The sequence below is a fragment of the Xenorhabdus thuongxuanensis genome, from assembly GCF_001908095.1.
Classification (GTDB): Bacteria; Pseudomonadota; Gammaproteobacteria; order Enterobacterales; family Enterobacteriaceae; genus Xenorhabdus; species Xenorhabdus thuongxuanensis.
Map to the genome: position 1 here is coordinate 57672 of NZ_MKGR01000009.1, position 57671 is coordinate 115342.

The following is a 57671-nucleotide window of genomic DNA, read 5'->3' on the forward strand; positions in this document are numbered from 1 at the left end:
ATATTGCTGCTCACGCCACAATTGGAGTAATGGCCGCAAAGCGACAGGAAATTGTGCACTATACCGATTAAAGTTTTCCACCGTTTTTCTGCGTTCAGCTAATACAGAAGTCGCCCTGCCAATTAAAATACTTTGCTTAAGTACTTGATGCCAATCAGTCGGAGTATCAGGGATAAACTGTTTCGCCGTCTCACGAGCTTCTGTCGAAGACAATCGATCCGTGCAATCGATAAACCTTAACCAATAAAGCCCATTTTCCATCGCGGCTGGTTTCGTGATATCCCAGATTGAATCACAATCCTTAAGACGATAATCCGTAACATTCTGTTCTGGCAAGATAGACTGCGCCAGGGTCGTCAAATTATCTGATCCATTCATTTTAACGCATCCTGCCAGCAAATAGGGAGCAAACAATAGCAAGATAGCCCGAAAGCGCAGAGTCGAAGCACGTGCCAAAACAGATGGCCTAACAGCCGTTTTTTTCATTGGCTCAGTCACAATATTTTGCTGTCCCGTCTCCGTCATAAAGCGGTAGATAAACCTGTTATACATATTATTTAGTCATTCTCTGCGGTTAATGGCAGTTCGATTCGAAAACATACATCAGCAAAGTCAGATTCTACCAGGCCAAGCTCTCCCTGCATCTGTTTAATGCAATCTTGCGCGATACTCAAGCCAAGACCACTTCCTTTAACTGCCCCTTTTCGTTGTAGTTTTCCTTGGTAAAATGGCTCGAAGATCATACTTTTCTCTAACTCTGGGATAGGTGTTCCTGTATTGGCAATGTCAATTTGAAGGCTTTTCCCTGCTTGCCGACTAGAAATCCAAATGTTACCGGATTCAGCGCCATAGTGCACTGCATTGGAATAGAGATTATCAATTACCCGTGTCAATAAGCCAGGTTCCGCCCAACAATAATCCATATCCAGTTGAATTTCTGTATGAATGTTTTTTGTCCGTGCCGGCAATTGATGTGATAACACGACACTATCCACAATTTCTTTTAAAGAAACAATCTGCTGTTCAGCAGCACCATCCGCTAATTTGCGGTTATATTCAAGTAATTGCTCAATGAGCTGCTGTAAATGCTTACTACTACTGTCCAAAATACTGACCACTTCTTTTTGGTCTGCCGTCAAAGGCCCTGCAATTTCGTCAGCCAATAGCTCCGTTCCTTCACGCATACTTGCCAGAGGGGTTTTCAGTTCATGGGAAATATGGCGTAAAAACTCATGGCGCTGAGACTCCAGCCAAGATAAACGTTCACTCAGCCAAATAATGCGTTGGGCCAATGAGCGCAATTCCCGCGGTCCTTTAAAGGAGTCAATCTGATTTTCCAATGATTGCCCTTCTCCTAGCTGGTTGATCATCCGTTCAATACCTTTTACTGGCCCAATGATCATACGTGTAAACAAGGTTATCAAGAAGGCACTTAATAAGAATAAAATGAGGCTTTGCCAACCGAAAAATTGTCCTTTATCAGCGATATCTTTTTGCAGTTGTTCACCACGGCTGAAAATAATATTACGGGTTTCCTGCACCAAAAGATTATTAGCCCTGGAGAATTCTTCAAGTAGTTTAGACGAAGTTGCTTCTGGCGCCCCATTACTACAAGAAATTTTGCTCAAACCTGACAGTAATTCATTGAATTTCTTCGTATATTCCGCATTAGCCAACATCGCCATCTGATTACCGAGCATATTCATATATTGCCGATATTGACGTTGATAAAGCTTTTCTAGCCGACTATCGCCCAATACGCAGTATTGGCGGTAACTACGTTCCATCTCAAGGGCGACTCCAACCATCGCCTCGCTACGGCGGGCATCCACCAGCGTTGAACGATTAATCTCAGCCGCTTGAGTACTAAGCTGATCAAGGCTTTGATAAGCCTGATAAGCCAAAACTAATAGTGGCAATAACACCAGCCAGAAAGCCATGACAACCAATTGGCGCAATGAACGTGGAAATAAACGCCATTTTTTCAAAAAAATCATCTCATAACCTGTAATTACATTGATGCTACAGTTACTTTTATCTTCTTATTGAAAATGGTCAGAATAATAGTTGAAAACAGCGGATAATTGAAATAATAGGTAATTGGAATATGCGGATGCATACATAAATACGGCGGACAGGAATAACCTACAATAATGATGGCGGGACAGTAACTTTTTTACCATCCCGCCAGTGAAGAGCCTTCATGCTATTCAATGAACATGTAGGTGGTGCCTCACTCCACGTGTCGCCCTGTGTTTGATAAAGCCCGAAGGCGAATATCATTAAGTTGGACGGTAGGCACCTTACTTTGGCGTCATTCTGAGCTTTATGTGGATGTTCCCACCTCATTGCGGGCCGACATAAAAAGATGAATGAGCAACTGCTCCATATTATGCATATTACATGCCAATTTGCAAAATTATTTCTAACTAATTGATATAATGGTAAATAAATAAAAATGTATATTTACTGCATTTTCTTATCGGTATTTCTTCATATTTGATACGTATTAGTGTCGCTTATTTATGACATATTACTCTCAAAAAATATTTTTCAATTTATATCAAATAATTAAGCGTCTCTTTTTTGAGACATTATAAAACGCCACTGTCGCAATATGGAGACACTGCCAGAAAAAATGATGAATAACACCAAAGCGTCAGATAAAAAATAAAGACCCTGATGCATTTTCAGGGCCTTTTCTATTAACCTAACTGTTTACGTGCATTACGGAAAATACGCATCCACGGGCTATCCTCTCCCCATTCTTTAGGATGCCAAGAGTTGCTAACAGTGCGGAATACCCTTTCAGGATGAGGCATCATTACCGTGACTCTTCCGTCAAGGCTGGTCACAGAAGTAATACCGTTCACAGAACCATTTGGGTTCGCTGGATAGTTTTCTGTCACTGAACCGTAGTTATCCACAAAACGCAATGCAACCTGCTGATGTTTTTCAAGCTCCATCAAACTCAGGTTGTTTCTAAACTCCACCTGTCCTTCACCATGAGCTACTGCGATCGGTAAGCGAGAACCTGCCATATCTTTCAGGAACAGTGAAGGGCTGTTTGTCACTTCCACTAAGCTAAAACGGGCTTCATAGCGTTCTGAACGGTTACGGACAAAACGTGGCCAGTGTTCTGTGCCAGGGATCAATTCATGCAGATTAGATATCATCTGACAACCATTACACACACCAAGTGTTAAGGTATCTGGTCTTGCGAAGAAACTCGCAAAATCATCACGTACCCGTGAATTAAACAGAATGGATTTCGCCCAACCTTCACCCGCGCCAAGCACATCCCCATAGGAGAAGCCGCCACAAGCAACTAATGTTTGGAATTGATCTAATGTGATCCGACCCTCCAATAAGTCACTCATATGAACATCTACCGCCTCAAAGCCTGCTCGGTGAAATGCTGCCGCCATCTCAACATGAGAGTTAACTCCCTGTTCACGCAATACAGCAACGCGCGGACGCACTTGTTTTGCAATATAGCAGGCTGCAATATCTTCCGCGGGGTCGAAAGTTAATTTCACATTCAAGCCAGGATCATTCACATCCTGTTTTGCCTGATGTTCTTGATCTGCGCACTCAGGGTTATCACGCAGACGCTGCATTTGCCACGTTGTTTTTGCCCACCATAAGCGCAATGTGCTGCGCTTCTGACGATAAACTTCCATATTGCCACTGGAAATCACAAAATCATCGCCCGCCTGGGCCTTACCCAGATAGTGCACACATTCATTTAATCCATAATCTGCCAACAGGTTTTCAATTTGCTCTCTGTCAGTTTCACGAATTTGAATTACCGCACCTAGTTCTTCATTAAATAATGCGGCCAAGATATCTTCATCAAATGCACTGATATCGGCATACAAGCCGCAATGGCCTGCAAAAGCCATTTCAGCTAATGTTACCAATAGCCCACCATCTGAACGGTCATGGTAAGCCAGCAATTTTTGTTCTGAAATCAAATGTTGGATCGCATTAAAGAAACCCGCTAATTGCTCAACGCTGCGAACATCTGCGGTTTTATCCCCAAGTTGGCGATAAACTTGAGCTAATGCCGTTCCACCCAGCGCATTTTGCCCTTTACCCAGATCGATCAGCAACAACGCATTATCATCTTCAGTAGATAATTCTGGTGTCACAGTACAGCGCACATCTTCTACCCGAGCAAACGCACTGATAGCCAATGAAAGTGGTGAAGTCATTTCACGCACTTCCCCATTTTGACTCCAGCGGGTTTTCATCGACATCGAATCCTTACCAACTGGAATGGTCAATCCCAATGCCGGGCACAACTCCTCACCCACAGCCTTAACCGCGGCATACAAACCTGCATCTTCACCAGCATGGCCTGATGCCGACATCCAGTTAGCTGATAGCTTCACTCGTTTCAGATCCTGTACATAGGCAGAAGCGATATTGGTCAGTGCTTCACCCACAGCCATACGCGCCGATGCCGCAAAATCCAATAATGCAATCGGCGCTCGCTCACCCATTGACATGGCTTCACCATAATAGCTGTCCAAACTGGCAGTGGTAACAGCACAATCTGCAACTGGAATTTGCCAAGGGCCAACCATTTGGTCACGGGCAACCATACCGGTTATGGAGCGATCTCCAATCGTAATCAGGAATGTTTTTTCCGCCACGGCAGGCAAATGCAAGACACGTTTTACCGCTTCTGCCAGCTCAATGCCCTTGCGATCCAAACTTTGCCCTTGAGCTTGCAAAACCTGCACATTTTTTAGCATCTTTGGCGTCTTACCGAGCAAGACATCCAGCGGCATATCGATTGGCTGATTATCAAAATGGTTGTCATTCATCAGCAAATGTCGCTCTTCCGTTGCTTCCCCAACCACAGCATAAGGAGCACGTTCACGACGGCATATGTCTTCAAACAGGGCTAACTGCTCTGGTGCTACCGCCAAAACATAACGTTCCTGGGATTCATTGCACCATAACTGCAATGGACTCATGCCAGGTTCATCATTAAGAATATTGCGTAATTCAAAACGCCCGCCTCGACCGCCATCACTGACCAATTCAGGCATGGCATTTGACAAACCACCAGCTCCGACATCATGGATAAATACAATCGGATTTTTATCCCCCAATTGCCAACAACTGTCGATAACTTCCTGACAACGGCGCTCCATCTCCGCATTGTCACGCTGCACAGAGGCAAAATCCAAGTCAGCATCAGACTGACCAGATGTCATTGAAGATGCCGCACCGCCCCCTAAACCAATATTCATGCTTGGTCCGCCCAACACAATCAATTTTGCGCCGACCGGAATATCCCCTTTCTGAATATGTTCTTCACGGATATTCCCGATCCCGCCAGCCAACATGATGGGTTTGTGATAACCACGCAATTCTGTACCGTTATGAGAACAGATTTTTTCTTCATAGGTTCTGAAATACCCTAGCAATGCCGGACGCCCAAATTCATTATTAAACGCTGCGCCTCCTAATGGGCCTTCCAGCATGATGTCCAACGCACTGACAATGCGATCAGGTTTACCAAAATCCTCTTCCCACGGCTGTTCAAACCCGGGAATTCTCAAGTTTGAAACCGAAAAACCGACCAGCCCAGCTTTCGGTTTGGCTCCCCGTCCGGTTGCACCTTCATCACGAATTTCGCCACCTGACCCCGTTGCTGCACCAGGCCAAGGTGAAATTGCGGTTGGATGGTTATGAGTTTCCACTTTCATTAAAATATGAGCAGGCTCTTGATGGTAGTCATAAACACCAGTTATAGAGTCAGGGAAAAAGCGGCCAACATGAGAACCCTCCATAACCGCCGCGTTATCTTTATAAGCAGAAAGCACGTAATCCGGCGTTTGTTCAAACGTGTTTTTGATCATTTTGAACAAAGACTTGGGTTGGGTCTGACCATCAATAACCCAATCTGCATTGAATATTTTGTGGCGACAATGCTCAGAATTTGCCTGTGCAAACATATACAGCTCAACATCCGTTGGATTGCGTCCCAACGCCTTAAAAGCTCTCATCAAATAATCAATTTCATCTGTAGCCAGAGCCAGCCCTAGTTCAATATTTGCCGATTCCAGTGCTGCCCGTCCCGATTGCAAGATATCAATCTGTTTTAACGGCGCAGGTTGCTGATGAGAAAACAGGGCTTCGGCTTGTTCAAACTGAGTGAACACACTTTCCATCATGCGATCATGCAGTAATGCTGACAACGTTTGCCAGTGCCCATCATCCATACCAATACTCTGAATATAATAGGCAATCCCCCTTTCTAAACGGACAATCTGGTTCAGTCCACAATTGTGGACAATGTCTGTCGCTTTCGATGACCAAGGGGATATCGTGCCTGGACGAGGTGTGACTAATATTAGTTGTCCTTTAGGCTCAAGTTCGGCCAAAGAGGGGCCATATTTTAATAGCTTATTTAATTTTTCTCGCTCATCTTTCGTGATTGGGGCACTGACTTCTGCAAAATGTACATATTCTGCATAAATGTCGGTAACAGGGAGATGTTGATCTTGACACTGGGAAAGGAGCTTAGTGATACGAAATGCCGATAAAGCAGGTGAGCCACGCAGAATTTCCATAATAATAGGTTCTCTCATCTTAGAAGCAAAGCCTGACTGATGCCTCAGGGGAAACTGCAAGCATTATAGAGGAATGTTTCCTTTGACGAAACCGTTTGCGTGGTTATTTATCCACCCTGCAATACATTCAATAAAGTGCCAAAATGGGTTTAATAGGGTTGCACATCCCCCTTTTGTTACGCAAAATTCTCGATTACTGGAAATTTAACCATGCTATTATCTTGCACTTCGCACGGTTCCCAATCGTTCTGTAAAGAGATAACTATTTGAATAACATAAAGATAAATTATTTTGTTATCGTAATTATCGCGCTCCTCTCTGCTGCCATAATCGGCCTTAATATCAACTGGCCGAATAAACAGCAGGAGCAGATAAACAAAATTCTGGCACGAGGAGAGCTACGGGTTAGTACCATCAGCTCTCCTCTGATCTCTCTTAACAGCAAAAATGAACCAACAGGATTCGACTATGAGTTAATCAAGAGGTTTGCCAATTACCTAGGGGTTAAACTTGTCATTAAGTTTCGTCCCAACATTAAGCAACTTTTTGACGACTTGGAAAACGATAAAGCCGATTTCCTGGCGGCCGGGCTTATCTACAATAAAGACAGGCTGAATCAAACACGCACTGGCCCTGCCTACGCTTCAGTTATACAACAACTGGTTTATCGCAAGGGAGCGACACGCCCACATTCGTTTGGTGATCTCAAAGGCAAACTCATCGTCACGGCAGGTTCAGCCCATGTAAGCGAATTGAAAAAGTGGCAAGAGAAGTCTTATCCTGAGTTAACTTGGGAAGAAACACCACACAAAAATACACAGCAATTGCTCGAACAACTCTCTGAGGGAAAAATCGACTATACAATCAGTGATTCCCTCAGTTTAGCTTTACAACAGCGTATTCATCCCAATTTAGCAGTTGCGTTTGATGTCAGTGAAGAGAATCCCCTGACTTGGTATTTAAAGCGCAATAGTGACTATAGTCTCTACTCCGCTATGCTCGATTTTTTCAGTATGTTGACTGAAAACGGTATCATGTCACGGTTACAAGAAAAATATTTCAGCCATATCGGTTCATTCGATTATTTTGATACGATTTCCTTTATTCGCGCCATTAATAATCTCTTACCAACCTATCAGCCAATTTTTCAACAATACGCGGGATCGCTTGATTGGCAATTAGTGGCAGCTATTGCATGGCAAGAGTCACATTGGGATCCACAAGCCACTTCATCCACTGGCGTTCGAGGTTTGATGATGCTCACTCGCCCGACAGCAGAATGGGCTGGAATTCACGATCGGCTGGATCCAGAAGAGAGTGTCAAAGGAGGAATGGCTTATCTGAATTATCTGATGGAACGTTTGCCAAAAACCATTCCTGAAGATGAGCGCATTTGGTTTGCCCTTGCAGCTTACAACATGGGATATGGGCACCTTCTTGATGCCCGTAAATTAACCGCTGCGCAAAAAGGTAATCCAGACAGTTGGCTGGATGTTAAAGCGCGTCTTCCCCTACTCAGCAAGAAAAAGTACTATGCCAATACAACATATGGTTATGCCCGTGGCTATGAAGCTTATCGCTATGTTGAAAATATTCGACGTTACTATTTGAGCCTGGAGGGATACCTTAGGGCAAAAGCTAATCGCGAGAAAGCAGAGGAAAGTGAAGCGCCAACGGATACCACCATAATTAGCGCTCCTCAAGTGGAAAAGGCTAAAACCGACACGGCTAATACTGAAAACAATAACAAATTTAACAATCAAATTGGCGAATGAGAGGCGTTTTACAACTATCACAGACCACACCGATGGCTTGAAAGGTAAAACGCCTTATGAGATACAACACTTAGTGATTAACGCTGCTATCAGCGTCACTTCCCATGCTAGTATCAGCAAGAATTTCCGTAATGTACCAATGATCTTTACTCTGCCGTAGCGTTGAGATGGTAGGGTTGTACACCAATCTGCCTACCATTCTCTTGAAGAGAGACAGTTAGCTGACCATCACCCCCTATTTCTGAGCCTACGATCAAAACAGAGATTGCGCCCATACCATCTGTAGGACAAGAAAATTTTTTCTGGCCTGTATCCTGACCATTAACGACAAAGCTACCTAATGAGCATTCAAGAACTAGGTCTAATCCAGCAATCTCAATGAATCCTTCATGGACTAAAAGCTGAATATCAATAGCAGATCTTCCTTGATAGAGTTGATAAGATCGAAAAAATTTTACTGAAATACTTGGATTCGCCTAATAAGTGCAATTTCTGAAAAAGGCGGTCAGTTGCTATAGTAGGCATCTTTCTCGCCAAAGGAAAATGCACTATGGCCTATACACAACTGACCGAAATAGAAAGATATCAGATTTTCAGCTTAAAAGAAGCCGGTTTTACACAACGTTTTATTGCAACGTCTCTCAGTCGAAATCCATCAACAATTAGTCGGGAAGTGAGACGAAATTGGGCGGCACCGAAATATTGCCCTAAACAGGCTCAGCTTAAGGCATTAGAGCGCCGTCATTCTTCGGAAAAAGCAGTCAAAGTCACGCCAGAAATAACACGGTGGATTAAGCAGTTAATTTGGCAAGATTTAAGTCCTGAACAAGCCGTCGGTTATCTCAAAAGGGAAAAGAAAATATCTTTACATCATGAAACGGTTTATAGGTTAATTTATACAGATAAAATTAATGGTGGTAATTTATGGCAGCATCTCAGAATTGCTAGAAAATCGTATCGAAAACGCTATGGAAGTCATGAACGCCGAGGAAAAATAAAAAATAGAATCAGTATTGACAATCGTCCTCAAATTGTTGATAAAAAACAGCGTATTGGTGATTGGGAAGGTGATACTATCGTTGGCAAAGATCATAAAAGTGCTTTATTAACATTAGTTGAGCGAAAATCGCTATTTACGATCATCATTAAACTGGAAGATAAAACCGTGGCGGGGGTTGCAAAAGCGGCGACAAGGAATTTATCGCATATAAAACAAAAGATTAAAACCATCACGGTGGATAACGGATTGGAATTTGCCGAACACGAACTTATCAGTAAGAATTTAGAGGCAAAGATTTATTTTGCCCACCCTTATTCCCCTTGGGAAAGAGGAATAAATGAGAACACCAATGGATTAATCAGAGATGACTTCCCAAAAGGAACCGATTTTAATCAGGTATCAGAGCGGGAGATAAATCTTGTCGCCAATAGATTAAATAAACGCCCTCGAAAGACACGAGATTACAAAACACCGAATGAGTTATTTAAAGGAATACCCACTCGTTTACTTCGTTCATAACGGTGTTGCACTTGTTATGTGAATGCAAGGTATTTAAATATTTTGATAATGCAGGTGGAAAGGATCATCCACACACTATTTTTTCTTCGCTGCGAGGGGAATTAAGAGAGACAGAAAATTCTGGTTCTTTTTATGATGATAAGAAAATTACCGATATTGTTTATAGCTTGCCGGCAGATAAAAACCAATCACCATATGGAAAAGAAATGTTAACCTTTGGTGATAAAAAAAGCGGAGCAATACAATTTAATGCCTATGGAACTGCTGAAATAAATACAAAAGTAACAATGAAAAGCGGAGAGATTAAATTATACAAGTATGAAAGTACTATTAATAATGTGTCAGACATTAACCCACAATATAAACGTTACTTAAGTCCCAGCCCCAATATTACTTGCATTGATAATTCCTCAAACTCAACAAAGCGAGATTTCTATTCAGATAAAGAAGTATATGATCCTGACAACCCCATAGATTTTTATTCTCTATATAATGAATGGGGTGGGAAGTTTGATTTATACGATTGGGGAATATTTGATAAAATCGATAACAAGGACCCCAATAAAGCCACAATTATAGTAAGAAATACCGGTTCTGATAGTCAGAGTAAACCGTTTAGGGTTTATGACTCTAAAAATAATACCTTCGATAAACAGACAGAGGGTATTATTTTTTGTTACCAGATACTCTAAAATCAAAAAAATAAAAGCACAAGTTCAAAAAAGGATTGTGCAAATACAATCAACTGTCGTGATGAAAAAAAGTTATCAATTGATAACTTTTTTTCATTGGTTTTTTATTTTTTATACGGCTATGTTGAGCATCAAAATTGAAATGGTTACATAACAGGTAATATTAAATTTTTTTAAAAATATTAATTTTATTTTTAATAACCATTTCCATAGTAAATTTTTTAAACGGAATGAAATTAATATAATCTATTAATCGTAATAATAATACGAGGTGATAAAATGAAGGCTAATACTCATATGGACATTTCGCTTAAACCGGCTGATGATTTATTTATAGGTCAGCAAAGGGAATTTACAGTAACATTAATATCAGATACAGGTATTGATACTGATAAGTCTATAACAGTAAAAAAAGTCAGTAAAAATATAAAATTTGATCAAGATATTAGTAATCCTATTAAACTTATTTATGGGGATAAAAGTCTCACTGCAACTGCCGATTTGAGTTTTACGGTACTTAAGACGGTAGGAAGCAATCCAGTACATGATGGTGATGAGATTAGATTTGAAATAGATACAGATGCAAAATCGAGTGGAGCTATATTTAATAGCGTGAATTTCAAAAGCAAAGCTAAGGCAGTAAATAATAATAAAATGGAGATTTCAATTAACCAGAAAGCAGATTTAGTGATAGGCCAGAGTGTGAGTTTTACAGTAACATTAAGTTCAGATCAACTTATTTTACCAGACAAACATGTTACTATAAAAAATATCAGTAAAAATATAAAATTTGATCAGGATATTAATAATCCTATTTCACTTATTTACACAGACGGTTATAAAAAAGCATCAGCCCAATTAAATTTTACTGTGGAAGATCCAAGTGGCGGAACAGTACAAGATGGTTCTGAGATTAAGTTTGAAGTTCATACTGACGCAGCGACTATTGAAGGTGATTTCAACTTTATAGGATTTATAGGCAAGGCGAATGAAATTGATTTAAATTCATTAGCACTTTTTGTTGAAAACCCTATCCTACAGATGCAATTAGATGGAAGTCAAAAAAAATACACACCAGTACATGCAACGTTAAAAAATAAAAACACACAAAAATCATTAAAATATACTCCTGTATTTATCACGTCACAACAGCATAATAAAATGGAAGAATTTACCTTTAAGGATGCTGAAAATAATAATATTATTGTCATTGAAAAAGCAGGGCCAAATAAAGGAATTATTATCACTTCAAATGAAAATGGAGTAATAAAATTTAATCTCCATCTTAAAACTTCACTCGTAAGTGTACTTAATTTATCTACTGTTATTTTAAGTAATATAATTAATATTTCGGTCGCAGCTAAGAAAGCAATTTATGCTATTAATTATAAAGCACCGGGTTATCTTAATTCTATAGGTATGCCAAGTATTGAGGGTAATACCCCAGAAGGATTAACAGCACATACTACAGACCCTAATTTCCTAACATCAATAAGTAGCTATGATGGAGTAGAAAATGGTGATGTCGTTTTATTTTTTGTTAACGGAAATTATAGTGGGCAGTTTATAACTATCATAGATCAAAAGAAACAGTTAGATAATTATAGTATAGCACTTCCTTATGCCATTTTTAAACAAGGTGAAACATCTGAATTTTCTTATACCGCAGTCAAATTGAATGGCGATGCATTTTATTCTGAACCAATACCAGTAACTTATTTAGGTGGTATTCCTTACGAAGCTAACCAGAATGTTAGTAGAAATTATGAACATTGTTTAGTTCATACCAGTATTGGTGTTGGCCCTGATAATATTATCCCAACTCATAATGGTGTTGCTTATGCCAGCATTATGCAATATCCCGGCCATAAACATAATGGATTATTTATTGAAATTGTTCGTTCTAATACTCAGAATCCTGCCTTAACAGTAAATCCAGTTCCATTAAGTGTAACGGATTTTACTTTAAATATGTATATAGATTCACCGAATAGAAATGTAATGTTAACTTACTACACACCAATTACATTGGATAATATTGGTAGTGATGGTAACAAAGATTCTATTTTCTTCCAGATTCCTTATAAGGATTTGGCTGGTGTAGAATATGGGGGGCTTAGTTTTGATTATCAATTTTACCTAGATGAAAAATTACAGTATGGTGTAGTTTGGAATGGATCTATTGATACCTATGCTGCTCCAGAAGGCGTAAAAAATCACTGATAGTTCAAACTATATAATAATATACTTATTTTAATTCTTATACTTTATAAATTATATATTCCGCATCTGCATGTAAATTTTAATTTATTTTAAATGTAAAGAAAAATTATAAATAAGGTGCGGAATGCTAGATTAATATTTACTGTATTAATAACTCTAGAAAAAATGAAATAACACGTTTATTTGCATTACTAATGTTTGTCTGTATTTAATATAAATTAAAACATGAGGTGGTAGAATGATAAATAACAGAATGGAAATTTCAATTAATACCAAAGCTGATTTAGTGATATACCAAAGCGTGAGCTTTACAGTAACATTAAGTTCAGATCAACCTATTTTAATGGAAAAAACGGTTACCATAAAAAATACAAGTAAAAATATAAGATTAGATCAAAAAAATCCTATCCCCCTTATTTATACAGACGGTAATAAAAAAGCATCTGCCCAATTAAGTTTTACTGTAGAAGATCCAAGTGGTGCGTCTATACAAGATGGTTCTAATATTATATTTGAGATTCATACTGATGCAACGACTAGTGAAGGTGATTTCAATATTGTAAAATTTGCGGGTAAGGCGAATGAAATTGATTTAAATTCATTGGCACTTTTTGTTGAACAACCTTTCTTACAAATGCCGCTAGATGGCGAAAAACCGAAATATACGTCAATATATACGATTTTGAAAAATAAAAACACCCAAAAAGTATTGGTAGGAACACCAATATTTATTACATCACAACAGCATAATAAAATGGACGAGTTTAGTTTTAAAGATGAAACTAACACAGTTCCTCTCTTTCTTGAAAAAGTAGGCCATACTGAAGGATTAACTATCACATCGAATAAGAACGGGTTAGTGAAATTTTATCTGTACCCTAAAACAACACTAGTAAGTGTAGTTAGTTTATGGAGTTATATTTTAAGTGATGTAGTTAATATTAGAAGTGAAGCTAATAAATTGATTTATATAATTAACTATAGTGAACCAACTTTTTTAAACTCTATAGGTACACCCGATATTTTGGGTTATAGCCCTAGCGGTATATATGCAAATTCAGGACTATCATATTTCATGATATCTATAAGTAGTTATGATCAAGCCTCACCAGGTGACATGATTTTATTTTTCGTTAAAGATTTGGATACTAAAACTACTAATTTTACTGGTTACTCTGCGGTTATTGAAGATCCAAAGAGTCAATTAGATAAATATAGTATAACATTGCCATATTCAATTTTTAAACAACAAGCTAAACCATATGAATTCTCTTATATTGTAGTTAAAAAAGGAGGTGATGCTTTATACTCTGAAACACTACCAGTCACTTATTTAGGTGGTGTTCCTTATGAGCCTGAGGCGAGCGTTAATAGAAACTATAAACCCTGTATTGTCCATACCAGCCTTGGTGTTGGTCCTGATAATATTATACCATCGGGTTATGGTAACTATGTTAACATCGACGCGATAATAAAATATCCTGGATATACACATAATGGATTATTTGTTGAGATTGTACGTTCTAATACTCATGATCCTAATGAAGAAATAATACCTGTTCCATCAAATATAACAGATATTACCTTGAATATGTATATAAACTCACAAAATAAAAATTTTATAAAATCTTACACTCAGCAAGTAACCTTACATGAAATAGGTAGTAATGGTAATGCAAATTCTATTTTCTTCCATATTCCTTATACGCAAATAGTTAACATAAGAGGGGTGGGTGATATCACTTTTGACTATCAATTTTATCAAGAAGAAGAGATTAAGTATGGTGTAAGTTGGAGTGCGAACATTGAAACCATTCCAGACCCAGGTAGTATAGATAATACAGATGAATAATTAATTGATATAAAAATGAGCGCTGCCGATAACAGCGCTCTGCATTTTATAATACAGCATAAGGAAATATAAACATGTCTAACACAATGGTTCTTTCATTGCCGGATAATAACGGTAATTTGATAATAGGGCAAAGTTTTTTATTTACCGTGACATTGTTATCTGATAACAACATCGATGATAATTCCACTATTACATTTTATAATAATAAAAACATTACTGTACCGTCTGATGCCATTACTTTAATTTTGAATAATGACAAAAAAAAGGCTTTGGCAACAGTCACTCTCACTGTATCTAATACTATATCGGAAAATGAAGAAATTTATTTTAGTGTAAAAACATCGTTAAGTGGCATTCAACCAAAAACACTAAAATACACAGCAAGAACAATTGATTCAAGCTCATTGGAATTAAAGATTGACGATATTTTTTGCCAATACCAATATCATTTGATGATTCAAAAATAGGATCTGTATCAACAAAAGTTAACACAGTTATAAGAGATAAAAATGGAGAGGTATTATCAGGCGTACCAATATTTATAAAGAACAATGACATTAATGAGTTAGAGGAAAGGTATATTTACACTGATAATAAAAGCACAAAAATAGATATTCAGGAATTTGGTAAATATTCTGGTATTTTTGTAAACTCAGATGAAAAAGGAAAAGTGGAATTTAATATTGTACCTAAAAAATCATTGTCATTAATCATTCAATTACATTCTATTATACCAAATTCACCTGATTTTATTTTTTCTCAAAATCCTATTTTTATCGTTGTTGATAATGTTAAAAATTATCAACAACCTCTGGAAATAATTACTGCTATTGATGGTAATTTAAAATCCGAAGGAGAAAGTAAATTCTGGGTAGATATGTCACCATGCAATGATTATGAAATTGGTGATTTTGTGTTGTTTTTTGTTAACAAAAAATACAAATATTATACTAGGATCATTGATGATGGTGAACATCGTAATCCATGTTTAATGAAATTACCTTATTTTATTTTTCAGAAAAATGAATTATCACGGTTATCTTATCTTGTGATTAAACCAAGTGGAACTATATTGGCTGAATCCAGCCCTGTAGATATCACTTATAGAGGAAGACCAAATAAACCGTGGAAAGACATTGATAGAATATATGAATCCTGTAAGGTTTATTCTAGCTTCGATGTACTTATAGAACAAGATGGCGGTATAAATGATCAAAAAATATCTAACCATACAAATAACCCAGGTGATGCGGGTTTATTTGTCACAATAACAGGAACCAATGATAATAGTGATAACACTAAAGTAAAACTTGGTTCAGAAATTATTCTGACTTTATATATTAACTCTAGAAACAAAACAATAACTTATCCTTTTAAAAATACAATGCCATATCAGCCAGATAATGAAGATGGAAAAACAGCCGTATTGAAATTTAATATACCTTATGACCTATTGAATAATAATTTGGCATTTCCTGAACATGATGGAGAGATCTTCTTTGATTATCAGGTTGGTGATGATAATGATAGAGATGTGACATATGGTGGTATTTGGTCAGGTCATATTGTTACATTTTAAAATAAAAAATATGGAAACGATATTTTTTGAAAAGAATTCAATAAAATTAATTATTGAATTCTTTATTTATATGAGTCGCGACTTTATCTGTCAGTCGAAGTCAGAGATCTCACATATAACTGACTATGGCATTTCCTGTTGCTGAGCTTTCAATTTTTTTAATGCCTTATGCTGCTCCCTACGCTGTTTAAAAAAAGAACTTAGCATAGTGGAGCACTCTTTCGCCAACACACCACCGGTAATTTCAATTTGGTGATTCATGCCTGGATGACGCAAGATATCAATCAATGATCCCGCTGCTCCCGTTTTCATATCGCTGGCACCATAAACTAACCGTTGTATCCGGCTGTGTACCATCGCACCTGCGCACATGACACAAGGCTCTAAAGTGACATACAGTGTCGTATTCAACAGACGATAATTCTGCAATTGTTTTCCGCCCCGCCGCAAAGCAATAATTTCTGCATGGGCGGTGGGATCATGGTCAGTGATTGGATGGTTAAACCCCTCAGCAATCACCTTATTATCTGCTACCAATACAGCACCAACAGGAATTTCTCCCTTTGCTTGCGCTTGCATTGCTAAATCTATTGCCCGACGCATCCAATATTCATCACTAAAATTTTCGGTTACTGTATATAATTCTGTCACTGCCCATTCTCTTACTTATAAAAATTTCGCCTATTATACCTAATCTCCTCAATCCGCTACTTCAACCTGAATCTCATCAAGAAAATCATCAAGGAACATTTTCATTCGCTCTGTCCTTTCATTCGCCATTTTTCTACCTGATACAGTCTGAAATCCTGATTCAATTTTAAACAGCTTAGTAAAGAAATGATCGATAGTATAAGCCTTATCATTATATTCGCGCTGCTTTGCCAGTGGATCATGCAAGTCATACAATGAAGAACCCATACGGCCAGCGGTGTAAAAACAACGTCCAACACCAATCATGCCAATAGAATCCAGCCGATCCGCATCTTGCACGATTTTTGCTTCCAAAGTTCTGGGAGATAGACCTGCTGAAAAACTATGTGCTTCAATGGCATGGCAGACAGCATTAATCTCCTTCTCGTTCCATGCCAAATCTTTTAGTATCAATGCTGCTTTTTCTGCTGCCATGCGTGAGGCAAGATGTCGGTTTGGCGCATTTTTTTCAACACTCACACAATCATGCAATAGCACAGCGACAAACACTAATCGCAAGTTACCAGATTCCGCTTCACAAATTTGTTTGGCATTTCGCCATACCCGATGAAGGTGAGCAATATCATGCGCACCATCATCACCTTCTATTGCCATAGGTAAAAGCTGTTGCGCCAAATCTTCAAACGGTGAAAAAGATAACATAACCAAAATCTCCCCTATTTCCCCAAACCAATCCGGTGGTTATACTCAAATCACCGAATCATGATGAACTCCAACTTGTCATCCATGTTCTTTCCAGTCTTCTTGCTGCTTGATGAAAAGCATCTGACAAGGAAGTTAGAATGGTATTAATATCCACTACTGGATTGCTGTTGCCATAAATGCGCTCCTACCAACGCTTTCCAGGGAGAAAAATCTGCCAGCCATTTTTCTGCCTGTTCTGCACTCACTTTTTCTTTCTGGTTGAGCAAATATTGGAGATTACGCCTGACAGCAACATCGCCATGCAGTGAACCATCCAGGTAACTGAATCCTCGTAGCAAGGTATAATTAACTGTCCACATGCCAATGCCCTTGATAGCTAGCAAGCTATCTGTCAGCCGTTTCACCCCATTTTCTCCCTCTGGAATATTTAGCTCCAATACCCCAGAGTCAATAAGTTGACAAACATTCAATAAGGCATTGGCTTTACCCACAGAAAAACCACATTGACGGAGCTCATGCTGTGAACATTGCATCACTTGCTTATAATTCGGATAACACAGTAACCCAGAAGAGTGCTGAAGCCCCACTGCCTGAATAAAACGTCGTCTAATGGAAATTGCAGCACTTAAGCTAATTTGTTGCCCGATGATCGCCCAAGTAAGCGCTTCAAAAGGTGTCGCAGATTGATAAATGCGTAAGCCCGTTTGCCTGCTAACCAATTCTCCAATAACAGGATGATCTTGATAGATAGATTCGAATACATCAACAGGTTGTTTCAAACCAAGCATATGGAAAGCTAGCGTCGATAACGCTTCATGTTGTGGAGAGAAATCTTTATTACCATCGATATCAAGCTGTATTTTCGCTCTATTCTTTTCCATTGTGATTGTCAAAAGGGCCAGATTTTCATACCAAATAATCCCTTTTTTAATCTGGTTATGCTGCACGAGCTCAGAAACGCCCATTTCATCCCTCTGATGAAAGGCAAAAAAATCTCTCGTGTGATAATTACCAGGTAATATAATTTCCGTTAAACAGCTTGCTTTCATTTGAGTAGCTCCAGAAGATACACAGAATTAAACTCACTGTCTAACAGACTTCAAGTTTAGATACAATGTCAAATCAACAAACCTAGTCTACAAATTAACATCATCGATTTTATATTTCATTAACTCTTCATTTAACTTTCGGATTTGATATTTTGATGGGCTTAACATTAATAAATAGATACCAATTCCCATAAGTAATATCATACTTAAAACAACCAAAAAGAAATCTGAAGCACTCCCGAGAGTATTACTCAAGGTATCTACTTTAAATAAAAATACAACCAATACAACAAATGCCAACGTGAAAAAATAAGTTGAAAATATTTTTTCAAAACAATAAGAAAAATAATAAGAAGTCCCAATATTGACTTGAACTATACCAGAATTTAAAACAGTACATGTTTTCAATTTTTTAAGGAGAGCTATATAGTCCGGCTCTAACCCATCTTTTTTCAACTTGATAAATATATTTCTAAATTTATCAGATTTTATTTTTGTAACATCAAACATTATCTCAGAGGCAATTTCATATTTAATATAATCTTTACTCAGCTCATCTAAATAAATATTGTACTCATTGAGATATTTTATATACTTTATTGCCCTTCTCTCTCTAAAAACACTCACATCTGCATAAAGCTTCTTTAATACAGACAAAATAATACCAATAAAAGTCCCGATAGTTCCCAAGACCTTCACCATATCATTACCGTGCTTTACGATGTATTCAAGCATGTTTTTACTCTAAAGAATTTAAAACATACTTAAGTATATACCATGATAAATGTACCGGACTGCTTTCTAAGGTGCGAGTAAAAATTCTCCAGTTGTATTATGGGAAATGGCACTGGAAATGCCCTTGTTGACTAAGAGCAATTTATTGCCTTGATTCTAATCAACGGATAAAGGCACACTTTATAGCCGTGAGAATATCAGATGTGTTAACATCCACCCCAGATAATTTTTCTTTGTACAATGCATTTTGTTGTAAATATTTATTTTTAAGATACATTTTTTGTAAAATATATTGTATGAAATAACAAGAGATGATCTAGAGCAACAAATCAGGAAGAAGATTAAGCCTGAAATTAAAAGGCTTAATTTATGTAAGAGGTTGAAATGGCACTACTAATTACCAAACGCTGCATTAATTGTGATATGTGTGAACCCGAATGCCCTAATCAGGCCATCACAATGGGTGCAGAGATCTACGAAATTGAGCCTGAACGCTGTACTGAGTGTATCGGGCATTATGAAAAGCCAACTTGCCAATCTGTCTGCCCGATCACGAACACTATTATCCTTGACCCTAACCATCAGGAAACCGAAGAGCAGCTATGGGATAAGTTTGTAATCCTACATCATGCTGATAAGATCTGAATTTAATTTTCCAATATCACCGTCGCACAGGCATAACGCCGTTCATCTGCCAGTGTGACATGCATAGATTTTACTTTCAGTTTGTTAGCCAACACTTCGGCCTCTCCATGAAGTTTCAACGTTGGTTTTCCCAGTGGATCATTAATCACTTCAAATTGATTAAAGGCTAACCCATTACGGATACCGGTTCCAAAAGCTTTAGCGGCTGCTTCCTTGACAGCGAACCGTTTTGCAAGGAAGCGGACAGGCTGGTTATGCTGTTGATATTGCAGCCATTCTCCATCACTCAGAACGCGCCTTGCCAGACGTTCGCCTGAACGCCCGACAATTTCTTCAATGCGGGATATTTCAACAATATCTGTGCCTAATCCAAGAATGGCCATTAACGGCGTGCTTCCCGCAATAAAGTTTTCATATCCGCAACAGCCGCAGGTAAACCACTGAATACAGCACGGCCAATAATGGCATGCCCTATATTCAATTCATAAATTTCAGGTAAGGCTGCAATACGTTGCACATTGTGATAGGTCAAGCCGTGGCCTGCATTAACTTTAAGCCCTTTAGCGGCTGCATAGGTTGCGGCTTCTTTGATACGCTGAAATTCTTTTTCCTGCTGTATCTCATCCCCTGCATCTGCATACGCACCAGTATGAATCTCAATAAATGGTGCTCCAACTTCGACAGCAGCATCAATTTGTTGGTGATCCGCATCAATGAATAAAGACACCAAAATCCCTGCTTCTGATAAAGTCTTAACAGCCGCAGCAATGTGCTCTTTTTGCCCAAACACATCCAATCCACCTTCGGTTGTGACCTCCTGACGTTTTTCAGGTACTAAGCAACAGAAAACAGGTTTGATTTGGCAAGCAATCCCCACCATCTCATTTGTTACTGCCATTTCAAGGTTCATACGGGTTTGGATTGTTTTTTTTAATAATTGAACATCTCTGTCAGTAATATGGCGGCGATCTTCACGTAGGTGAACTGTTATACCATCTGCACCCGCTTGCTCTGCAACAAATGCAGCCTGAACGGGATCGGGATATTGTGTCCCACGGGCATTACGTAAGGTTGCAATGTGATCAATGTTGATACCTAACAATACCTCAGCCATTTTTAGCTCCTGCAATAACATAAGATTCAATAAAGTCTACACTCTTCATCACAAAAAAGTGGCTTACTTTAGTTTTCATTTTTCTTGTTGGGATTATCAGTTTTTTTACGTATAAACTGGCGAAACAGCTCACGACTTTTTAACGGTTTTCCCCCCAGATAAGGTTTCAAAGCAATGCGAGTAAAACGCTTCGCCGCTTTCAAGGTCACCTGATCGGGAAAGTCGCTACTTGCCAATGCCTTGAGTTCATAACCGGTAAAACTGTAATGATCCGTAACCAAACTGGCGATAAACCCTTTTTCTTCACGATAACGGTAACTCATTGTATCGGATACAGGTTCACCACTTCCTGCACAGTGAAGATAATCTACACCGTATCCTATATTAGTTAGTAGCGCTAATTCAAAACGACGTAATGCACATTCCGGTGTGTATTTACTCGCTGCAAGAGCTTGTAAACATTGGAGGTAATCGAAAAAAAGCGCGGGATATGCCGTTCCTTGCTCAAGGACTCTGGATAAGAGCTCATTCACATACAAACCGCTGTAGAGCACACTTCCCGTTAAGGGAAGAGCTAATGAGATAGGCTCTGCGTCTCTTAATGTCTTGATTTCACCCCGCCCACTCCAACGAATAAGCAACGGAGTGAAAGGTTGCAAGCAACCTTTTAGATTGGAGCGACGGCTGCGTACCCCTTTTGCTAAGACACGTACCCGCCCTTCATGTTCAGTAAAAAAATCCAGCAATAAACTGGTTTCACTGTAAGGGCGCCCATGAAGCACAAAGGCTCTATGCCAGCCGTCCACAAATCAACCTTATAAGTCGTCAACGTAACCGAGGCTACGCAGCGCCCGTTCATCATCAGCCCAACCGGATTTCACTTTTACCCACAATTCCAGGTGGACTTTCATATCAAACAGCTTTTCCATATCTTGACGGGCTTCTATGCCAATCTTCTTGATTTTACTGCCTTTATTACCAATCACCATTTTCTTCTGGCCATCACGCTCTACCAAAATCAAACCGTGGATTGTATAGCCTCCACGCTCATTGGTAACAAATTGCTCAATTTCCACTGTCACGGAATAGGGGAGTTCATCACCCAAGAAACGCATCAGTTTTTCACGAATGATTTCTGACGCCATAAAACGTTGTGAGCGATCAGTAATGTAATCTTCAGGAAAGTGATGTTCCGCCTGTGGTATATGATCACGCACTATTTTGGCGATGGTATCAACATTCATGCCTTTTTCGGCGCTAATCGGCACAACATCGATAAAGTTCATCTGTTGGCTAAGAAAACCGATATGGGGCAGAAGAATGGTTTTATCCGTCACATTGTCCACTTTATTGATAGCCAGTAAGACAGGACAGCGTAAATGGCGCAATTTATTCACCACCATGTCATCATCAGGTGTCCAGTGCGTACCTTCCACAACAAAAATAACCAGTTCAACATCACCAATGGAGCTGCTCGCCGCACGGTTCATTAAACGGTTGATCGCACGTTTTTCTTCAATATGAAGGCCTGGTGTATCAACATAGATGGTTTGGTAAGCCCCTTCCGTATGAATCCCCATGATGCGATGCCGCGTCGTTTGAGGTTTACGGGAAGTAATGGATACTTTTTGACCCAATAACTGATTCAATAACGTCGATTTACCAACATTGGGCCGACCGACTATTGCAACGAACCCGCAATAGTTTTTTTCTTCGCTCATTCAAGCTCCAGTTGTTTTAATGCTTGTTCCGCAGCCGCCTGCTCTGCCTTGCGGCGACTGGAACCGATTCCTCTGACAGGTTGTTCAAATCCACTGACCTGACAGTGAATTGTAAATTCCTGATCGTGTGCTTCTCCACGAACCTGAACAACCAGATATGTAGGCAACGGCAAATGACGCCCTTGCAAATATTCTTGTAAACGTGTTTTAGGATCTTTTTGCTTATCGCCCGGACTAATTTCATTCAAACGGGTTTCATACCAATTCAGGATAATGTTTTCGACTGTCTGAATATCGCTATCAAGAAAAATAGCGCCAATTAAGGCTTCAATGCTATCCGCTAAAATGGATTCGCGACGATGTCCTCCACTCTTTAACTCACCCGGCCCTAAACGCAGGCATTCACCTAACTCAAATTCTCTGGCCAGCTCCGCCAAAGTATTACCACGCACCAATGTTGCTCGCATGCGGCTCATGTCCCCTTCATCAACACGGGGAAAACGATGGTAAAGGGCATTAGCAATGACAAAACTCAGGATTGAGTCACCAAGAAATTCCAAACGTTCATTATGCTTACTGCTGGCACTGCGGTGAGTCAACGCTTGAAGCAACAAATCGTGCTGTTTAAAGCTATATCCTAGCTTATGTTGTAACCGGTTCGTTATTATGGGGTTCATGTGCTACCAATTCAGTTAGAATTCATCAAATAAAAGCACACGCAACAGACCTGTGAGGCAATACAAGCAATAATACAATCCGCAATTTACCTTGCTGTATGCCTTACAAAACTGTTGCGTTTGCACTGGCTCCCAAAGTATTCATATGCCAGGGAGCCAGTCATCTCGTTTGAAAGAATATTCTACACTGAGAGATAAATTAATGCTGCGCTAATATATAAATATTAGTGAATTCCACCAATTCGGCTGAAACGCACGCCAGTAGGCCATTCACCTTCCTGTTTTTCAAAGCTCATCCAAATGGCAGTTGCACGGCCTACCAGATTTTTCTCCGGTACAAATCCCCATGAACGACTATCATCACTATTGTCACGGTTATCACCCATGGCAAAATATTGCCCCTCAGGAACAACCCAAGTACCCGTTGGCAAGCCTTCTTGAGAGAAACCAGGGAAGCGTCGTATGACAGGAATAGTCAAAATATGGTGTGACACATCACCTAAGATTTCGACTCTTTCGTCCTGGCGAAGAGCATACGGTCCTACTGGCTCATCAACAGGAACTTGATAAACACCACTTATACGAACGCCTTCTGGTGTCACATCTTCTTTTATTGTCCATTCACTTGGGAACACACTCCGATAAGTAACCGGTAAATCACCCTTACATTCCGTATTCCAGCCACAACCAGGGTAAACCTGAAGCTCTTTGTTGACGTAATCGTAAACAATCTTATCCCCAGGCAAGCCAATAATTCGTTTTACAAAATCTATGCTTGGGTTCTTCGGATATTTGAAAACCGCAATATCCCCACGCTTAGGCTCGCCAGTTTTAATTAAGGTTGTTTGCGTAATTGGATCTTTTAAACCATAAGCAAATTTTTCAACCAGAATGAAATCCCCGATCAACAATGTTGGCATCATTGAACCCGAAGGGATCTGAAAAGGTTCATAAACAAAAGAGCGCAGAACCAAGACAATGGCTAACACTGGAAAGACAGATGCAAGTGTTTCAACCCATGAGGGTTTGTTAAGTCCTTTAGCCAAAGCTTCCTGAGCTTCTGCGCCTGCCGCCTGTTCCTGAATCTGGGCAAGTTTTTTCTTACGTTCAGGTGCGAACTTAAATCGCTCTATGCACCAGAGAATACCGGTGATTAACGTTGCTAATGTTAATATCAAGGCAAAAGTGTTAGCCATTTAAACTCCTTACGACCTTGTGTTAATTATCTTTGCCAACATGCAGAATTGCTAAGAAGGCTTCTTGCGGCAGTTCAACATTACCGACCTGCTTCATACGTTTTTTACCTTCTTTCTGTTTCTGCAATAGCTTTTTCTTACGGCTGACGTCACCACCATAACATTTCGCCAATACGTTCTTACGTAATTGCTTAACGGTAGAACGCGCAATAATGTGAGTGCCGATGGCAGCCTGAATTGCAATGTCAAATTGCTGGCGTGGGATCAGCTCCTTCATTTTTTCCACCAGCTCACGTCCACGGTACTGAGAATTGTCACGGTGAGTAATCAACGCCAAGGCATCAACACGCTCAGCGTTAATCAAGACATCCACACGAACCATGTCTGAATCCTGGAAGCGGATAAAATTATAATCCAGCGAAGCGTAACCACGAGATGTTGATTTCAAGCGGTCAAAGAAATCCAGAACAACTTCAGCCATTGGAATTTCATAAGTCAGCGCAACCTGATTACCGTGATAAACCATATTTGTTTGCACACCGCGTTTTTCTACGCAGAGTGTAATGACGTTACCAAGGTACTCTTTCGGCAATAACATGTGACATTCTGCAATCGGCTCACGCAGTTCCTTAATGTTGTTTAATGGCGGCAACTTGGATGGACTATCAACATAGATAATATCACCAGTGGTTGTCTCAACTTCATAAACAACTGTTGGAGCTGTTGTGATCAAATCAAGATCATATTCACGTTCCAAGCGTTCCTGAATGATTTCCATATGCAGTAAGCCAAGGAAACCACAGCGAAAACCGAAGCCTAACGCAGTCGAACTTTCTGGTTCATAGAATAATGAAGCGTCATTTAAACTCAGTTTACCCAACGCATCACGGAATGCTTCATAATCATCAGAGCTTACTGGGAACAAACCGGCATAAACTTGCGGTTTAACCTTTTTAAAACCAGGCAATGCTTTTTCCGCAGGCTGACGGGCTGTTGTCAGTGTATCCCCAACTGGGGCCCCCAGAATATCTTTGATGGCACAGACCAACCAGCCCACTTCACCACAATTCAACACATCACGATCAATACGTTTTGGGGTAAAGATACCCAGACGGTCAGCGTTGTATATTTGTCCAGTACTCATTACCTTAATTTTGTCACCTTTACGCAATGTACCGTTTTTAATTCGGACAAGTGAAACAACACCAAGGTAATTATCAAACCATGAGTCAATAATCAGAGCCTGCAATGGAGCATTAGGATCGCCTTCTGGTGGAGGTATTTCTTTCACCAGACGTTCAATAACATCCTGTACGCCCACCCCCGTTTTTGCAGAACAACGAACCGCATTTGTTGCATCAATACCCACAATGTCTTCGATTTCTTCAGCAACACGCTCTGGTTCAGCAGCAGGGAGATCAATTTTGTTCAAAACAGGCACTACTTCCAGATCCATTTCAATAGCGGTATAGCAGTTAGCCAATGTTTGGGCTTCAACCCCTTGGCCTGCATCAACAACCAGCAAGGCACCTTCACAAGCAGCCAGTGAACGGGAAACTTCATAAGAGAAGTCAACATGCCCTGGCGTATCGATAAAGTTTAATTGGTAGACTTGCCCGTCATTTGCTTTGTAATCCAGGGTTACACTTTGTGCTTTGATCGTGATCCCACGTTCACGCTCAAGATCCATTGAATCCAGTACTTGTGCTGCCATTTCGCGATCAGACAAACCACCACAGATTTGAATAATCCGGTCAGAGAGCGTGGATTTACCATGGTCAATGTGGGCGATAATGGAGAAATTTCTTATTTGCTTCATTATTAAATCTTTTTTGCCTTAATATTTCTGAATCATTCGCCTATGGACACATTGATGGACATAAAGCGACAGTTTATTGGTTCGGCCACTGGCCTGAGGAGCTGTATTCTACATGCCAAGTCCGTGAAAACCAAACCCGTGAAAATTTCGCCATGTCTGTCGTTTTCAATATGACTCAGTCGTTTTCAGTAATGATAAATTAAAATTGAAACTCGTAGGGTAAAACAGATTATTCTTGCTGTAGAACCTTAATCGAATCAGGAGGTAAACCAATTTGTAACACAACAGGCTGGTACGCTTGCAAATTATCCCAATACGCAGCAATCTTGCGAGCAATGAAGAAACCGGCGATTCCACCACCAATCCCTCCTAAACAGATCCATAATTGGTCAATCGTCCAAAACTGGAAAAATACTGCCCCCAAAAACAATCCCAGCAATGGCGTCAAATAAACTAGCATAGCTGAACGTAGCAGGCTGCTTTCAGGAATACCTACTTCAACCTTCTGACCCGGCTGGAGTGGTTGAGAAATTTCCAGTTCCAACTGATGGATGCTTTCTGGCCCTATCTTTTCCAGTAAATAAGAACCACAAGCTGTTTTGGCCTGACAGCTACCGCAGCCTGAAGATGAGCCATAACGTAATAGTGCCCGGCCTTTGTGCCAACGGACAACCGTTGCCCACTCTTTAACCATCAATTTTCTCCTGTAAACGTTACGCTTGCTGCAATTCGTTCCGCTGTTGCGAAAGGCAACTCACCAATGACTGTTATGCTGTTTTTGCCTCTGGCCAAAGTATAAACTGTTCTTCTGCCTTGTCGAAATGGTTGCTCATCAACAATTTTTTTATCTGAGTTAACAACATTTACAGAAAAACTAAATAATCCATCACCATACATGATGGATTCTAACCATTCTGTCTCTGATAGCTTCTGGCTGTTACGTGAAATTTCTTTGAAACCGTCAGGCATTTTTCCAGCCAGCCAATTAAATTTCAACTTATCAGCAGGAGGAATGAGTAACATAGGAGGTAATTTCAAATCAGTAATCACATTCAGTTCCGTTTTAATATAGTCATTCACAGTTGATGACACGACACGGAATTGCTCAATAACTGTTTTATTATCCTTATCCAATAAGTCTATCAACAGAGGAAGGTGATTTTTCTCATCAATCAGAAGGTTATAGTTATAGAGGGATTTATCTTTCGATATGATGCGTACAAAATTCACAGGGTGATCGCCAATATTCGTGCTGCCTGCATCAATAAAGCGATAAAATTTTTGCAATTGGGCAAAATCGGCAAAGATGATTGGTGGAAGATAATCGACGATATGAGAACCACGGATACTAAATGAGTCTAACCCAGGTTCGTAATAGCTGATTTGGTCACCGCGCTGAATAATTTCTCTACGTGAGCCATCCATTTGTATAATTTGGGCAATAACCTGTCCATTAATAATGGCATGACGGTAACGCAAGGGAACGAGAAATTGCTGCTCTAAAATGATAAAGCCAAGCTCATAATCTAACGTTTGAACTGCCTTACTCATATCCTGTAACAAAGCCTCAGCATTGCTTTGTTGTGCTGAGGCCTTTAGAGGATTTATAAGGCTACTCGCCAATAAAAAAACGACAACCCAAGTACGTTTCATCACTGTTGTTGAGACTGTTGTGGCGTTTGCTCTTCAGGAACTTGATTGGCCTGAGTGACACCATAATTATTCTTTTCAGAGTAAATGCGACGAGCAAGTTCATATTGCTGCAACATCGCATCAATTCGTTTATTGCTTTCTCGCACTTGCATATTCAGATCACCACCGAAAGTTTCTTCTTCGGCTGGAGTTACTAAGCCAACTGTTGAGGCTGTACCCATCACCGGCAATGTGTTAAAGGCCGGCGCCTCAAGTTGGTTATCAGTTTCAACACCGCTATCACTATTATACTGCTGGACACTGATAATCACAGTCAGCGATACACAGGCTGCAACACCAATTTGTACAATTTGACTCTTCCATGCGCGGATTTTATGCCAAAAGGGCATGTTAGCCCATGTTTCAGGCTTTGGCTGAGATTCCAGAACAGATGCTGGATTAATATGAATGGGTTCTTTTTCAAGCGCCAACGCTACTTGACTCGCAATATCCAAATTCAATACATCCCCCACATCCCCACGCAGCACATCACGCACAAGGTGATAGCGTTCCCACTGTTTCTGCATGACCGCATCTTCAGAAACCAAATGAACTACTTCACTATCAAGAGTTTCTCCATCCATTAATGCGGAAAGTTTTTCTCTTTGCATGCCAAAGTACCCTTCAATATTGTTTTGTCCCACTGTTTTCCACTTTATTGTTGGATCAGTGGTTGAACTTTATTATCAATTGCTTCCCTTGCCCGAAAAATTCGTGAACGCACAGTGCCTACAGGACATTCCATGATGTCGGCTATCTCTTCATAGCTCAACCCATCCAACTCCCTCAACGTAATCGCTACTCTCAAATCTTCTGGAAGCGATTCAATGGTGCGGAAAACCACTTCCTTTAATTCTTCAGACAACATTAAATTCTCAGGGTTCGAAATTTCTTTTAATGAACTTGACGTATCATAATTTTCTGCATCGTTGGCATCCAGATCATTGGATGGTGGACGACGCCCCTGAGCAACTAAATAATTTTTCGCGGTATTAACGGCAATACGGTACAACCATGTATAAAATGCACTATCACCCCGGAAAGAAGAAAGTGCCCGATAAGTCTTAATGAAAACCTCCTGAGCAACATCGGGAACGTCGCCTTGAGGTACGTAACGAGCAATCAGGCTCGCTACTTTGTGCTGGTATCTTATCACCAGCAAATTAAACGCTTTTTGGTCGCCCTTCTGGACACGTTCAATCAGCATTTGATCCGTTAACTGCTCGCTCATCCGAGGTTCACTCTCCTGAGGTAAAACTCCACATTTATACTTAAATTAAACCAATATGATGTTCTGATTTCCCGAACAAGCATGACTTTGAGTATCAGTTCACTGTGAAGTTCAACTTTAGTTGTAATTTTAATTACAACCACCTGTTATTTTCGTATTGCACTTTTCTAAATCATAGCCGCTATTTTACAGGGCACGCTATTTTAATCTGAGAAAAAGAAAACCTTTGAGTTATTATACCGAAAAATCTAATCCACCATCTCAATAGTGCTAACATCCTCAATAATAAAAATAAAAATCTGTTACTAACTGACGAAAGTCGTCTGAATATGTACCATCTGAAGAACGAATCGTTAGTTCACTCACCTGGGTGCCCTGTTTTTGTTGTGACAATCCCAGTAATAGCCGATGCAACGGCTTATCTTGCCTGTCTCGAATATTGACTCGGAAATGGGTAAACCATCCCAAATCTGATGCCATTCTTTCAAATTGCCCACCAATTTCATAAGGCAGTACCAAGCAAAATAACCCTGTTGGCGTAATCAATGCCCGTACACACGCCAATAACCCCTGATGCGTCAATGATTCCGTGTAGCGAGCCTGATTGCGAGCTTCATTTCGACATGCAATAGCAGGTTCAAAATAAGGAGGATTGCTAACTATCAAATCGTATTGAGAGTTAATTTTCCGCAACTCATTTTGTTGCACATGTTGTCGCACGAAATCATGAATATCCTGCTGATATACCCTAATACGGGAAGGCCACGGTGATTGCTGTACATTATCCACTGCCTGCATTGCCGCAAGACCATCCAACTCCACCGCATCAATAATGGTATCTTCGTTTGTACGTTGGGCTATCATCAACGCAATCAAACCACTGCCACATCCAATATCCAGACATCTTTTCCTGTTATATACTGGCGCCCAGGTTCCCAACAACACACCATCCGTTCCGACTTTCATCGCACATTTATCATGCCCAACAAAAAACTGTTTAAATGTAAAACCACCGCGGCGAAAAACGGGTTTCTGTATCGATGCCATGACCTATATCTGCTGAAATTAGAATTTGTCATAGCATAAATCTTATAGCCGATGGATAAAAGCAACCTGCTTATTAGATGCTTTTATAGGATGAAGAATGCGACTAACCTGTTTATAATCGGCGCCCCAAACAGAGGTATATGATGACTGCGACAAATTTTTCCGAATTCGAACTTGATGAATCCCTGCTTGAAGCACTGAACGACAAAGGCTACGAACGCCCAACCGCCATTCAGGCAGCAGCCATTCCTGCGGCTATGGACGGACGTGATGTATTAGGCTCAGCGCCGACCGGTACAGGTAAGACCGCCGCTTACCTGCTGCCAGTACTGCAACATTTACTGGATTTTCCTCGCAAAAAATCGGGGCCTCCACGTATCCTGATTTTGACACCAACCCGTGAACTGGCAATGCAGGTTGCAGAACAGGCAAAAGAACTGGCGGCTCATACACATTTGGACATCGCTACAATCACAGGTGGTGTTGCCTATATGAATCACGCGGAAGTATTCAGTGAGAATCAGGATATTGTTGTCGCAACGACAGGGCGTCTGCTGCAATACATCAAAGAAGAAAATTTCGACTGCCGTGCAGTGGAAACACTGATCCTTGATGAAGCTGATCGCATGTTGGATATGGGATTCGCCAACGATGTCGAAACGATTGCAGGTGAAACCCGCTGGCGTAAACAAACGCTGTTATTCTCCGCAACCCTGGAAGGGGAATCCATCCGTGATTTTGCTGAGCGCCTGCTAACTGATCCTGTTGAGATCGATGCCGAACCTTCTCGCCGTGAGCGCAAGAAAATTCAGCAATTTCACTATCGGGCTGATTCGTTAGAACATAAAACAGCCCTGCTGTGTCACCTTCTCCAGCAACCTGAAGTGACTAAGTCCATTGTTTTCGTGCGTAAACGAGAGCGTGTCCGCGAACTTGTCGATTGGCTGAACCAGGCAGGCATTCAAGCGTGTTTCCTTGAAGGTGAAATGGTGCAAGCCAAGCGTACAGATGCCGTAAAACGCTTGAATGATGGTAAAGTCAAAGTCTTAGTCGCAACCGACGTTGCTTCCCGTGGATTGGATATCGAGGATGTCAGCCACGTTTTTAACTTCGATTTGCCTCGTACCGCGGATGTTTACTTGCACCGGATTGGTCGTACTGCTCGCGCAGGTCGTAAAGGAACAGCCATTGCTCTGGTTGAAGCCCACGATCACCTACTTTTGGGCAAAATCAGCCGTTACCTCAACGAACCTTTGAAAATACGAGTGGTTGATGAGCTTCGCCCACAAACCAAAGCGCCAAGCGATAAAAAGAGCTATAAACCATCCAAAAAAGTGTTAGCAAAACGTAAAGAAAAGAAGAAAACAGACGAAACGAAGAAAAACCGAGTGAAAGTTCGTCATCGCGACAAAAAAAATATCGGTAAACGTCGTGCTGCTTCTGGTAATCCTAGACCAGAATTAACTGAATCTAGCAACGATTAACTAATAACCGATTGTAGAATATGGGCGAAGCCATACAATGAATTCGCCCATGTTCCAGCAGACTGAGCGCTAAATATTACACAGCATAATGCTGCTCACTTTGCTGCGATGTGATATCTGTATCTGTAACATCAGTTGACGCTAACAGGGTATTACCATTGTTCAACCAAGGCTTTTGTTCCGCCATAAATTCGAGGACAGCTTCCAAAAAATGCGCTTTAAAAGTATGTAAGCCATATCGATTAGGCAACATGACATCCCATATGCTCTCCAATTCATATTCATATTTAAGCTCTATTTCGTGCCCCATCGGTTGACGAATTGGTAATGTTTTTTGTAAGTTCCCCAGCCAATCATGCTGGACGGTATAATGGCGAATCAAGCCACTATCAGCCAATTCACGAGCGACTTCGGGTGAAACTCCCATATGTTTCAATGTAGAGTCAGAAACACTGACAGAATTATAAATAACTGCTGGTTTTCCTGTTGCCAATGCAGCCACGGTTGCTAATCCCCCCCCCAATGAATGCCCTGTGAAAATGACATTTTCACCAAATACTTCTAACGCCTTATGTGCCAATTCAACGGCTTGATTATATTGCTTTTCATTGTAACCAAGCCCTTGACGAATACTTACCATAAAATCCTTTAATTCATTCGATCCTGTGAAAGAGACAATATATAAGCCCTTGTTATGGTATACACCAGCCTGAAATCCTGTTGAATAATCATTCAGAGTGTCAGGATCAATGCCCAATTTTGATAAATCCTCATCAGACAAGCGCACATAATCGCCAATTCCTAAACTACTTTGTCGATAAACATCACGGGTAACCAGCGTCAAGGTATAATCGACCAATTTAGATTGTTTCCCCGCAATATCATTGGCTTTCAATTCAGGGGCTGCCATCGCACTGGCATTTAAGTTATTAACTAATGATTGATAGAGCACATTAGCCTGCTTGGTATTTTCTGAAAGTGAAATGCTAGGGGAAGAAATATGATCAACTTTGTCAGGTGGTGACTGAGCTGGAGAATTAGACTGAGGTTGTAGAGCATTTCCTTGTAAGGAATAAAGTCCCAAGTTACTTAACGAACTAGTATTAACTGATAAAGTCATAAAATTCTCCTACAGATTATTTAAATTTGGTGTGGTTTAAACGCCCAAACTCTCTATCGGCAGAATTTTTAACAAAATTAAAACAAATTTAATTTTTATTTAACAAAATAAATTCACATAATAAAAACATGGGAATAAAAAAAGGGAGTATCAATTCTCCCTTTAGATTTTTTGCTTGAGACAAGAATTACAAGCTTTCTGTAAAAGTACGAGCAATAACATCACGTTGCTGTTCTGGAGTCAGAGAATTAAAGCGAACAGCATAACCAGATACCCGAATTGTAAGCTGGGGATATTTTTCGGGGTGTTTTACCGCATCTTCCAACGTTTCGCGGCGCAAAACATTAACATTCAGATGTTGTCCGCCTTCTACACGTACAGTCGGCTTGACCTCCAACGGGATCTCGCGATATTCAAATTGCCCCAACTCCCCTTTGGTAACAATCTGGCCTTCATCGTAATCTGCTTTGGCACAGATACAACGCGCTTCATTTTTTTCATCATCCAACAGCCAAAAAGAATTCATTAATGCAGCGTTATCGGATTGGGTAATTTGAATCCCAGTAATCATTTATACCTCCAACATCATCATCTTGGTTATTTGATCAAACCACTATTTAATCAATGATCGTTCCTGATTTTCTGTATACCAGCACAAATGAGAAGATTCTTTGATTATAATCAACTAATTTCATAAGGTTATTGATAGTAATTTCATAACATTATGTTTTTAATCGTCTTTTATAGCAGAATCGAATAAAATTATTTTTATATTTTTTCAAAAAAATTTATAAAAATAGCTTTTTATCCTGAGAATTAAGTGTGGATTGGGATCTGAGGGTTTCCCTATCCCAAGGGAATCGGTAAGCTTAAGCCATCTGATAATCATCTAGAAAGGGATTAGCTATGTCCGCACCTCTCACATGGCACGATGTCATCGGCAATGAAAAGAAACAACCTTATTTTGTTGATACATTGGCTTATGTTGCCAATGAACGTCAGACTGGAAAAACCATTTATCCGCCTCAAACAGATGTTTTCAATGCATTCCGCTATACCGAATTGGCTGATGTAAAAGTTGTGATTTTGGGACAAGATCCTTACCACGGCCCAAATCAGGCGCACGGTTTGGCTTTCTCTGTACAGTCGGGTATTCCTGCACCACCTTCTCTCGTTAATATGTACAAAGAACTGGAATCGGATATTGCTGGATTTACTCGTCCAAATCACGGTTGCTTGATAAGCTGGGCAAAACAGGGGGTATTATTGCTCAATACCGTACTCACCGTTGAGCGCGGCAACGCACATTCCCATGCTCATTTGGGTTGGGAAACGTTCACTGACAAAGTCATTGCAGCAATCAATGAACATCGCAACGGAGTCATTTTCTTGCTTTGGGGATCTCATGCCCAGAAAAAAGGTCACTTTATTGATAACCAACGCCATCATGTATTAAAAGCGCCCCATCCTTCACCTTTGTCTGCCCATCGTGGTTTCTTAGGTTGTAAACATTTCTCACAGGCCAACAGCTTATTGGAAGCACAGGGATTATCCCCAATAGATTGGGAACCCCAATTGCCCCAATAACCGATCTCTGCCTACAAAAATGCCGCCTTTCAAATGGCGGCATTGCATCATGAGATACCGTAATCTTATTTAGAAACAGCAACCATTGCAGGACGTAATAAACGACCATTCAAGGTATAACCTTTCTGCATCACCAACATAACCTGATTAGGTTCATGCTGATCGGATTCCATCATGGTCATCGCCTGATGCACTTCTGGATTGAAAGGGACATTAGTGTCACTGACCACTTCAACACCAAACTTACCCACTGAATCGATAAAAGATTTCAGAGTCAGTTCAATACCTTCAACCATTGGCAGTAGTGCTTCATTGGTACGATCGGCCACATCTAATGCACGTTCCAGATTGTCGATAACGGGTAGCAGTTCATTGACAAATTTTTCCAATGCAAATTTATGTGCCTTTTCTACATCCAGCTCAGTACGACGGCGGATGTTTTCGATTTCAGCACGCGCACGCAATAAAGCATCACGTTCGTTAGCCTGAGCCTGTTTCAGTTGTTCTTCCAACTCAGCAACACGCGGATCAACAACATTTTCAGTCTCTGGCGCATCTGCCTGTTCCGCATTTATTTGTTGCTCTAATACATTTTCTGTATTTTCTGCGACTTGCTCATCAGGTACTTTTTGGTCTTTACTACTCATGAATATCTCCGCGTATTTTGTATTATCTTCGCCATTTGAGCTTTATTATGGGGATCAAAATGCGGGATTCAAGGGAACAATCATTATTGTGAAGGCAAAACCATATGCTAAAGGAAATAACAGCAATGAATAATGAATTCAAATGCATCGGTATTGTCGGTCGTCCACGTCACCCTGAAGCGCTGGCCACCCATGAAATGCTGTACCACTGGCTGGTATCTAAAGGTTATTGCGTCATTGTGGATAGACAGGTCGCGAAAGACATTAATTTAAAAGGTGCTCAGACTGGAGGATTGACAGAAATTGGTAAAACTGCCGATCTTGTGATTGTTGTCGGTGGGGATGGCAATATGCTCGGTGCAACCAGAGTATTATCACGTTATAACATCAAAGTCATTGGTATCAACCGAGGAAATTTGGGCTTTTTAACGGATTTAGATCCCGATAATGCTTTGCAGCAACTATCCGAAGTTTTAGATGGCAAATATCGAGACGAAAAACGTTTTCTGCTTGAGGCTCAAGTGACAAAAACCGGACATAAATCCCGTCGTAGTACTGCATTAAATGAAGTCGTACTACATCCAGGCAAAGTTGCCCATATGATTGAATTCGAAGTATATATTGATGAACGTTTTGCTTTTTCTCAACGTTCAGACGGCTTAATCATAGCAACACCCACTGGCTCTACAGCCTATTCACTGTCTGCCGGAGGGCCTATATTAACCCCAAACTTAGATGCTATCGTACTAGTACCGATGTTTCCACATACGCTCTCGGCACGCCCTCTCGTTATTAGCAGCGAAAGTAGCATTCGCCTGAAATTTGCCCAAAGCAGCAATGACTATGAAGTCAGTTGTGACAGCCAAATTGTCCTGCCAATCCAAGATGGTGAAGAAGTGATCATCAAACGCAGTGACTATAATCTGCATTTAATTCATCCAAAAGATTACAACTATTTCAATACACTGAGTACAAAACTGGGCTGGTCGAAAAAAATGTTCTAAAAATAAACCTCCCTACTTTACTGTATAAAAAACCAGTTTATACTGTATGAAAGCACAGACGTGTTTTTATACACAGGAACATGTTCTTATGCAGTAACGTGTTTATATACAGTAAAAAGAAGGAGGGGCACGATGCTGACTCAATTGACCATCAGTAACTTTGCTATCGTTCGCGAACTTGAAATTGATTTCCGCTCAGGAATGACGGCAATCACAGGCGAAACCGGAGCGGGTAAATCCATCGCGATTGATGCATTAGGTTTATGCCTTGGCAATCGGGGCGAAGCTAACATGGTTCGCCAAGGGGTTCCACGTACCGACCTTTGCGCCCGTTTTTCACTGGCTGATGCCCCTTCTGCCCGCAAATGGCTGATAGACCATCAGCTTGATGGAAGTTTTGATGATGGCAATGAGTGCCTGCTACGTCGTACAATTACTGCTGATGGGCGCTCTCGCGGTTTTATTAATGGTACTGCTGTACCACTTTCTCAATTACGTGAATTGGGTTCTCATCTGATCCAAATCCACGGGCAACATGCCCACCAATTGTTGTTAGAAAATCGTCACCAAAGGCGCTTACTGGATATTTATACGGGCGATTTCGAACTTCAACATGAAATGAAACAGGCTTACCAACAATGGCGCCAAAGCTGTCAGGCTCTCTCCCAATTCCAACAACAGGCTCTTGAGCGGCGCTCACGTCAGCAACTACTGGAATATCACCTGAAAGAACTGAACGAACTATCACCACAACCAGGTGATTATCAAGAACAGGATAGTGAATACAAACGGCTGGCAAATTGCGGGCAATTTTTGTCCGTTAGCCAAAATATCCTCCAGATTTTAAGTGATAATGATGAGCAGAACATTGTCAGCCTCCTCAGCTATGCCCGTAGTGAACTGACAGAACTTGCCAGCATGGATCACAAACTCAGTGGCCTGCTTAACATGCTGGAAGAAGCTGCTATCCAAATCAATGAAGTTAGTGACGAGTTACGTCATTACAGCGACCAGCTGGAACTGGACCCTAATCGTTTATTCGAACTGGAACAAAAAATTTCCCAACAAATCAGCATAGCTCGTAAACACCATGTTGCACCAGAAGAGTTACCTGCATTACATCAACAGTTGTTGGAAGAACAGTATCAATTATCTCAGCAGGAAAATGATTGTGCCCACCTTAGTGAACTTGTCAGTTTGCATTATCAACAAGCCCTGACTGTGGCAGAAAAATTGCACCATGTTCGCCAAAAATATGCCGTAGAATTGGGTCAACTGATAACGAACAGCATGCACCAACTCTCTATGCCTCATGGCCGCTTTACCATCGATGTTACCCTTGAAGCAGAACATTTAAATATTGATGGAGCCAGCAAAGTTGAATTCAATGTCACAACCAACCCCGGCCAACCTCACCAACCATTAGCAAAAGTAGCATCAGGTGGTGAACTTTCCCGTATTGCACTGGCAATTCAGGTCATTACAGCGAAAAAAATGGAAACCCCTGCGCTTATTTTCGATGAAGTCGATGTTGGTATCAGCGGCCCAACAGCGGCAATTGTTGGGCGTTTGCTACGTGAATTAGGGGAATCGACCCAAGTTATGTGTGTTACCCACTTACCTCAAGTTGCAGGATGTGGGCATCAACATTTTTATGTTAGCAAGCAAACAGACGGTGAAGAAACTGAAACCCAAATGCAGCTATTGGATAAAAAGGCACGACTTCAAGAACTGGCGCGGCTTCTGGCGGGAAGTGAGGTTACAAAAAATACTTTGGCTAATGCAAAAGAGCTGTTAGCGGCATAAATTGAGACAACTTTCTTGTATAATTGCAGTCATAGGTAAATGCATAGAGGTTTTCAATCTCTTCAATGTTTATTATTATCGACGGCCTAACTCCTAAAGGAATGTAATTACTATGCGCTGTAAATTGTTGACTGCCGCTACTGTATCTCTTGTTATGCTGACTGCGGGTTGCTCCATGTTTGAGCGAATTGTTTATCGTCCTGATATTAATCAAGGGAACTACCTTACGCCGGCTGCGGTATCAAAAATCCATAAAGGAATGACTCAGCAGCAAGTTTCTTACACTTTGGGAACACCAATGCTGACCGATCCGTTTGGGAGCCAAACTTGGTATTACGTATTCCGCCAACAACCAGGCCACGGGAAAACAACTCAGGAAACCCTGACACTTACCTTTGATAGCCAAGGTGTGCTAACTGATATCAAGGATGAAAAATCACTGCCAGAGAATCAGTGAGATGTGTGTTTTATTTATTCGCCAGTAGAGAGACTGGCGAATAAATAGGCATCATCGTGCATTGTTTTTCGCGCGCTCTGCTCGTTTACGGCGCATTTCTTTTGGATCAGCAGCCAGAGGGCGATAAATCTCTACACGATCCCCCTCTTCCAAAGTATCAGTTAGTTTGGCAGGGCGGCTATAAATACCAACTTTATTTTTAGCCAAATCGATATCATTACGTAATGTCAAAAGGCCAGACATTACAATCGCCTGTTCCACAGTTGCTCCTTGCGATACTTTCACATTACGCAAATATTGCCGTTCAGGCAGAGCATAAACGACTTCGACATTCATCTCAGACACTGTAGACCTCACGTGCACGTTGAGTAAAAGCCTGAACCATATTACCAGCCAGCTCTTTAAATACCTTGCCAAAAGCAAGTTCAATTAATTTATTGGTAAATTCAAAATCGAGATGCAACTCAACCTTACAAGCATCTTCACTTAACGGAGTAAAGTGCCACCCTCCCATCAACTTACGGAAAGGCCCATCAACAAGCTGCATACTGATGCGTTGATTATCAAATAGTGTATTGCGCGTTACGAACGTCTTACTGATCCCTGCTTTAGAGACCTCAACGGAAGCCGTCATTTCATTATTGCTACTGCTTAGTACACGGCTACCCACACATCCTGGTAAAAAATCCGGATAAGATGTCACATCGTTGACCAATTTATACATTTGTTCCACGCTGTAAGGCACTAGCGCAGAGCGACTAATCTGTGGCATATCATTTCCTGTAAAACATAACAGCGCTGAATAGTATCACTTAAACATGGTTAAATAAAAACCTGATGACATTTAGAACAATAAATACGCACTTATCGCTAAATATCATACAGAAGAGATTTCTTTCATTAACGCATACAGTATAATACAACGCATTATGACAAAGAAAAAAGCATACAAACCCGGTTCGGCAACAATTGCCATGAATAAGCGAGCCCGCCACGAATATTTCATTGAGGAAGAATTCGAAGCAGGCTTATCCCTACAAGGTTGGGAAGTTAAATCACTACGCGCTGGCAAAGCTAACATCAGTGAGAGTTATGTTTTGCTCAAAGATGGTGATGCTTATCTTTTTGGTGCCACGATTACGCCATTAAACGTTGCTTCTTCCCACGTAGTTTGTGATCCGACACGGTCACGCAAGCTACTGCTTAACAAACGCGAGCTTGATTCACTGTATGGTCGAATCAATCGAGAAGGTTACACCATCGTCGCACTTTCCATGTATTGGAAAAATGCCTGGTGCAAAATCAAAATTGGCGTTGCAAAAGGTAAAAAAGCGCACGATAAACGTTCAGACATCAAAGAACGTGAGTGGAAATTAGACAAAGCAAGAATTATGAAGAATTCTGGGCGTTAATCACTGGCATTAGCACTCAATATTCTGATATACTTGGTTTTAGATACACTTGGGGCTGATTCTGGATTCGACGGGATTCGCGAAACCCAAGGTGCATGCCGAGGGGCGGTTGGCCTCGTAAAAAGCCGCAAAACAATAGTCGCAAACGACGAAAACTACGCACTGGCAGCTTAATAACCTGCGCAGAGCCCTCTCTCCCTAGCCTCCGCTCTTAGGACGGGGATCAAGAGAGGTCAAACCCAAAAGAGATCGCGTGGATGCCCTGCCTGGGGTTGAAGCGTTAAATCCAATCAGGCTAGTTTGTCAGTGGCGTGTCTGTCCGCAGCTGGCAAGCGAATACAAAGACTAGACTAAGCATGTAGTACCAAGGATGTAGGAATTTCGGACGCGGGTTCAACTCCCGCCAGCTCCACCAAATTTGGTAGGACAGTGTAGGGACAACAACTTGAAAAACAGTAAGTTAGAAAAGTTGATTGGTCACTGTCATGACAGTAAAAGGACTTCAAAGTGCACGTGAAATGCACGTGGAGTTAAATTTAAGACGCCTCAGACTCCCCCCTCTGAGGTGTTTTTTATTCGCAACGAATGTATTTCTATTTGTAAAAAAGTGTAACAAAAATACACGCCACTTTTGCCTGTTTTGGGTTTGGTTTCCCCTCGGATTGTTCTCTCTAGATTTCGTATTGAAGAGCGGTCATCATTATTTTATTCAAAAAATTTACTGCAAAAATTCCCCGCTGAACTAGTTCATTTCTGTACGTATAAACAGTGTATTGAAATATTCAAATTTTTTGATTTCATTTAGCTGAGCGCGAGAAATATTTTGCATACTCACTCCACTGAGTGACAAGAGAAATGATTATGATTGATTAATCCCTCCGTTTCAAACGGAGGGATTGAGACAGAAACGGGGTTGTCGACCAGTAAAAGCAATAAAATCAATACGTTTATTCCTTTTGTCCAGCACGTAAATCAACTATTGGGATTCCTATAGTTAATTTCAGGCCTCCGTTTGAAATGGAAGCGGGCTGAATTGTATTACTCATCTGATAAATTCTATTAATTCCCCACCTGTCATTTTATGTCATCCTGCCAACAAAACATGCAACCTATCAAATATAGTCAAGCCGTACTCTCCAGTATTGATGAACCGATTTTATTGATGTTCACGGGCGGAGAAGTATCCCACCGCCTTCATGTTATTTAGCAATCTGTATTGTTGGTGAAATGAGGGAATGAATATGCAAGATAAAAAGCCTGACGTAATAGCCTTAGACGATGATGGCCTTGTTGTCGTTGCAACACCGGAATATGTCAAAGAAGCCATTGCAGAACACGCTGCAAGCCGGAATCATCCAGATGCCACGCTGCAAGATAAAGGACTTGTTGTCCTGAGTAATGATACTGGCAGTGATAGTGAAACGATGGCTGCAACACCAAAAGCAGTGAAAGCAGCATATGACCTAGCCAATACTGCCAATCAAAACACCCTCAATAATAATTCCAATCTCTATTTGGAGAAGAAGCAAAACGGAGCTGATATTCCTAATAAACCGGAATTTATCAGTAACATCGGTGCAGTATCCGAAAATGGTGGAGTTTATCCAGGTTCCTTCCAATTTCAGCAAGTAGAAACAACACCGAAAGAGAGTAACCCTGTAAAGATCGTATCTGCACCCCATCAAGAAGCTAATAAACTTGTGGCTTTCACTAATTATGGTTGGTACAGCAATGATATCCAGACAGGAATTGTACGAGGTGGTGGAGTTGATACTTTAGGGTATGCAGTAGACATTAATAATACGAGAGCTTTAGTTGTGACAGAAAATGCAGTCACTACAGGTTCTATACACATTAGATCAGGTAATTATGGTGGTGTTTTATCATATAGAGATGATGGAACTTATTGGAGAATAGAAGGAACTTCTGATGGAGAGTCCATTTTACTAAATTTTATAGACAGAAATCCAGATGGCTCAAACAGGTATGTTCAATCTTTACCCAAAGGAACTGGAACTCTTATGTCAACATCTCAACACTACATTGATTCTAGCGGTTGTGTGAAAAAAAATTCTCCAATAATCAAATTCAGTACCGATGGTTTATTTGAAACAAACAGTGAATCCGAAGGTGCTACTATTGAGCACTTATCACAAGGTACTTACCTCATTAAAGGCGTTAAGGGATTCAGTAATGATGAAGCGGTAAGTAGCATCGATATCCCACGCTGTCAGAACGATCTACCAATGGTTTGGGTCAACCATGAAGTTCTACCCGATGGCTCTATCAAATTAATGACCTACCATCGAGAACACTCAGATGCCCCAGCCTTCGCCAGAAATATACGCGAAGGTTACGCTAACGGTGATTTAATCGATATTCCCGATGGTAGATTTGTTTCTGTCCGTGTGCAAATGCCGGAGACTAAATAATCACAATCTTCATTCTTCTGTCATTTTCAAAATATAATTTGGAGGTAATATTATGTATGATTGGTCTGGAACTGTTCCTGCTAACCTTGAACAAGGTCAACCGACAGGACTTGTACTCCAACAGGGGGATGTGATCTCTGTTATTGCTTCGGGATGGGTGCAATACGCCTCTGACAATCGGCCAGATCCATGGGCTGCCCCTCAAGGACTTGTAGGTAAATCTCCTCAGGCAACCTATAGCTTAATTGCAAAAATCGGAGATAAAGCCTACGAAATTAGTAATGGCGTGCTTCACAAGACTGTGCCTGTTGATGGAGAGTTAATACTTTTATTTAATGATACTCCTAATGATTTTAGTGATAACTCCGGTGACTTTTATGTTAACGTTAAAATAGAATCACGTTATTCTCCTCTCGAAGAAATACAATAAATAATCTCGATATCCAACCCGCGACTTTCTGCGGGTTTATTATGCCAACCTCATCAATAATAACCATAAGATACAGTTTTAATTTGAAATATATTTTTATCACATTTCGATAAATTAGCGCTCTTTCCACTTTACAGATTAGGAATATTCCGATCATATATTAGGGAAAGTGAATTAGTATGACGGGCATTGGTTTATCAATATGGTGGATTTATGAATGAGAACATTAGGTATAAGGGTTGAACCAAAGCAAGTATCATTCGTTGTATTTTGCAATAAAGAAAATGACTTGCTCTGCGTAGATGAGATAGTTGTACCTAAAACCTTAGAGATACCAGAGCAGTTAAAATATATTCGTAATAGTATACTGGATATTCTTAGAGAATATCAGATTCAAAACGCAGCGTTACGTGTAGCAGAGGGGGTTTCAATAAACAAAAGCACCCTTAGATGTTATATTGAAGCAGTTATTCAAGAAGCATTCTCAAGTAGCAATGTGGAGCATTACTTTGTAATGAGAATGAACACCATAATAAGCAGACTGAAAATAAATAAAGATGATTATAACTCTATTTTAAATTCATCTAAGAAATTAAATAAAATAGATAATTCATCTTTCAAAAAAGCAATGAATGAAGCGATGATGGTAGCTGTTGCGGCGGTGAATAATGATTAATCAATTTTATACTAATGCTCATGTATCTTTCAGGGAATTAAGAGGACTGGACGAGCAGGGAAAGAATTCTCGCGTATTCTTGGCTTATGATAAAAACTTAGATTGTAATTTGGTTATTAAGGAGATCAAAAAAGATATCTTTGATTATGACCGTTACTTTAATGAAGCAAGAAAGCTCTATTTAAGTATTCATCCTAATATCGTTCAAATACAATACGCAGCTCAAGATAGCAGCAATGTTTACATCGGATTACCATTTTATAAAAATGGCTCAATCCATAATTTAATGAATGAAAAACCCTTAACAGTTAGTGAGATCATAAGGTACTCAATTCAATTTTTAAGTGGACTTTATCATATCCATACAAAAGGATTAATTCATTTCGATATCAAACCGAATAACATACTACTCTCTGATAGGAATGAGGCTTTACTATCTGATTTTGGTCTTGCTGAGAGGATTAATGACGCTGGATTTGCCTCACCAGATATGCTCTATAATTTACATCGTCCTCCCGAGTCATTCTTAGATGAAGAACTAGACTTTACTGCTGATATATATGAAGCTGGCGTTACTATGTACAGAATGTTAGTGGGTCATGAGCAATTTAACAATGAAGTTAACCAACTCTGCTCAACAGATAATTCTTTTGAATTGATGTCAAATGCTGCCTTCCCATTTAAAAATTATCCGTTACACGTACCGAAATCTATCATAAAAATAGTTAACAAATGTTTAGAGAAAAATAAAAAAGATAGATATCAATCGGTTCAGCAAATATTAAATGATTTATCAAAAATCGAGTCATCAGACTCTTTACATTGGCGTATACACCCAAGTGAAGAAAAAATTGAATGGATAGGAATCAAAAAAGGTGCTAAAGTTTCAATAGAGTTTGACATAATAAAAAATAAATGCTACGGCATAAAAGAGCTTTCTAACGGAAAATCCCAAAAGATATCAGAATATTGTAAGGACTCAGTTAAAGAAAGTGATATTCGCTCACTACTTACAAAGTAAGGTGATCCTATGAAAAATCGCGAGGATAAGACAATATTCCCTCGCAGACATGAGCTAGCATCAGCATCTAATTGCAAAAGAGAGGCTAGATCTCTTTCCAGTGAAGCGAGAGACATGAGAATTACACAATTTAATGAAGCATTAAAAAACATGGAAAGTTATGTGCGATTAAAGAACTAATCAGCCCTCCCCCCTCGAGGGCTTTTCCCATCACGTCCCCACCTCCCCCTGCCTCACATTCCACACCGAATCGGCCGGCATCTGGACACGGACAGATATAGACCGACCGACAGGGATATCAATCGGGTCACCATCAGCGTACCCATCCCGTACATTTCTGGCGAATACGGGTGCGTCTGCGTGCTCACGATGGTAGGTCATTAATTTGATTGAACCATCGGGCAGCACTTTGTAATCCACCCAAATTAACGGCAGTTTATTTTTACATAACGGTATCTCAACCCCGCCATCGACACCACCCCATGCGGCGTCGGCATTAAATCCCAGCACGTTTTTGATGAGGTAGACGCCCTCGGACAGGTGTTCAACCGTAGCGCCCTCAGATTCGTCGTTGGTTTCAAATTTGCCATCGCTCCAAATTTTGATGATGGGGGACGCTTTTTTTAGAAAACCGTCAACGATGGTGGTGTTACCGGTGCACCATATCATACCGCCCACTTTGGGATGGTGAATCTCTCCTGCCCATCGTTTTCCATCCCAATAATCCAAAAAAGCGGCTCCTTTTCGCACCCCCATCATGTAACGCTCACCTCCCGAATGCGATGAGACTCGAAATGCATTCAGCTCACCATTCATGAACCCTCCCGATTTAGGCATGGCATTCTCAGCGAGCTCCACCGATTTCCGTAATCCCAGATTATTCACAAACTCCGCTGTATTAGGAATATCTGCCCCGTTCTTGGATTTTTCGAGGCGGTTATCAATAGACTGATTGAGTTGAGCGATATTTTCATACAGCGCCTTAATCGACTGCAATGATACCGTCTGACCATTCGGCAATGTCACATCAACCACACCATTCTGTGACATCCATTTGTCCATGTTCTGGAGGAACAGGGTAATGTAGCTGGTGTTGGCTAAAATATGCCGGACGCCATCCGAAACAGAATCAGGAACGGTGGTCTGAATCTGGTATTTCACGTTATTCAGGGTAACGGGAATGGTATCGACCAATACCAGCTCGGTATCCGAGTTCACCGCCTGAATCATATGGTTTAAATTGTTGTTGCCTGACCGGATTAATATAATCTGTCCAGGCGCAACGCCGTTGATATTAGATATAAATTGCGTACCCGTGCCGCGGACAATAGCCGAGCCGGACACGGTGGAAATTGTGCCTTGTGAATAGAACATGGTGGGGTTCCTGTTAGACGTCGTAAAGAGCGCAGTCAATATACGGGCTGGTGAGATCTTCTACACTGATCTCAACAACCCAAGAAAGGGCACCTGATACGGCTGCCGGAACGAATTGTGTAGACTGGCCGTTGAAAAAGGCAGAAAACGAGGTGTCCCTGTATTGCAGTATGGGGAAGTCTCCAGGTGGTTCGATTGACGAGCTAATCCAGCCTGTCGTTTGCATTAACAAGGCTTTCTTTCCCCGCAATGTCATTTGTTGGTTGGTGTTGTATTCCCCCTCAATCGCCAGCGGATTTGTATCACTGGTCATCACACATTTTCCGTTCTCATCCCAGACAGCAATCCCCCAATCAGGGACGGGTTGCGGATAAACCAAGGTAAAAAGGTAAATCTCACACACCGTTGGGGTACGGGAATCTGGCGCTGACAGCTCAACATACCAGCGGCTTTTTCCACTGCTGAGTTCACCATAAGGTGCATTCTCTACACTGTCCGTATGGGCGCACATAAACGCCAGACACGGCTGTGTTGTGCTAATATGCGTATCTATCTCTTCATACCATCTGCCAATGGTAACCGATATTTTCCTGACAAAAGAAAGCGGTGTCGTTTTGGGTGTCCACCACGGGATCCCTTCATTCGTTGTTAAAAATGCGCCCCAATCCATATATCCTCACGCTGTATAATACGCAATCAGCCAGCCCTCAGCAGCCACACTGCGCCCGGTTGAAATAATGATTTGGTTATCTCTCACCAAAAACTGGCGTTTGGCATTCGGCCATTCCCCCGTTTGTGTGCACATAAACACATACGACAGCCTCAATCCCTCACTCATCGGCTCACGGGGGACAGTGAGTGCGCCTGCTGTCTGTCCGCTGTTCAGTTTCATAAATCCCGCATAAAGAAAGGGGCGGATGCCTGTATTACGCTGCCGCCCCTGCTCGTCCCACACACCAAAACCATAATCACTCATCGAAATTGTCCTATATATCCCATTGCCGCCCTGACTCGTCCGTTCTGGTCATAACACGCAATTGCCCCATTCGCCCAGCGTAACCCTGCCTGAGAACGCATGTCATTAAATTCAAAAGCACCGGTGACCGCATTAATCAAAAAGCCTGCCATGTACTGTACGTAGTTCTTTGACCTGATGGCATCAGATAAAATGATCTCCCTGATATAACCTTTATCGATAAACCCGTCCCTGATAAACACCTGACCGTTCTTCACCGCCATAAACGGCTCTAATTTACCGTTAGCCGGGTTAAAAAACGCAAAATTGTTGGCAGAAAATCCAATATACGATTCCAGACTACCGTTCTTGAATTCACCGCTAATCACCATGCCACCCGCGTTATATTTTGTCCCATTGCGGTTAATGGTGATATTCACGTTGTGGATGGCGTAACCATTGCCGGACTGGTTAAATTCCGCCTGCATTTTGCTGTTGATGATGGCCTGTTGTTCACCAAATTGCGCCTGCACCTGTTGTGCCGATTCAGCTACCGCTTTCTGCGTACTGGATATGGCCTGTTTGTTAGTCACCACATCCGCTGCCACATCCCTCATGCTGGTACGGATTTCGGTAAATTGCTGACCAAACGATTTATCCCGTTCAGCTATCGTGGTCTCAACCGTTTTGATACGGGATGCGTTAACCCCAACCGACGAATTAACCTCCGTTATTTTCTGCGCCCACGCCTCATTATCCGTTGCCCTGACTGACCAGAGTTCACTAATCTGCGCCTTACTCTCCCCGTCACGCACCATCAGTTCCCGTGATAATTGCTGTTGCGCATTGGTGAGTATGAGGGCACTTTCCGCGTTCCAGTTCATGTCGGATTGCAGGCGCTTTCCGGCTTCGGCGGAAAGGAATTGGTTACCTAATTTCTCCACTATCTCAGGGGTATTATCATCAGGTTGACCGGAACCTTCGACAAATTCCGAGCGCCCAACCGCATTAACGCTGCGGACATAGACATAATAGGTGTAACCCGCTTTTAGCCTTCTTCCCTGTACGATCCACATCGTCCCTGTGCCGAGGTATTCCGCCCTAGACTCCACATCGCGAATATCCGTAATTTGTTTATCTGAAAACCAGAATTCATACTGCGCACGGAAGCTGTTTTGCCCGCCAGAACGGGGAATAAAACCGAGACTAAAATAGCCTGGCTCCACCTCAATATAAGTGGGGGCGGGCGGCGGGTTAATCGAGAAAGCTGTGGTGACCCTCGTGCCTTTTTGACCGCGATCATTTTGTGGCACTACTGACAACTGATAGTTACCCTGGGGTAAACCGCCAAAACGGTAAAGGGTCTCTGCGGTTGATGCCGTACCTACAATCCTATCACCCATAGTCAGTTTTAACAGGAAGTCAATACCCCGTGTCGTGTAGGGGGAATTCCAGGTGGCTTCAACCTGCCATGACTCGCTATCCGGCGTGACCTCAACGGCCAGATTTTCAACGGGGGGAATAAAACCACTCACCGCGGTATCCGGCTTAGGCTCGAATTTTTCCCCTTTATCAACCACCGCCTCTTTTTCGGGAACATGCTGAACCGCGGTCACTGTAAATGTCCCATTCCCGTTATCAGCCAGACTGATAGCCCGAAACAGGCGACGACGAAGTGAAGGCAGCGTCAATGTCCAGACGCTGTAATCGGCCAGCCCCTGAGGCAACTGCTCCAGTTTAATCTGGTTACTGGCGGGATAATTCATCACAGGAAGAGACTGCGGCTGACCGCGACCATCCAATAATGAAACAAATGCCTGACCCTTTTTCGGCGGTTCAATATTGCGATCCAGCGTCAAACGGTTCGTATGCCAATCGATATGTGTGATGCGCCCCCCGATCTGCGTATCGGCGTAATCGGTATCCGCAACTTCGATAATGTCACCCGGTACATGGCGCAATCCCTCACTACCGAGGCTAAACTCAACGGTCTGGGTTTCCAGTTTTTCTGTGGCTAGAATCCATAACCCGTGGCGATGTGCCTGACCGCGGCTGGTACACCCGAACGCATCGACACGTAATACGTTGCGGCCAAAACGCGCGACCAGTTCATCATCGGAGACTTGTTCAATACTGGTTTTCCAGCCATTGCCCGGATCAATGAAACGCACCTCAACCACGGTGTGACGGGCTTTTAACGGGCTAAAGCTGTAATTAAAACGGCCATTCACCACGTTAGCGTTTGTATAAGGCCAGGCAATATCCGCGGGGCGATCCTGAATAAAGGTCAGTTGTTGGCCGTTCCATACCGGCATGATACGCATCATTGAACTCAGGTCACTGATAACCTCGTAAGCTTTGCGCAGATCCGTGATGTACGCATTGCAGGTCATGCGCGGCTCTTCGCCGCCGAACCCATCAGGCACAAACTGATCACAATACTGCCCGATAACGTACAGGGCGAATTTATCAATCTCCGCAATGTTTAACCGCCTGCCCATGCCATAGCGGGGATGTGTGAGTAAATCCCACAGCACCCAGGCGGGATTATTGGTATAGGCGGGTTTAAAGTGTCCGCTCCAGATACCCGTGTATGTGCGGGTTTCCGGGTTATAGTTATCTGGAACCTGAATAATACGCCCTTTTACCAGATAGTTACGCCGGGGAAAGCGGTTACCGAATTGCTCACTCTCAAAGGTCAGGCCAACCACTGCGGAACCGGGATAAGTCTGCGTGATATCGGTAATTTCGGTATAGCTTGACCAGAATGTTGTATTTTGCAGTTTGTCGCTGTTACTGTCCTGGGTGATCCTGACTAACCGCACACCAAACGGGGGCGGCGGAAGTTTATCGATAATGACCGCCATCAGATACGGCGAGTTGCTGCGTTTGCCACGGATAGTGACATGCTTTTCTGTCACCCAGGAGCCGCCACGCTGAATTTGTACCTGTAACTCGACCGTCGTTGGTACCCTGTCGCCATTATCTTTCACTTCAACCAACGTCTGAGTCCCAAATGTTAAACGCAAACGGTCAATGTTACGGGAAGTGATCGTTCGGGTGACTGGTGCGTTTTGCTTCACCTCTACACCGACTGGATTTTCGCTGGACGACGCGGCAAAACCATCCATTGCTGGTTGCTCCAGCGTCCCGGCAACCCACTGTGCCGTCAGGCCATTGACACTGCTGTTTCCTGATTGGTCAATAACGGGCGTGTCGTTCAAATGGACGCCCTGTAAATCACCCAGCGGTCCCTCTATCGGTCCCTCACTCACCAGATCAATAATGGATAATTTCTGCCGCGAGGTTAAATCATTGGGTGCCTCATAGGGCGTATGCTGTTTACCGCCACCTTTACCCATTTACGTATCTCCTATCTCAATGGTTTTCCCGTCACTACCTTCCATAAACCGTGTTTACCTATCTCAATGTCTTTCGCTTTGCTGTCATCCATCATCTCAACACCCTGAGAAATAACCCGTGATCCGCACATAATTTCGCCGTAGGCCACCGGTACTGGCATTCCCTGGGCAACGGCATTTTCCAGATTGCTGAAATAAGTATTCCCCCGCTCTTCCTCAGAACGCGAGAGCTTCGGGGGTTTTGGCATGGGGGTGAGCATCTGCGCCACCCCACCAAGCATCATGCCCGCCCCCATAGTCATTAAGGAGCCCGCAATAGCCCAATTCCCGGGATTCCACCAGCCGATAACGAAAATAGCCGCACCGGCAACAAACTGAAGCAGCCCGCCATTTTTACTGCCGGCAATGCGGGGCACGATATGAATCACCGCCCCCGGTGACAATGGGGCATATAACCGTTGATGCAGCTCATCAGGCTTAACATCAGAACCCGAAATACGCACCTGATACCAGCCGTCACGGAAAGCTTGTCTCAATGAAGGTATTTGCAGAAAAAGAGCATGCAACCCTTCGGCGGCGGTATGGATATTTAAGTCAAACCGGCGGCCAAATCGTTGTAAATCCCCGTAAAAGCGGACGGTTGCCAGTGTTGGTATCGCCATATCGAATGTGTGAATCGTTGCCATCGTTCGTTATAGACCTCGCGTTTACTGAGTTGATTGGGAATGTGGTGCAAAATCATCTGCCCCCCCAGGTAAATGGCGGCATGATTAGCCCGGGAACTGGCATAACAACACAGGATGATGTCGCCCGGGCGAATATCCCGTTTCACCTGACGAAAACCCTGACCAGCCAGATTATTGAGATACAATTCCTTATCCTGCCGCCACCAGTTGTCCTGCCGCTCAAAGTCCGGCAAATCGTAACCGGCCAGATGATAGGCATCACGAAATACGCCGTAGCAGTCCGTTGAGCCGTGCACGAATTCACGACCCAGCAAGGGCGGAACGCATTGAAATTTCTGAATCTCACCCTCACAGACGAGCCACCACGGCAATTGCGTCTTAAGCTGGTGAACCCGATCAGCCGCGCTTAAGTACGGCACCCCATCAGGGTGACTGTGAACCACTGCAATCACCTCCCCTTGCTGGCTGGCAAGGACAAAGTCCTCAAAAGCAATAAAGAAGTGATTTTCCGGTTCGGGGCTTTGGTTCGTGCAGGGGATATAGTGCTCCCCCGTCTCATTATGGATCACCAGGCCGCACGACTCCTGGGGCGTCATGCACGCCGCATGAGCCAGAATGTCATTATCAATCATGAAAGCCTCTTATTGGCCGAGTCGGGACGTTGACAGGAAACACCCGATACGGGCGGTATTGTTTCGCAGTTTACAATCAGAAGGACGTTTTCCGCATTTATCCGCGGCGGGGTTCGCGGTAGGGTTGCCTAATTCATCCGCCACGGGCGATCCTGTGTAACCACACTCGATGGAACGGTATTCCCAGGCGCAGATGTCGGATAAAATCACCCGGGCAGGCAGCATTAACCCCTCCGTTTCGCTGGGTGCCGCTAACTCAAAGGTTGCTGTTTCTGCATTCAGGCTGGTCATTTGCTCGATAACCCAACGGCTCACCATTTCTTGCGTGGGATCGGCGTCCAGGTTGCCATTCGGGAAGTTTTCAGCATCCAGAAAGCGAGTACTGATAACCCGGCGTATCACCCACCCACCAACAGCGCTGTCTAACCGGCTGGCAATCCCGGTCACCAGGCCAAATAAATTAGAGAGCGTCACGGTTGGACGCCCCGAGGGGCCTTTGCCATTAAACATGAAGCCTTCCCCTTTGATTGGGTACGGCTCATAAGTGTTTTTCTGCCAAATCAAGGATTGATGATGCTGATTCACGCCATCATAGAACCGATACCGACTCCCGCCAATAGGGGTTAAATCAAACTCATACAGCTCAATCAGGGCATCACCGTCCAAATCAGTGACCGCAATGCGCAGTTCTGGGGGAATATTTTGCATAATAGCATCCAATAAAAAACCCAGCGTTAAACTGGGTTTAGTTGATTTGTGAGATGAATTAATATCTAAGATCGGTTAGTGCCGCTTGGCTTTATTATTCGTTAGACTTAATACTGTGAAGCCAATATACATATCTATCTTGAAATTGCTTTTGAATTGCTTTTGGTAATCTCTTATTAAGATTATCTATTTCAGACTGATAAAAAAATTCTATTTCTTTAACTTCCTTGTCTTTGTTTGCTTTTATCAAAGTTTCTGATAATTCTTTAACCCTTTCATCCATCAACTCTATACCGTCTTTTCTTCTTTTATAAAAAAGCTTAGGCGAAATGTTGGACGGTTTAAATTTCCTAAGAGTTATTTCTTCCATTTTTTCTTGAATATCAGATCCGCAATGCTTACATTTAATTGCTTCTTCTTTTATTACCTCAGCACAGAAAGGGCATTTCACCATTCCGTCTTCTCTGATTTTTCTCTCTTCAATGCTGCGTTCGTCTTTGCGTATCACCAAGGAGTGAGGTAGAGCAACAATAAATATCAACGCACCATATAACCACCAAACAAAAAACTCTCGTCCTTTACTAGACGCAATAGCGGCGGGTATAAGTCCTAGTAAAGCTGCAATCACAATAAGATACATAGACATTTCCTTGCTCATAATGAATGATGGAATTCTAATCATTACTATCAGAAAATCAATGCAAGATCTCTTCGTTATGATGTTAACGCACAACTTCCTCAAACTCTGCGTCAATTTCGGTTCGGATGGCGCCCGATGAGGTTGACCACTTGCGGCAAATAATCTTTATTATCCGATCTTGATGTGGGGGTTTCCATAGAAAAGCACTCACACCATTATGCCGCTCAAAGAATGCCTCAACCTCATGGGCTAAGGCATGTTTCATTGATAACGAGACGGTGTACTTCTTTAGATGAGTATTGATACCATCGGGGCGGCGTTGTTCGTAGCCGTCACCGAATTTAACAGACCTGACCCGAGGCTCGGCTTCCTTTTTCATCCCCGCGCGGATTTTCCATATAAATGTTTCCATCACCCCTCCGTTATAGAGCACCACCATCTCTACGTTCATTCAGAAAATAGTCCCTGGCGCCTTTTTTGCTCATTTCATAAACGAGCTTTAATGCCTGGGGACCAATTTGTCCGTTACTGCCGTCATTATTGATGGTGATGTGGTTTTGCTGAACGAATCCAGTATCACGACCGGATAATTTAGCCACCACCCCCAATTTTCCATCTGCCCCGCGACGTAACGGGAATATTCCCTCGGGACCTGCCTCACCCATTACACCTGCGCCATGCGCAAAGGCAAACATAGTGGGGCGATTAACAATCTGTCCACTGTATGCACTAAGACTAGGCGAAGTGTATACATTCCCTTTGGCATTTGGTGTCACGCTGCCAAAGCTAAAGCCCATCGCTTCAATACCTTTGATAATAGACATTTTCACAAAGATATCGGTCAACATTTTTAAAATAGAGCGGGTGAATTCCTTGAAATTAGCCTCCCCCTCCACCAGCACATTAGTTAACTGGCTACTAAACCCATTAAGGGCAGCAGAAGCCGCATTTTGTACCTGAGAGTTAACATCAATGGCTGTATCGCGATAATTAGCCCATGCTGTTTGCGCTCCAGCGAGCCAATTAGCCCGTTTCTGATCTTCCATTTCAAAGGTTTTCTGTTGTTCCGCCAGCATATCATTCAGTCGTGGATTATTTTTATGACCGGAGAGCAATTGAGCCCGTTCCAGACCACGTTGCGCTTCGCGACTAGATTTCCCTAGATTAGCTTCAATAGCATCTCGTTTAGCCTGTTGCTGGGAGGTGTACTTATCTGCCTGATCTTGCAGACGGTTCAGTCGCTCCTGAAATGCAATCTCATCCCCGATAGTGGCCAGTTTTTCTTTTTGAGCTAAGATGCTCTCTTTGCTGGATAGCAATGATTTTTCATCCAGAGTTAGTTTACGAGTGCGAGCCGCTTCTTCGAGAATGTTAAACTGCGCTTGTTCTTTCCACAGATCTTTGCGCTGTTGGCTGATAACATCGTCAACACTTTGATGTTTCTTAAGGACTTCAAGCTGGGATTGTAAAGACAGCAAGTCGCGGGCAGCTTTTTCATCCTCACGTGTGCCTGCATCAACTTGATATTTACTTCCTTTTAGATAACCAGGCCCTCGACGGTCACGAAATTCGTGATCGATACCAGCGCGAGCTTTCGCAATATCCTCTGCCGTCCATAGTTTAGTTTTACCTTCTTTGGCTAGTCGGATATTTTCTAGTATCAATTTATTTAACATCTTGTGTTCATGCTGTCTTTTCTCTGCCCAGCTCGTCCCCTTATCAACCAACTGATTAAACTTAATCTGACTGGTGATACTGCGCTCTTGAAGTTCTGCGGACTCCTTCTCTTTCCTTATTTTGGTATCGAGTTCACGCAGTTCTTTCCTCCACTGATCTAATATTTCATTTGATATGCTGGGTGTTCCTCCATTATGACGGCGAGGGTCATTTTCTGCCGAACGGATTTTTAATAACAACCTAGCCCTGTGCTCTGCCTCAGACGGTTTAGCTCCGATTCCTATGACAGAGTCCCACATCAAATTAGCAGCACGTTTAATTTCATCAAATAATTTGGGTAATGTACCCATACTATTACGGATTTCGTCCGCACGCTCAGCCATGGCTCCACTTAATGCATTAGTGGCATAAGTAACAGCTTCCGTTATTTTTCCTTGAAGTTCCAATTCTTTAATGTGCTGGAGTACGTTAACGGATAGGTAACGATATTGCTTATTCAGAGCAACAGAACCACCATAAGGATCATCAGATAATCGGGCGAAATGTGAAACCAACTCATCAACGCTCTGCCCAGAATAACGAGAAAATTCGACAATAGATTGCCCTGCTTTACTAATATCTACATTGAGCTTAAGCCCTGCATTCATCAGCTTAATGAGCGCCTCGGCGGCAACTTCTGCCCCTGCTCCCGTTTTACTGATATTCTCTGCATAACCGATCAATTGCCCTTGCGTAATCCCTGCAAACCGCCCAGAAGCGATAACCGCCTTATTAAAATGTTCCTGTAATTCTATAGCCTGATAATAAGCCTTGGTGACACCTCCTATTCCTGTAATTGCCGCCCCCCAACCCCCGCCACGTAGTAGGCTGCCCATACCTATTGAATCAGAAAGATTCTTAAGCCCACTAATAATCGATTCATTATTTCGGTTTAAGTTATTTGTCTCCTTATTCACTTCTTTGAGTTTGTTGATAAGCGGCGTAGCCTGCTGCGTGACCCCCAATTGTGCGGCTTTCAGTTCCAGCATCTCGGTACGACTTTTCCCGACCGCCTCCGCCTTTTGCCTGAGCGTCTGAATAAAACGTGATCTTTCTTGCGCCAGTGTCACTTCTTCCCGTTTTAATGCGCCGGTCTGTGCGGTGATTTGTGACAACAGGGTCAGGTAATCGCGATTACTGACGATACCCGCCTGGGCTTCCCGGTGCAGGCGCGAGCGCAACGCCCGTAGTGCTTCCAGTCCCCCGCCCAGCTTTTTAATGCTGTCCAGTTGACGGAAATAGGCTTCCGTGGCCGCATCCTGCTGTTGTTTGCGGGCGCTGGCCGCCAGGGATTTAGCCTGGTTCTGTTGTGCCATTTTCGCCGCACGCTGCTGAATGGCGATCACTTCACGCTCGGCATTGCGGTACTCACGCACATAACGCTCAATCACGTGCTCTTGCTGGCGGTCAAGTTGCTGTAACGTTTTAGCGGCACTGGCCGTTGAGTTTTTTATGGATTCAGCCTGTTGCTGCGCTAATTGATCCAGGCGGCGGGCACTGGCATCCGCCCGCTCGGCATTTTGTTTCAGGTGACGCTCAACGCGCCCCATCTGTTCTTTAAACGCGACACTGTCAACCGTGAGGTCAACCACCAGATCCGCGATTTGCTGGCTCATATCTGACTCCTCCCGCGATACCTTCCCCCGCTGCCATCAGCATCTCGTCATCCATCTCAACGGCGGGGGCATCACGCTGTAGTAAACTAAAGTCCGGCATCGTGACCGTGGATGTTTCCCCCAGCATTTGAACCAGGGTGTAATTCAGCCCGGCAAATTCCATATCCAGCAACTGGGGACTAAAGGGCGTCTCACCGAAATACCGCAGCCAGTCCCCCAGTTCCGACGCCGATATCTCACTTAACAGCCGGCGCCAGTCAGCCCGCCGGAATTCATGGGCCAGACGCAGGATAAACTGACGCTCACGGGTCACGACTTTTCCAGCGGTTCCGCCGTTGCTTCTGTGGTTTCCTCATCCCGCGTCATATCACTGAGCAACAACACCTGTTGCGCAGCGGCTTCCAGTGCCTTAGGTGACCAGCGGGATAACACGTCCCGATAGAGAGCGTCTATTTCCCTGGGTCCCCCTTCGGCATGCCAGAGCGAACGGGACACTAACCACGCATGGGATTCCACATTCATACGGGCAAAGAACACTGTGCGTTTCGCCTCGTCTTCCGGTTGCGCCTGCTCTGACTGCAACACTAAAAAATCGAAATATTCGATACGCTGTAGCGCGGACAGTTCAGACAATGACAGTGTCATGCCGCCATAGGTAAACTCACCTTGTTTTAAAAACATACCTGTGCTCCTTATTCGTTATCTTTTTTCACCGGGGTTTTGGGCTGAATTTCTTCCGCCAGGACAGGACGGCCGCTATTGGTCACCTTGATGGTGCGGGTGATGACTTCCTTCACCGGAATGGTTTTACCGAGCGAACTGACCCAGCCCTTAAACACATCAACCGCCCCGTTGGGGTAGCGAATACGATAAAATCGCACATCACCGGCGTGAAACCATGCCAGCAAGTCTTTCTGTCCCTGCTCGCCCGGTTTCCACGCCAGCGTAATACTGGCTTCACCGGCGGATTTTTCCCCCTGCGCCGTCGCCTTCCAGTCGGCATCTTCATCATCCAGATAGGTGTCGTCGTAACTTTCTGCACTGATTTCACCCGGCTGCAATTCCTTGATCTTAGCTAAGCGTGTCCACGGTGTGTCGCTGAACGGATCTTTAAGTGGGTCGCCCTCCCCGCTAAAAATCCACAGCGTGGTGCCCGCCCCTTTAACGGGCTGGAGTGGATTAGGTATCACCATACTTTATATCCTTACATTGAATAAATTAATTGATAGGAGAGGTCAACCGACCCCCAGAGTCCCATGTCATCATCCCGTTGGTAGTCATACCCGATGGGTGACATCGCGTCGATAAGAGCACTCAAGGCAGGAATGTGACGCAGTGCCGGATACAGGGTGTTTTCCACCCACTTATCCAGCTCAGAATCAGGCTGG

The 57671-nt window shown here is 42.2% G+C and carries 55 protein-coding genes, 1 other RNA gene and 1 pseudogene (2 of these 57 cut by a window edge); 19 read left to right on the forward strand and 38 right to left on the reverse strand.

All coding sequences use genetic code 11. From position 1 onward, the window contains the following. The 3 genes from qseG to purL all read right to left on the reverse strand — a co-directional run. Positions 1-552, reverse strand: partial view of a two-component system QseEF-associated lipoprotein QseG gene (gene qseG, locus Xentx_RS08280; protein WP_074019780.1) — the 5' portion only. It extends 321 nt beyond the left edge of the window; only the first 552 of its 873 coding nucleotides appear in the window; it begins with the start codon at positions 550-552; its stop codon lies beyond the left edge, outside the window. A gap of 5 nt (positions 553-557) precedes the next feature. After that, positions 558-1997: a sensor histidine kinase gene (locus Xentx_RS08285; protein ID WP_074019781.1), complete on the reverse strand. Its 1440-nt coding sequence runs from the start codon at positions 1995-1997 to the stop codon at positions 558-560. 708 nt (positions 1998-2705) lie between these two features. Further along, positions 2706-6593, reverse strand: coding sequence for a phosphoribosylformylglycinamidine synthase (gene purL / locus Xentx_RS08290; RefSeq protein WP_074019849.1), 3888 nt, complete (start codon positions 6591-6593; stop codon positions 2706-2708). Between the two features lie 266 nt (positions 6594-6859). Here purL and mltF point away from each other — a divergent pair, with 266 nt between their 5' ends. From mltF to Xentx_RS08325, 7 genes are all read left to right on the forward strand, one after another. Further along, positions 6860-8368 carry a membrane-bound lytic murein transglycosylase MltF gene (gene mltF / locus Xentx_RS08295; protein ID WP_074019782.1) on the forward strand — a complete coding sequence of 503 codons (1509 nt, stop codon included), beginning with the start codon at positions 6860-6862 and terminating at the stop codon, positions 8366-8368. A 550-nt stretch (positions 8369-8918) separates the two neighbouring features. Then, positions 8919-9887 (forward strand): IS30 family transposase, encoded by a 969-nt coding sequence (locus Xentx_RS08300; protein ID WP_074019783.1) that lies wholly within the window; start codon positions 8919-8921, stop codon positions 9885-9887. 11 nt (positions 9888-9898) lie between these two features. Next, complete coding sequence (locus tag Xentx_RS08305; protein ID WP_139292456.1) at positions 9899-10579, forward strand: hypothetical protein; 681 nt, start codon at positions 9899-9901, stop codon at positions 10577-10579. A 279-nt stretch (positions 10580-10858) separates the two neighbouring features. Next, a complete protein-coding gene (locus Xentx_RS08310; RefSeq protein WP_074019785.1) occupies positions 10859-12802 on the forward strand; it encodes a hypothetical protein in 1944 nt (647 codons plus the stop codon). Positions 12803-13040: 238 nt separating this feature from the next. Then, on the forward strand, positions 13041-14654 hold the full coding sequence (locus Xentx_RS08315; protein WP_074019786.1) for a hypothetical protein: 1614 nt from the start codon (positions 13041-13043) through the stop codon (positions 14652-14654). A gap of 74 nt (positions 14655-14728) precedes the next feature. Next, positions 14729-15124, forward strand: a complete 396-nt coding sequence (locus tag Xentx_RS08320) for a hypothetical protein (RefSeq protein WP_074019787.1) — start codon at positions 14729-14731, stop codon at positions 15122-15124. Further along, on the forward strand, positions 15088-16236 hold the full coding sequence (locus Xentx_RS08325; protein ID WP_074019788.1) for a hypothetical protein: 1149 nt from the start codon (positions 15088-15090) through the stop codon (positions 16234-16236). The genes Xentx_RS08320 and Xentx_RS08325 overlap by 37 nt, the downstream gene beginning before the upstream one ends. Positions 16237-16359: 123 nt before the next feature. Here Xentx_RS08325 and tadA read toward each other — a convergent pair whose 3' ends face one another. The 4 genes from tadA to Xentx_RS08345 all read right to left on the reverse strand — a co-directional run bounded on the left by tadA (position 16360) and on the right by Xentx_RS08345 (position 19376). Beyond that, the gene (gene tadA / locus Xentx_RS08330; RefSeq protein ID WP_074019789.1) at positions 16360-16887 is read right to left on the reverse strand and encodes a tRNA adenosine(34) deaminase TadA; all 528 of its coding nucleotides are present in this window, start codon (positions 16885-16887) and stop codon (positions 16360-16362) included. A gap of 48 nt (positions 16888-16935) precedes the next feature. Then, positions 16936-17589, reverse strand: coding sequence for an HD domain-containing protein (locus Xentx_RS08335; protein ID WP_074019790.1), 654 nt, complete (start codon positions 17587-17589; stop codon positions 16936-16938). 146 nt (positions 17590-17735) lie between these two features. Further along, entirely contained in the window at positions 17736-18557 is an 822-nt protein-coding gene (locus Xentx_RS08340; RefSeq protein ID WP_244149837.1) for a DNA-3-methyladenine glycosylase family protein, read from the reverse strand. Between the two features lie 171 nt (positions 18558-18728). Beyond that, entirely contained in the window at positions 18729-19376 is a 648-nt protein-coding gene (locus Xentx_RS08345) for a hypothetical protein (RefSeq protein WP_074019792.1), read from the reverse strand. 384 nt (positions 19377-19760) lie between these two features. On the opposite strand from Xentx_RS08345, the gene Xentx_RS08350 reads away from it, so the two are divergent. After that, entirely contained in the window at positions 19761-20021 is a 261-nt protein-coding gene (locus Xentx_RS08350) for a YfhL family 4Fe-4S dicluster ferredoxin (protein WP_074019793.1), read from the forward strand. A 2-nt stretch (positions 20022-20023) separates the two neighbouring features. Here the strand turns inward: Xentx_RS08350 and acpS are convergent, their stop codons facing one another. The 12 genes from acpS to trmN form a co-directional block, all read right to left on the reverse strand. Beyond that, the gene (gene acpS / locus Xentx_RS08355) at positions 20024-20404 is read right to left on the reverse strand and encodes a holo-ACP synthase (RefSeq protein ID WP_074019794.1); all 381 of its coding nucleotides are present in this window, start codon (positions 20402-20404) and stop codon (positions 20024-20026) included. Beyond that, positions 20404-21135 (reverse strand): pyridoxine 5'-phosphate synthase, encoded by a 732-nt coding sequence (gene pdxJ, locus Xentx_RS08360; RefSeq protein ID WP_074019795.1) that lies wholly within the window; start codon positions 21133-21135, stop codon positions 20404-20406. Before pdxJ ends, acpS begins: the two co-directional genes overlap by 1 nt. A 68-nt stretch (positions 21136-21203) precedes the next feature. Continuing rightward, complete coding sequence (recO, locus tag Xentx_RS08365) at positions 21204-21941, reverse strand: DNA repair protein RecO (protein WP_074019796.1); 738 nt, start codon at positions 21939-21941, stop codon at positions 21204-21206. A 9-nt stretch (positions 21942-21950) separates the two neighbouring features. Then, the gene (gene era / locus Xentx_RS08370; RefSeq protein WP_074019797.1) at positions 21951-22856 is read right to left on the reverse strand and encodes a GTPase Era; all 906 of its coding nucleotides are present in this window, start codon (positions 22854-22856) and stop codon (positions 21951-21953) included. Further along, positions 22853-23533, reverse strand: a complete 681-nt coding sequence (gene rnc, locus Xentx_RS08375) for a ribonuclease III (protein WP_074019798.1) — start codon at positions 23531-23533, stop codon at positions 22853-22855. Before rnc ends, era begins: the two co-directional genes overlap by 4 nt. 224 nt (positions 23534-23757) lie before the next feature. Next, positions 23758-24729: a signal peptidase I gene (gene lepB / locus Xentx_RS08380; RefSeq protein ID WP_074019799.1), complete on the reverse strand. Its 972-nt coding sequence runs from the start codon at positions 24727-24729 to the stop codon at positions 23758-23760. A gap of 22 nt (positions 24730-24751) precedes the next feature. Continuing rightward, positions 24752-26548, reverse strand: a complete 1797-nt coding sequence (gene lepA, locus Xentx_RS08385; protein WP_074019800.1) for a translation elongation factor 4 — start codon at positions 26546-26548, stop codon at positions 24752-24754. Positions 26549-26777: 229 nt separating this feature from the next. After that, positions 26778-27242: a SoxR-reducing system protein RseC gene (gene rseC / locus Xentx_RS08390; RefSeq protein WP_074019801.1), complete on the reverse strand. Its 465-nt coding sequence runs from the start codon at positions 27240-27242 to the stop codon at positions 26778-26780. Then, positions 27242-28201, reverse strand: coding sequence for a sigma-E factor regulatory protein RseB (gene rseB / locus Xentx_RS08395; RefSeq protein ID WP_074019802.1), 960 nt, complete (start codon positions 28199-28201; stop codon positions 27242-27244). Before rseB ends, rseC begins: the two co-directional genes overlap by 1 nt. Next, entirely contained in the window at positions 28201-28851 is a 651-nt protein-coding gene (gene rseA, locus Xentx_RS08400; RefSeq protein WP_074019803.1) for an anti-sigma-E factor RseA, read from the reverse strand. Before rseA ends, rseB begins: the two co-directional genes overlap by 1 nt. A 44-nt stretch (positions 28852-28895) precedes the next feature. Next, on the reverse strand, positions 28896-29471 hold the full coding sequence (gene rpoE / locus Xentx_RS08405) for an RNA polymerase sigma factor RpoE (protein WP_074019804.1): 576 nt from the start codon (positions 29469-29471) through the stop codon (positions 28896-28898). Between the two features lie 279 nt (positions 29472-29750). Continuing rightward, positions 29751-30518 carry a tRNA(1)(Val) (adenine(37)-N(6))-methyltransferase TrmN gene (gene trmN, locus Xentx_RS08410; RefSeq protein WP_074019805.1) on the reverse strand — a complete coding sequence of 256 codons (768 nt, stop codon included), beginning with the start codon at positions 30516-30518 and terminating at the stop codon, positions 29751-29753. Positions 30519-30661: 143 nt separating this feature from the next. On the opposite strand from trmN, the gene srmB reads away from it, so the two are divergent. Then, positions 30662-32002, forward strand: coding sequence for an ATP-dependent RNA helicase SrmB (gene srmB, locus Xentx_RS08415; protein WP_074019806.1), 1341 nt, complete (start codon positions 30662-30664; stop codon positions 32000-32002). 76 nt (positions 32003-32078) lie between these two features. Here srmB and Xentx_RS08420 read toward each other — a convergent pair whose 3' ends face one another. Together Xentx_RS08420 and grcA are read right to left on the reverse strand one after the other, a co-directional pair. Next, positions 32079-33122: a Tle-like phospholipase domain-containing protein gene (locus Xentx_RS08420; RefSeq protein WP_244149838.1), complete on the reverse strand. Its 1044-nt coding sequence runs from the start codon at positions 33120-33122 to the stop codon at positions 32079-32081. A 187-nt stretch (positions 33123-33309) separates the two neighbouring features. After that, complete coding sequence (gene grcA / locus Xentx_RS08425; RefSeq protein WP_074019807.1) at positions 33310-33693, reverse strand: autonomous glycyl radical cofactor GrcA; 384 nt, start codon at positions 33691-33693, stop codon at positions 33310-33312. Positions 33694-34028: 335 nt separating this feature from the next. Between grcA and ung the strand changes: the two genes are divergently transcribed. Beyond that, entirely contained in the window at positions 34029-34709 is a 681-nt protein-coding gene (gene ung, locus Xentx_RS08430) for a uracil-DNA glycosylase (RefSeq protein ID WP_074019808.1), read from the forward strand. A gap of 65 nt (positions 34710-34774) precedes the next feature. Here the strand turns inward: ung and grpE are convergent, their stop codons facing one another. Then, positions 34775-35356, reverse strand: coding sequence for a nucleotide exchange factor GrpE (grpE, locus tag Xentx_RS08435; RefSeq protein WP_074019809.1), 582 nt, complete (start codon positions 35354-35356; stop codon positions 34775-34777). A 125-nt stretch (positions 35357-35481) separates the two neighbouring features. Between grpE and nadK the strand changes: the two genes are divergently transcribed. The 3 genes from nadK to bamE all read left to right on the forward strand — a co-directional run bounded on the left by nadK (position 35482) and on the right by bamE (position 38623). Beyond that, positions 35482-36360: an NAD(+) kinase gene (gene nadK / locus Xentx_RS08440; protein WP_139292457.1), complete on the forward strand. Its 879-nt coding sequence runs from the start codon at positions 35482-35484 to the stop codon at positions 36358-36360. A gap of 132 nt (positions 36361-36492) precedes the next feature. Next, positions 36493-38166, forward strand: coding sequence for a DNA repair protein RecN (recN, locus tag Xentx_RS08445; RefSeq protein WP_074019811.1), 1674 nt, complete (start codon positions 36493-36495; stop codon positions 38164-38166). Positions 38167-38278: 112 nt separating this feature from the next. After that, a complete protein-coding gene (gene bamE / locus Xentx_RS08450) occupies positions 38279-38623 on the forward strand; it encodes an outer membrane protein assembly factor BamE (protein WP_074019812.1) in 345 nt (114 codons plus the stop codon). Between the two features lie 51 nt (positions 38624-38674). On the opposite strand, the gene Xentx_RS08455 is transcribed toward bamE, so the two are convergent. Then, the gene (locus Xentx_RS08455; RefSeq protein WP_074019813.1) at positions 38675-38968 is read right to left on the reverse strand and encodes an RnfH family protein; all 294 of its coding nucleotides are present in this window, start codon (positions 38966-38968) and stop codon (positions 38675-38677) included. Continuing rightward, entirely contained in the window at positions 38961-39395 is a 435-nt protein-coding gene (locus Xentx_RS08460) for a type II toxin-antitoxin system RatA family toxin (protein WP_074019814.1), read from the reverse strand. The genes Xentx_RS08455 and Xentx_RS08460 overlap by 8 nt, the downstream gene beginning before the upstream one ends. A gap of 157 nt (positions 39396-39552) precedes the next feature. Here Xentx_RS08460 and smpB point away from each other — a divergent pair, with 157 nt between their 5' ends. The 6 genes from smpB (at position 39553) to Xentx_RS08490 (ending at position 44594) form a co-directional block, all read left to right on the forward strand. Beyond that, positions 39553-40035 carry an SsrA-binding protein SmpB gene (gene smpB / locus Xentx_RS08465; protein ID WP_047768254.1) on the forward strand — a complete coding sequence of 161 codons (483 nt, stop codon included), beginning with the start codon at positions 39553-39555 and terminating at the stop codon, positions 40033-40035. A gap of 51 nt (positions 40036-40086) precedes the next feature. After that, positions 40087-40450: a transfer-messenger RNA gene (ssrA, locus tag Xentx_RS08470) on the forward strand. Positions 40451-41276: 826 nt separating this feature from the next. Continuing rightward, positions 41277-42467 (forward strand): phage tail fiber protein, encoded by a 1191-nt coding sequence (locus tag Xentx_RS08475; RefSeq protein WP_244149839.1) that lies wholly within the window; start codon positions 41277-41279, stop codon positions 42465-42467. Between the two features lie 52 nt (positions 42468-42519). After that, complete coding sequence (locus Xentx_RS08480; protein WP_074019816.1) at positions 42520-42897, forward strand: LecA/PA-IL family lectin; 378 nt, start codon at positions 42520-42522, stop codon at positions 42895-42897. A gap of 217 nt (positions 42898-43114) precedes the next feature. Further along, a complete protein-coding gene (locus Xentx_RS08485; RefSeq protein WP_074019817.1) occupies positions 43115-43573 on the forward strand; it encodes a hypothetical protein in 459 nt (152 codons plus the stop codon). Further along, positions 43566-44594 (forward strand): serine/threonine-protein kinase, encoded by a 1029-nt coding sequence (locus tag Xentx_RS08490; RefSeq protein ID WP_074019818.1) that lies wholly within the window; start codon positions 43566-43568, stop codon positions 44592-44594. The genes Xentx_RS08485 and Xentx_RS08490 overlap by 8 nt, the downstream gene beginning before the upstream one ends. A 210-nt stretch (positions 44595-44804) precedes the next feature. On the opposite strand, the gene Xentx_RS08495 is transcribed toward Xentx_RS08490, so the two are convergent. The 14 genes and pseudogenes from Xentx_RS08495 to gpU all read right to left on the reverse strand — a co-directional run. After that, positions 44805-45968 carry a phage tail fiber protein gene (locus Xentx_RS08495; RefSeq protein WP_074019819.1) on the reverse strand — a complete coding sequence of 388 codons (1164 nt, stop codon included), beginning with the start codon at positions 45966-45968 and terminating at the stop codon, positions 44805-44807. A gap of 13 nt (positions 45969-45981) precedes the next feature. Continuing rightward, entirely contained in the window at positions 45982-46638 is a 657-nt protein-coding gene (locus tag Xentx_RS08500) for a hypothetical protein (RefSeq protein WP_074019820.1), read from the reverse strand. A gap of 6 nt (positions 46639-46644) precedes the next feature. Further along, positions 46645-46944: a hypothetical protein gene (locus tag Xentx_RS08505; RefSeq protein WP_074019821.1), complete on the reverse strand. Its 300-nt coding sequence runs from the start codon at positions 46942-46944 to the stop codon at positions 46645-46647. Then, complete coding sequence (locus tag Xentx_RS08510; RefSeq protein ID WP_074019822.1) at positions 46941-50285, reverse strand: TipJ family phage tail tip protein; 3345 nt, start codon at positions 50283-50285, stop codon at positions 46941-46943. Before Xentx_RS08510 ends, Xentx_RS08505 begins: the two co-directional genes overlap by 4 nt. An 11-nt stretch (positions 50286-50296) precedes the next feature. Continuing rightward, positions 50297-50971, reverse strand: a complete 675-nt coding sequence (locus tag Xentx_RS08515) for a tail assembly protein (RefSeq protein ID WP_074019823.1) — start codon at positions 50969-50971, stop codon at positions 50297-50299. Next, positions 50875-51603, reverse strand: a complete 729-nt coding sequence (locus Xentx_RS08520; RefSeq protein ID WP_074019824.1) for a C40 family peptidase — start codon at positions 51601-51603, stop codon at positions 50875-50877. The genes Xentx_RS08515 and Xentx_RS08520 overlap by 97 nt, the downstream gene beginning before the upstream one ends. A 9-nt stretch (positions 51604-51612) precedes the next feature. Then, complete coding sequence (locus Xentx_RS08525; protein ID WP_074019825.1) at positions 51613-52311, reverse strand: phage minor tail protein L; 699 nt, start codon at positions 52309-52311, stop codon at positions 51613-51615. A gap of 94 nt (positions 52312-52405) precedes the next feature. Further along, on the reverse strand, positions 52406-52951 hold the full coding sequence (locus Xentx_RS08530; RefSeq protein ID WP_083600918.1) for a zinc ribbon domain-containing protein: 546 nt from the start codon (positions 52949-52951) through the stop codon (positions 52406-52408). Between the two features lie 82 nt (positions 52952-53033). Then, the gene (locus Xentx_RS08535; RefSeq protein ID WP_415843382.1) at positions 53034-53402 is read right to left on the reverse strand and encodes a phage tail protein; all 369 of its coding nucleotides are present in this window, start codon (positions 53400-53402) and stop codon (positions 53034-53036) included. Beyond that, positions 53374-56283, reverse strand: a complete 2910-nt coding sequence (locus Xentx_RS08540) for a phage tail tape measure protein (protein ID WP_074019826.1) — start codon at positions 56281-56283, stop codon at positions 53374-53376. The genes Xentx_RS08535 and Xentx_RS08540 overlap by 29 nt, the downstream gene beginning before the upstream one ends. Next, on the reverse strand, positions 56252-56596 hold the full coding sequence (locus Xentx_RS08545; RefSeq protein WP_244149840.1) for a phage tail assembly protein T: 345 nt from the start codon (positions 56594-56596) through the stop codon (positions 56252-56254). The genes Xentx_RS08540 and Xentx_RS08545 overlap by 32 nt, the downstream gene beginning before the upstream one ends. After that, on the reverse strand, positions 56593-56964 hold the full coding sequence (gene gpG, locus Xentx_RS08550; RefSeq protein WP_074019827.1) for a phage tail assembly chaperone G: 372 nt from the start codon (positions 56962-56964) through the stop codon (positions 56593-56595). Before gpG ends, Xentx_RS08545 begins: the two co-directional genes overlap by 4 nt. Positions 56965-56993: 29 nt before the next feature. Continuing rightward, positions 56994-57476, reverse strand: a pseudogene (locus Xentx_RS08555) (phage tail tube protein); the annotation flags it as partial. Between the two features lie 11 nt (positions 57477-57487). Continuing rightward, positions 57488-57671: the 3' portion of a phage tail terminator protein gene (gene gpU / locus Xentx_RS08560; RefSeq protein WP_074019829.1), read on the reverse strand. 215 nt of this gene lie beyond the right edge of the window; only the last 184 of its 399 coding nucleotides appear in the window; its start codon lies beyond the right edge, outside the window — the gene reads right to left on this strand; the stop codon is at positions 57488-57490.

Coding starts and splice junctions, on each gene's coding strand:
- Xentx_RS08285 (WP_074019781.1), bottom strand. CDS start 1,997: ATGATTTTTTTGAAAAAATGGCGTTTATTTCCACGTTCATTGCGCCAA.
- purL (WP_074019849.1), bottom strand. CDS start 6,593: ATGGAAATTCTGCGTGGCTCACCTGCTTTATCGGCATTTCGTATCACT.
- Xentx_RS08300 (WP_074019783.1), top strand. CDS start 8,919: ATGGCCTATACACAACTGACCGAAATAGAAAGATATCAGATTTTCAGC.
- Xentx_RS08310 (WP_074019785.1), top strand. CDS start 10,859: ATGAAGGCTAATACTCATATGGACATTTCGCTTAAACCGGCTGATGAT.
- Xentx_RS08315 (WP_074019786.1), top strand. CDS start 13,041: ATGATAAATAACAGAATGGAAATTTCAATTAATACCAAAGCTGATTTA.
- Xentx_RS08320 (WP_074019787.1), top strand. CDS start 14,729: ATGTCTAACACAATGGTTCTTTCATTGCCGGATAATAACGGTAATTTG.
- Xentx_RS08335 (WP_074019790.1), bottom strand. CDS start 17,589: ATGTTATCTTTTTCACCGTTTGAAGATTTGGCGCAACAGCTTTTACCT.
- Xentx_RS08340 (WP_244149837.1), bottom strand. CDS start 18,557: ATGGGCGTTTCTGAGCTCGTGCAGCATAACCAGATTAAAAAAGGGATT.
- Xentx_RS08345 (WP_074019792.1), bottom strand. CDS start 19,376: ATGCTTGAATACATCGTAAAGCACGGTAATGATATGGTGAAGGTCTTG.
- Xentx_RS08350 (WP_074019793.1), top strand. CDS start 19,761: ATGGCACTACTAATTACCAAACGCTGCATTAATTGTGATATGTGTGAA.
- acpS (WP_074019794.1), bottom strand. CDS start 20,404: ATGGCCATTCTTGGATTAGGCACAGATATTGTTGAAATATCCCGCATT.
- pdxJ (WP_074019795.1), bottom strand. CDS start 21,135: ATGGCTGAGGTATTGTTAGGTATCAACATTGATCACATTGCAACCTTA.
- era (WP_074019797.1), bottom strand. CDS start 22,856: ATGAGCGAAGAAAAAAACTATTGCGGGTTCGTTGCAATAGTCGGTCGG.
- rnc (WP_074019798.1), bottom strand. CDS start 23,533: ATGAACCCCATAATAACGAACCGGTTACAACATAAGCTAGGATATAGC.
- lepB (WP_074019799.1), bottom strand. CDS start 24,729: ATGGCTAACACTTTTGCCTTGATATTAACATTAGCAACGTTAATCACC.
- lepA (WP_074019800.1), bottom strand. CDS start 26,548: ATGAAGCAAATAAGAAATTTCTCCATTATCGCCCACATTGACCATGGT.
- rseC (WP_074019801.1), bottom strand. CDS start 27,242: ATGGTTAAAGAGTGGGCAACGGTTGTCCGTTGGCACAAAGGCCGGGCA.
- rseB (WP_074019802.1), bottom strand. CDS start 28,201: ATGAAACGTACTTGGGTTGTCGTTTTTTTATTGGCGAGTAGCCTTATA.
- rseA (WP_074019803.1), bottom strand. CDS start 28,851: ATGCAAAGAGAAAAACTTTCCGCATTAATGGATGGAGAAACTCTTGAT.
- rpoE (WP_074019804.1), bottom strand. CDS start 29,471: ATGAGCGAGCAGTTAACGGATCAAATGCTGATTGAACGTGTCCAGAAG.
- trmN (WP_074019805.1), bottom strand. CDS start 30,518: ATGGCATCGATACAGAAACCCGTTTTTCGCCGCGGTGGTTTTACATTT.
- srmB (WP_074019806.1), top strand. CDS start 30,662: ATGACTGCGACAAATTTTTCCGAATTCGAACTTGATGAATCCCTGCTT.
- Xentx_RS08420 (WP_244149838.1), bottom strand. CDS start 33,122: ATGACTTTATCAGTTAATACTAGTTCGTTAAGTAACTTGGGACTTTAT.
- grcA (WP_074019807.1), bottom strand. CDS start 33,693: ATGATTACTGGGATTCAAATTACCCAATCCGATAACGCTGCATTAATG.
- ung (WP_074019808.1), top strand. CDS start 34,029: ATGTCCGCACCTCTCACATGGCACGATGTCATCGGCAATGAAAAGAAA.
- grpE (WP_074019809.1), bottom strand. CDS start 35,356: ATGAGTAGTAAAGACCAAAAAGTACCTGATGAGCAAGTCGCAGAAAAT.
- nadK (WP_139292457.1), top strand. CDS start 35,482: ATGAATAATGAATTCAAATGCATCGGTATTGTCGGTCGTCCACGTCAC.
- recN (WP_074019811.1), top strand. CDS start 36,493: ATGCTGACTCAATTGACCATCAGTAACTTTGCTATCGTTCGCGAACTT.
- bamE (WP_074019812.1), top strand. CDS start 38,279: ATGCGCTGTAAATTGTTGACTGCCGCTACTGTATCTCTTGTTATGCTG.
- Xentx_RS08460 (WP_074019814.1), bottom strand. CDS start 39,395: ATGCCACAGATTAGTCGCTCTGCGCTAGTGCCTTACAGCGTGGAACAA.
- smpB (WP_047768254.1), top strand. CDS start 39,553: ATGACAAAGAAAAAAGCATACAAACCCGGTTCGGCAACAATTGCCATG.
- Xentx_RS08475 (WP_244149839.1), top strand. CDS start 41,277: ATGCAAGATAAAAAGCCTGACGTAATAGCCTTAGACGATGATGGCCTT.
- Xentx_RS08480 (WP_074019816.1), top strand. CDS start 42,520: ATGTATGATTGGTCTGGAACTGTTCCTGCTAACCTTGAACAAGGTCAA.
- Xentx_RS08485 (WP_074019817.1), top strand. CDS start 43,115: ATGAGAACATTAGGTATAAGGGTTGAACCAAAGCAAGTATCATTCGTT.
- Xentx_RS08490 (WP_074019818.1), top strand. CDS start 43,566: ATGATTAATCAATTTTATACTAATGCTCATGTATCTTTCAGGGAATTA.
- Xentx_RS08495 (WP_074019819.1), bottom strand. CDS start 45,968: ATGTTCTATTCACAAGGCACAATTTCCACCGTGTCCGGCTCGGCTATT.
- Xentx_RS08500 (WP_074019820.1), bottom strand. CDS start 46,638: ATGGATTGGGGCGCATTTTTAACAACGAATGAAGGGATCCCGTGGTGG.
- Xentx_RS08505 (WP_074019821.1), bottom strand. CDS start 46,944: ATGAGTGATTATGGTTTTGGTGTGTGGGACGAGCAGGGGCGGCAGCGT.
- Xentx_RS08510 (WP_074019822.1), bottom strand. CDS start 50,285: ATGGGTAAAGGTGGCGGTAAACAGCATACGCCCTATGAGGCACCCAAT.
- Xentx_RS08515 (WP_074019823.1), bottom strand. CDS start 50,971: ATGGCAACGATTCACACATTCGATATGGCGATACCAACACTGGCAACC.
- Xentx_RS08520 (WP_074019824.1), bottom strand. CDS start 51,603: ATGATTGATAATGACATTCTGGCTCATGCGGCGTGCATGACGCCCCAG.
- Xentx_RS08525 (WP_074019825.1), bottom strand. CDS start 52,311: ATGCAAAATATTCCCCCAGAACTGCGCATTGCGGTCACTGATTTGGAC.
- Xentx_RS08530 (WP_083600918.1), bottom strand. CDS start 52,951: ATGTATCTTATTGTGATTGCAGCTTTACTAGGACTTATACCCGCCGCT.
- Xentx_RS08535 (WP_415843382.1), bottom strand. CDS start 53,402: ATGAACGTAGAGATGGTGGTGCTCTATAACGGAGGGGTGATGGAAACA.
- Xentx_RS08540 (WP_074019826.1), bottom strand. CDS start 56,283: ATGAGCCAGCAAATCGCGGATCTGGTGGTTGACCTCACGGTTGACAGT.
- gpG (WP_074019827.1), bottom strand. CDS start 56,964: ATGTTTTTAAAACAAGGTGAGTTTACCTATGGCGGCATGACACTGTCA.